54 protein-coding genes (2 of these 54 cut by a window edge) are annotated in these 56,817 nt (G+C 60.3%); 20 read left to right on the top strand and 34 right to left on the bottom strand.

The window, feature by feature from the left end:
* Positions 1-211, bottom strand: partial view of an acyltransferase family protein gene (locus tag AB3X98_RS10850; protein ID WP_368603883.1) — the 5' end (the start) only. Its footprint begins 1,007 nt before the window's first position; only the first 211 of its 1,218 coding nucleotides appear in the window; it begins with the start codon at positions 209-211; its stop codon lies off the left edge, out of view.
* Positions 212-619: 408 nt separating this feature from the next.
* On the opposite strand from AB3X98_RS10850, the gene AB3X98_RS10845 reads away from it, so the two are divergent.
* The gene (locus tag AB3X98_RS10845; RefSeq protein WP_368603882.1) at positions 620-1,957 is read left to right on the top strand and encodes a hypothetical protein; all 1,338 of its coding nucleotides are present in this window, start codon (positions 620-622) and stop codon (positions 1,955-1,957) included.
* A 130-nt stretch (positions 1,958-2,087) separates the two neighbouring features.
* Here the strand turns inward: AB3X98_RS10845 and AB3X98_RS10840 are convergent, their stop codons facing one another.
* The 9 genes from AB3X98_RS10840 to AB3X98_RS10800 form a co-directional block, all read right to left on the bottom strand.
* The gene (locus AB3X98_RS10840; RefSeq protein ID WP_368603881.1) at positions 2,088-2,513 is read right to left on the bottom strand and encodes a GtrA family protein; all 426 of its coding nucleotides are present in this window, start codon (positions 2,511-2,513) and stop codon (positions 2,088-2,090) included.
* Complete coding sequence (locus tag AB3X98_RS10835) at positions 2,510-3,793, bottom strand: NAD(P)/FAD-dependent oxidoreductase (RefSeq protein ID WP_368603880.1); 1,284 nt, start codon at positions 3,791-3,793, stop codon at positions 2,510-2,512. The genes AB3X98_RS10840 and AB3X98_RS10835 overlap by 4 nt, the downstream gene beginning before the upstream one ends.
* A gap of 6 nt (positions 3,794-3,799) precedes the next feature.
* Positions 3,800-4,738: an NAD-dependent epimerase/dehydratase family protein gene (locus AB3X98_RS10830; RefSeq protein ID WP_368603879.1), complete on the bottom strand. Its 939-nt coding sequence runs from the start codon at positions 4,736-4,738 to the stop codon at positions 3,800-3,802.
* Positions 4,739-4,854: 116 nt separating this feature from the next.
* Entirely contained in the window at positions 4,855-6,528 is a 1,674-nt protein-coding gene (locus AB3X98_RS10825) for a hypothetical protein (RefSeq protein WP_368603878.1), read from the bottom strand.
* A 10-nt stretch (positions 6,529-6,538) separates the two neighbouring features.
* A complete protein-coding gene (locus tag AB3X98_RS10820; protein ID WP_368603973.1) occupies positions 6,539-7,279 on the bottom strand; it encodes an SDR family oxidoreductase in 741 nt (246 codons plus the stop codon).
* Positions 7,276-8,592, bottom strand: coding sequence for an FAD-dependent oxidoreductase (locus AB3X98_RS10815; protein ID WP_368603877.1), 1,317 nt, complete (start codon positions 8,590-8,592; stop codon positions 7,276-7,278). Before AB3X98_RS10815 ends, AB3X98_RS10820 begins: the two co-directional genes overlap by 4 nt.
* 3 nt (positions 8,593-8,595) lie before the next feature.
* Positions 8,596-10,020, bottom strand: coding sequence for a UbiA family prenyltransferase (locus AB3X98_RS10810; protein WP_368603876.1), 1,425 nt, complete (start codon positions 10,018-10,020; stop codon positions 8,596-8,598).
* A 222-nt stretch (positions 10,021-10,242) separates the two neighbouring features.
* On the bottom strand, positions 10,243-10,611 hold the full coding sequence (locus AB3X98_RS10805; RefSeq protein ID WP_368603875.1) for a hypothetical protein: 369 nt from the start codon (positions 10,609-10,611) through the stop codon (positions 10,243-10,245).
* Between the two features lie 112 nt (positions 10,612-10,723).
* Complete coding sequence (locus AB3X98_RS10800; protein WP_368603874.1) at positions 10,724-12,025, bottom strand: hypothetical protein; 1,302 nt, start codon at positions 12,023-12,025, stop codon at positions 10,724-10,726.
* 253 nt (positions 12,026-12,278) lie between these two features.
* Between AB3X98_RS10800 and AB3X98_RS10795 the strand changes: the two genes are divergently transcribed.
* The 4 genes from AB3X98_RS10795 to AB3X98_RS10780 are packed head-to-tail and all read left to right on the top strand — an operon-like array spanning position 12,279 to position 17,008.
* The gene (locus AB3X98_RS10795; RefSeq protein WP_368603873.1) at positions 12,279-13,127 is read left to right on the top strand and encodes a glycosyltransferase; all 849 of its coding nucleotides are present in this window, start codon (positions 12,279-12,281) and stop codon (positions 13,125-13,127) included.
* Complete coding sequence (locus AB3X98_RS10790; protein ID WP_368603972.1) at positions 13,124-14,080, top strand: UDP-glucose 4-epimerase family protein; 957 nt, start codon at positions 13,124-13,126, stop codon at positions 14,078-14,080. The genes AB3X98_RS10795 and AB3X98_RS10790 overlap by 4 nt, the downstream gene beginning before the upstream one ends.
* A gap of 26 nt (positions 14,081-14,106) precedes the next feature.
* Entirely contained in the window at positions 14,107-15,138 is a 1,032-nt protein-coding gene (locus AB3X98_RS10785) for a glycosyltransferase family 4 protein (protein WP_368603971.1), read from the top strand.
* Positions 15,125-17,008 carry a polysaccharide biosynthesis protein gene (locus AB3X98_RS10780; protein ID WP_368603970.1) on the top strand — a complete coding sequence of 628 codons (1,884 nt, stop codon included), beginning with the start codon at positions 15,125-15,127 and terminating at the stop codon, positions 17,006-17,008. Before AB3X98_RS10785 ends, AB3X98_RS10780 begins: the two co-directional genes overlap by 14 nt.
* 58 nt (positions 17,009-17,066) lie before the next feature.
* Here AB3X98_RS10780 and cysC read toward each other — a convergent pair whose 3' ends face one another.
* The 4 genes from cysC to AB3X98_RS10760 form a co-directional block, all read right to left on the bottom strand.
* On the bottom strand, positions 17,067-17,669 hold the full coding sequence (gene cysC / locus AB3X98_RS10775; RefSeq protein ID WP_368603872.1) for an adenylyl-sulfate kinase: 603 nt from the start codon (positions 17,667-17,669) through the stop codon (positions 17,067-17,069).
* A 125-nt stretch (positions 17,670-17,794) separates the two neighbouring features.
* Entirely contained in the window at positions 17,795-18,817 is a 1,023-nt protein-coding gene (gene galE / locus AB3X98_RS10770; protein WP_368603969.1) for a UDP-glucose 4-epimerase GalE, read from the bottom strand.
* Between the two features lie 41 nt (positions 18,818-18,858).
* The gene (locus AB3X98_RS10765; RefSeq protein ID WP_368603871.1) at positions 18,859-20,019 is read right to left on the bottom strand and encodes a glycosyltransferase family 4 protein; all 1,161 of its coding nucleotides are present in this window, start codon (positions 20,017-20,019) and stop codon (positions 18,859-18,861) included.
* A gap of 79 nt (positions 20,020-20,098) precedes the next feature.
* Positions 20,099-21,526, bottom strand: a complete 1,428-nt coding sequence (locus AB3X98_RS10760; protein ID WP_368603870.1) for a mannose-1-phosphate guanylyltransferase/mannose-6-phosphate isomerase — start codon at positions 21,524-21,526, stop codon at positions 20,099-20,101.
* A 297-nt stretch (positions 21,527-21,823) separates the two neighbouring features.
* On the opposite strand from AB3X98_RS10760, the gene AB3X98_RS10755 reads away from it, so the two are divergent.
* Positions 21,824-22,138: a hypothetical protein gene (locus tag AB3X98_RS10755; protein ID WP_368603869.1), complete on the top strand. Its 315-nt coding sequence runs from the start codon at positions 21,824-21,826 to the stop codon at positions 22,136-22,138.
* A gap of 99 nt (positions 22,139-22,237) precedes the next feature.
* On the opposite strand, the gene AB3X98_RS10750 is transcribed toward AB3X98_RS10755, so the two are convergent.
* From AB3X98_RS10750 to AB3X98_RS10735, 4 genes are all read right to left on the bottom strand, one after another.
* Positions 22,238-23,305, bottom strand: a complete 1,068-nt coding sequence (locus AB3X98_RS10750; RefSeq protein WP_368603868.1) for an FkbM family methyltransferase — start codon at positions 23,303-23,305, stop codon at positions 22,238-22,240.
* Between the two features lie 553 nt (positions 23,306-23,858).
* The gene (locus AB3X98_RS10745) at positions 23,859-24,893 is read right to left on the bottom strand and encodes an IS110 family transposase (RefSeq protein WP_368603867.1); all 1,035 of its coding nucleotides are present in this window, start codon (positions 24,891-24,893) and stop codon (positions 23,859-23,861) included.
* A gap of 480 nt (positions 24,894-25,373) precedes the next feature.
* A complete protein-coding gene (locus tag AB3X98_RS10740) occupies positions 25,374-25,538 on the bottom strand; it encodes a hypothetical protein (protein WP_368603866.1) in 165 nt (54 codons plus the stop codon).
* A 405-nt stretch (positions 25,539-25,943) separates the two neighbouring features.
* The gene (locus AB3X98_RS10735) at positions 25,944-26,861 is read right to left on the bottom strand and encodes an O-antigen ligase family protein (protein ID WP_368603865.1); all 918 of its coding nucleotides are present in this window, start codon (positions 26,859-26,861) and stop codon (positions 25,944-25,946) included.
* Between the two features lie 709 nt (positions 26,862-27,570).
* Here AB3X98_RS10735 and AB3X98_RS10730 point away from each other — a divergent pair.
* Both AB3X98_RS10730 and AB3X98_RS10725 read left to right on the top strand, forming a co-directional pair.
* Positions 27,571-27,942: a CidA/LrgA family protein gene (locus AB3X98_RS10730; protein ID WP_069267653.1), complete on the top strand. Its 372-nt coding sequence runs from the start codon at positions 27,571-27,573 to the stop codon at positions 27,940-27,942.
* Complete coding sequence (locus AB3X98_RS10725; protein ID WP_368603864.1) at positions 27,939-28,682, top strand: LrgB family protein; 744 nt, start codon at positions 27,939-27,941, stop codon at positions 28,680-28,682. Before AB3X98_RS10730 ends, AB3X98_RS10725 begins: the two co-directional genes overlap by 4 nt.
* Before the next feature lie 612 nt (positions 28,683-29,294).
* Here the strand turns inward: AB3X98_RS10725 and AB3X98_RS10720 are convergent.
* The gene (locus AB3X98_RS10720) at positions 29,295-29,684 is read right to left on the bottom strand and encodes a hypothetical protein (RefSeq protein ID WP_368603863.1); all 390 of its coding nucleotides are present in this window, start codon (positions 29,682-29,684) and stop codon (positions 29,295-29,297) included.
* The gene (locus AB3X98_RS10715; protein ID WP_368603862.1) at positions 29,681-30,691 is read right to left on the bottom strand and encodes a PRTRC system protein D; all 1,011 of its coding nucleotides are present in this window, start codon (positions 30,689-30,691) and stop codon (positions 29,681-29,683) included. The genes AB3X98_RS10720 and AB3X98_RS10715 overlap by 4 nt, the downstream gene beginning before the upstream one ends.
* 944 nt (positions 30,692-31,635) lie before the next feature.
* Here AB3X98_RS10715 and AB3X98_RS10710 point away from each other — a divergent pair.
* The 4 genes from AB3X98_RS10710 (at position 31,636) to AB3X98_RS10695 (ending at position 33,452) form a co-directional block, all read left to right on the top strand.
* Positions 31,636-32,181, top strand: coding sequence for a hypothetical protein (locus AB3X98_RS10710; RefSeq protein WP_368603861.1), 546 nt, complete (start codon positions 31,636-31,638; stop codon positions 32,179-32,181).
* 139 nt (positions 32,182-32,320) lie between these two features.
* The gene (locus AB3X98_RS10705; protein WP_368603860.1) at positions 32,321-32,548 is read left to right on the top strand and encodes a hypothetical protein; all 228 of its coding nucleotides are present in this window, start codon (positions 32,321-32,323) and stop codon (positions 32,546-32,548) included.
* Between the two features lie 500 nt (positions 32,549-33,048).
* Positions 33,049-33,207 (top strand): hypothetical protein, encoded by a 159-nt coding sequence (locus AB3X98_RS10700; protein ID WP_368603859.1) that lies wholly within the window; start codon positions 33,049-33,051, stop codon positions 33,205-33,207.
* Entirely contained in the window at positions 33,204-33,452 is a 249-nt protein-coding gene (locus AB3X98_RS10695) for a hypothetical protein (protein WP_254320346.1), read from the top strand. Before AB3X98_RS10700 ends, AB3X98_RS10695 begins: the two co-directional genes overlap by 4 nt.
* Positions 33,453-34,750: 1,298 nt before the next feature.
* Here the strand turns inward: AB3X98_RS10695 and AB3X98_RS10690 are convergent.
* Positions 34,751-34,957, bottom strand: a complete 207-nt coding sequence (locus AB3X98_RS10690; protein ID WP_368603858.1) for a hypothetical protein — start codon at positions 34,955-34,957, stop codon at positions 34,751-34,753.
* Between the two features lie 501 nt (positions 34,958-35,458).
* On the opposite strand from AB3X98_RS10690, the gene AB3X98_RS10685 reads away from it, so the two are divergent.
* Entirely contained in the window at positions 35,459-35,587 is a 129-nt protein-coding gene (locus AB3X98_RS10685; protein WP_368603857.1) for a hypothetical protein, read from the top strand.
* Between the two features lie 902 nt (positions 35,588-36,489).
* On the opposite strand, the gene AB3X98_RS10680 is transcribed toward AB3X98_RS10685, so the two are convergent.
* A complete protein-coding gene (locus AB3X98_RS10680) occupies positions 36,490-36,645 on the bottom strand; it encodes a hypothetical protein (RefSeq protein ID WP_368603856.1) in 156 nt (51 codons plus the stop codon).
* Positions 36,646-36,720: 75 nt separating this feature from the next.
* On the opposite strand from AB3X98_RS10680, the gene AB3X98_RS10675 reads away from it, so the two are divergent.
* Entirely contained in the window at positions 36,721-36,936 is a 216-nt protein-coding gene (locus tag AB3X98_RS10675) for a hypothetical protein (RefSeq protein ID WP_368603855.1), read from the top strand.
* 138 nt (positions 36,937-37,074) lie between these two features.
* Here the strand turns inward: AB3X98_RS10675 and AB3X98_RS10670 are convergent, their stop codons facing one another.
* From AB3X98_RS10670 to AB3X98_RS10660, 3 genes are read right to left on the bottom strand one after another with little or no spacing between them, the layout of a single operon-like run.
* Positions 37,075-37,878, bottom strand: a complete 804-nt coding sequence (locus tag AB3X98_RS10670) for a hypothetical protein (protein WP_368603854.1) — start codon at positions 37,876-37,878, stop codon at positions 37,075-37,077.
* A 54-nt stretch (positions 37,879-37,932) separates the two neighbouring features.
* Positions 37,933-38,388, bottom strand: coding sequence for a hypothetical protein (locus AB3X98_RS10665; RefSeq protein WP_368603853.1), 456 nt, complete (start codon positions 38,386-38,388; stop codon positions 37,933-37,935).
* A 59-nt stretch (positions 38,389-38,447) separates the two neighbouring features.
* On the bottom strand, positions 38,448-39,536 hold the full coding sequence (locus tag AB3X98_RS10660; RefSeq protein ID WP_368603852.1) for an integrase domain-containing protein: 1,089 nt from the start codon (positions 39,534-39,536) through the stop codon (positions 38,448-38,450).
* 325 nt (positions 39,537-39,861) lie between these two features.
* Here AB3X98_RS10660 and AB3X98_RS10655 point away from each other — a divergent pair, with 325 nt between their 5' ends.
* Complete coding sequence (locus AB3X98_RS10655; protein WP_368603851.1) at positions 39,862-40,071, top strand: hypothetical protein; 210 nt, start codon at positions 39,862-39,864, stop codon at positions 40,069-40,071.
* 36 nt (positions 40,072-40,107) lie between these two features.
* Here AB3X98_RS10655 and AB3X98_RS10650 read toward each other — a convergent pair whose 3' ends face one another.
* The 3 genes from AB3X98_RS10650 to AB3X98_RS10640 form a co-directional block, all read right to left on the bottom strand.
* Positions 40,108-40,272 carry a hypothetical protein gene (locus AB3X98_RS10650; RefSeq protein ID WP_368603850.1) on the bottom strand — a complete coding sequence of 55 codons (165 nt, stop codon included), beginning with the start codon at positions 40,270-40,272 and terminating at the stop codon, positions 40,108-40,110.
* 817 nt (positions 40,273-41,089) lie between these two features.
* Complete coding sequence (locus AB3X98_RS10645; RefSeq protein ID WP_368603968.1) at positions 41,090-41,926, bottom strand: glycosyltransferase; 837 nt, start codon at positions 41,924-41,926, stop codon at positions 41,090-41,092.
* Positions 41,926-43,188, bottom strand: a complete 1,263-nt coding sequence (locus tag AB3X98_RS10640) for an oligosaccharide flippase family protein (RefSeq protein WP_368603849.1) — start codon at positions 43,186-43,188, stop codon at positions 41,926-41,928. The genes AB3X98_RS10645 and AB3X98_RS10640 overlap by 1 nt, the downstream gene beginning before the upstream one ends.
* Before the next feature lie 247 nt (positions 43,189-43,435).
* On the opposite strand from AB3X98_RS10640, the gene AB3X98_RS10635 reads away from it, so the two are divergent.
* The 4 genes from AB3X98_RS10635 to waaA all read left to right on the top strand — a co-directional run bounded on the left by AB3X98_RS10635 (position 43,436) and on the right by waaA (position 48,535).
* Positions 43,436-44,830, top strand: coding sequence for a phosphomannomutase/phosphoglucomutase (locus AB3X98_RS10635; protein WP_368603848.1), 1,395 nt, complete (start codon positions 43,436-43,438; stop codon positions 44,828-44,830).
* Between the two features lie 189 nt (positions 44,831-45,019).
* Positions 45,020-46,015, top strand: a complete 996-nt coding sequence (waaC, locus tag AB3X98_RS10630) for a lipopolysaccharide heptosyltransferase I (protein ID WP_368603847.1) — start codon at positions 45,020-45,022, stop codon at positions 46,013-46,015.
* 242 nt (positions 46,016-46,257) lie between these two features.
* Positions 46,258-47,142 carry a Kdo hydroxylase family protein gene (locus tag AB3X98_RS10625; protein ID WP_368603846.1) on the top strand — a complete coding sequence of 295 codons (885 nt, stop codon included), beginning with the start codon at positions 46,258-46,260 and terminating at the stop codon, positions 47,140-47,142.
* A gap of 85 nt (positions 47,143-47,227) precedes the next feature.
* On the top strand, positions 47,228-48,535 hold the full coding sequence (gene waaA / locus AB3X98_RS10620; protein ID WP_368603845.1) for a lipid IV(A) 3-deoxy-D-manno-octulosonic acid transferase: 1,308 nt from the start codon (positions 47,228-47,230) through the stop codon (positions 48,533-48,535).
* Positions 48,536-48,683: 148 nt separating this feature from the next.
* Here the strand turns inward: waaA and AB3X98_RS10615 are convergent, their stop codons facing one another.
* Both AB3X98_RS10615 and AB3X98_RS10610 read right to left on the bottom strand, forming a co-directional pair.
* Positions 48,684-49,796: a glycosyltransferase family 9 protein gene (locus tag AB3X98_RS10615; protein ID WP_368603844.1), complete on the bottom strand. Its 1,113-nt coding sequence runs from the start codon at positions 49,794-49,796 to the stop codon at positions 48,684-48,686.
* Between the two features lie 217 nt (positions 49,797-50,013).
* Entirely contained in the window at positions 50,014-50,685 is a 672-nt protein-coding gene (locus AB3X98_RS10610; protein ID WP_368603843.1) for an isoprenylcysteine carboxylmethyltransferase family protein, read from the bottom strand.
* 986 nt (positions 50,686-51,671) lie between these two features.
* On the opposite strand from AB3X98_RS10610, the gene AB3X98_RS10605 reads away from it, so the two are divergent.
* The gene (locus AB3X98_RS10605) at positions 51,672-53,675 is read left to right on the top strand and encodes an acyltransferase family protein (RefSeq protein WP_368603842.1); all 2,004 of its coding nucleotides are present in this window, start codon (positions 51,672-51,674) and stop codon (positions 53,673-53,675) included.
* 27 nt (positions 53,676-53,702) lie between these two features.
* Here AB3X98_RS10605 and ureG read toward each other — a convergent pair whose 3' ends face one another.
* The 4 genes in view from ureG to ureC are tightly spaced (at most 14 nt apart) and all read right to left on the bottom strand, a layout consistent with a single transcriptional unit that may run on beyond the window.
* Positions 53,703-54,353 carry an urease accessory protein UreG gene (gene ureG, locus AB3X98_RS10600; protein ID WP_368603841.1) on the bottom strand — a complete coding sequence of 217 codons (651 nt, stop codon included), beginning with the start codon at positions 54,351-54,353 and terminating at the stop codon, positions 53,703-53,705.
* A 14-nt stretch (positions 54,354-54,367) separates the two neighbouring features.
* The gene (locus AB3X98_RS10595; protein ID WP_368603967.1) at positions 54,368-55,048 is read right to left on the bottom strand and encodes an urease accessory protein UreF; all 681 of its coding nucleotides are present in this window, start codon (positions 55,046-55,048) and stop codon (positions 54,368-54,370) included.
* Positions 55,035-55,688 carry an urease accessory protein UreE gene (gene ureE, locus AB3X98_RS10590; protein WP_368603840.1) on the bottom strand — a complete coding sequence of 218 codons (654 nt, stop codon included), beginning with the start codon at positions 55,686-55,688 and terminating at the stop codon, positions 55,035-55,037. Before ureE ends, AB3X98_RS10595 begins: the two co-directional genes overlap by 14 nt.
* 9 nt (positions 55,689-55,697) lie before the next feature.
* A protein-coding gene (ureC, locus tag AB3X98_RS10585) for an urease subunit alpha (protein WP_368603839.1) crosses the window boundary here: on the bottom strand, positions 55,698-56,817 show its 3' portion. It continues 587 nt past the right edge of the window; 1,120 of the gene's 1,707 nt are visible here — the last part of the coding sequence; its start codon lies off the right edge, out of view — the gene reads right to left on this strand; the stop codon is at positions 55,698-55,700.

The following is a 56,817-nucleotide window of genomic DNA, read 5'->3' as shown; positions in this document are numbered from 1 at the left end:
AATGGTGATTGATGTGGATGTGGTGGAGCACGACGCCGATCGCCAGAAAGCCGCGCAGGCCATCGATCGCGTGGTATCGCGATGACTTGACTTCCCGGTCGATTGCTTTCCTGTAGAAGCCAAAGGAGTGGTAGACGATCTGCGCGATGGTGAGCGCGAGGACAATGGCAAAGAGCGAGCCGAGTGCGATTTCAGGTGAAGTCAGAGGCATCTAGGCGAGGCTGTGTAGGTGATCTTTTAGAAACGTTGAAAGCGCGCGGTATCGCTGGGCGTGGCGTTGGCCTATGCAGTAGGCGCCTGCGGCTTTCCGGGGTTAACGTGCGTTCTCCCGGCCGATAGCGCAATGCCTCTTCGCGCTGGGGGCGCTGGAGGCATTCTATCGTTAGCGCGCAGCCTTGGGGCGGCAGATCTAGCCGCAGCAGGTTGGAGGCTCGCCTTTCTGGCTAGCGCGTGGGTCTTGCCGATTGCGGTAAGTTCTTACTGAATATTTACGTAATGTTTAAAATGGCGGCAGAATGCGAGGTTTTCTCGCACGCCCGGTGGCTATCCGCAACACGCGCGCCGAATTATTTTTGTAAGGTTCATTGCGTCGGCAACTTGGTTGACGCGGATTCCAAAGATGCAAAATCGCCACGAAGAGATTCTCGATCCCGACTTTTATCGGGCCTTTTACCCGGACCTCGCGAACATGTCGGTCGAAGAAGCAAAGAATCACTACCGCGACCACGGATTCCGCGAGGGACGATATCCAAATGAAACGGCTTACCTAGGCAAGTCGGACGACGCTGCATCCGCTGATCTTGTTTCGCCCATTTCCGACGCATCGGAGCACCCGTCGGACGCCAGTCATGAACCCAGTCATGAACCCAGTCATGAACCCAGTCATGAACCCAGTCATGAACCCAGTGATCGTCCTGTGAGGCATCACTTGCTGCTGGGCGGAACGGGCAGGGCAGGTACGACGTTTATGGTGCAGTATTTGACGGCATGCGGGCTGGACACGCACAGCTCGCGGCATCCCAATGCGCAACCAGAGGAGCATGCGAATGCCGGGCTCGAAGACCTGCCAATCGGCGATGACGCGAATCTTCCCTATTTGATCAAGACGCCTTGGCTCTTTGAATTTGTCGATCGACTGACCGACCAAGAAGACGTCGTCATCGACGCCGTGATTATCCCGATGCGTGACATCGTCGAAGCCGCTACGAGCCGCGTGATGCTGGAGATGAGGGCTCGTCTAAGCAACGACACACTGGCCGAGGAACACACGCGTTGGGAGACGTGGGGAACGACGCCAGGTGGGCTTGTCTATTCGCTGAATCCCGTCGATCAGGCTCGCATTCTTGCGTTGGGCTTTCATCAGGTCGTTCATACGCTCGTGAAGCACGGCATTCCCATCGTATTCCTCGATTTCCCGCGTTTCATCGAGGACGGGGACTATCTGTACGAGCAATTGAAAGCGGTGCTGGGCGATGGCGTTTCTCGGGAGACCTCCTTGGCTGCGCATCGCGCACTCGCACGTGTCGATCTCGTGCGCGTCGGCGCGGAACTGGACGGGGCTGCAGAAGGCCAGAATCAGGTCGCGGTGCCGATCGGTTTTCCTAGCCATGCGACGATTGATCGGACCACGCTGTTTCGCGAACTTAAGCGTGCGAAAAGCGCGGTCGAGTCGCTAAGAAGCCATACTCGGGCGCTGGCGGAGGCTCTGCGCCGGGATCGCGATGCGAATATTGCACTGAAGAACGAAATTCTGAATCTCCATGCGATGCTAGACGCAGAACGCAAGGCCGTGGAAACCGTGCAGCATGACCGCGCAAAGGATGCAGAAATTCAGCGCCGCATTGTCAACGATCTGAGTGACCGGCTGGACGCGTCCAACGAGCAACTGGTCATGGTCGAACGATCGTTTGCCTGGCGCGCGGCGGCGGCCGTTCGGCGTCTATTGTGTTGGAAGTGACCGCTGTGAGTAAGGCTGAGGGGTGAGAATCTGATCAATCTGATCCACGATCGCGTGCCAAGGGCGGTCGTGGTCCTCAAACTGTCAACGCACAAAAGCGCGCCATTCTCAGTCGATCAGGCTGGAGCTATCAACGTCGAAACGTCCAGTGCTTGTGTCCCAGATAGCTCGTGAATACAGGTACGGCGACGCCGAAAGCATGTGCAACTTCGCGCGCGTGCCATTCCAACCGCACAGCCGGGAAAGCGAAGTCAGTCAGCACGATACTGACGCCCCACGTCTGTAGGATGGCGATCAGATTCACGACGAGGAAGAACAAGATCGAACGATGCATCGACTGTGCGCTGTCCTTGAAAACAAAGATCTTCGCTAGGACGTACGCCACGATCATGCCCGTTATATAGGCGATGACGATCGCGGCGGAGAACGGCATCCAAATGTTATAGAGGATGCGACTACTCCAGTTGACCGCCGCGGCAAATCCTCCCGTCAGCAGAAAGAGCAAAAAGCTGCGAGAGAAAAAGGCAGAGCGCACCGTTTGCGTAACTTCGGTCATACCATCCTCGCCATCTTGCGCGACAATCCGATACTCTCGGAAATGCCGCGATCCTCAGGATAATAGTACGACGTGTCAGCAACGAGCAGGCCTTCCACCGGCAACTGGATCGGCGGCAGCCGATCAAGATAGCCCGGCTCGCAAATTGGCTGCGCGAAACGGTATCGGCTCGCACGCACGTCGATGAAGTCGTCCGGCGTCAGCGCGGGATTGATCTTCATGAGGTAGCGCTTGACCTTGTCGATGAACGCGGAGTCCGGCTCCTGATACTTCGGATGCTCGCCGGGCACGTAGAACGGGACATACACGACATGGTCGTTGAGCGGCCGCAGGTTCGTGTACTCGACGATGCCGGGAATATCCATTTCCGGATCGTTCGTGTTGAGCCAGAAATTCTCGGTTACGCGCTTCTTGAGCTTGGCGATCACACAGACCACCGCAACGTTCTTCTTGCTGCGGAACGCCTCGAGAATGTCCGTTGGCAGGTCGGGCATCACGCGGGGCACGTAAGGCAGCGGGATCGTGCTAATCACCTTGTCGAACGGCTGGAACTCACCCCCTGCTTCGATGCCTTTGACCTTGCCACCTTCGATCACCACTTTCTGCACGGGTACGTCGAGCCGGAACTCACCGCCGTGCGCCTCGATGTAGCTGCGCATTTCGTTCAGGAGCGTGTCCGAACCACCTTCGAGATAACCGAGCTTTTCTCGGAACAGGTCGTAGCGCGAACGGCCGATACGCCGAATGCGGCTCCAGATCCACGCAGCCGAAAGGTTGTACGCATAATCATAGAACTTGTAGTCGAACAGGCGCCGCCACAGCACTTCCCACGCCTCTTCGCCGATCCAGCGGCGAATCCAGCTCGTGGCCTCGACATGATCGAGGGGCTTCCAGTCGTTGCGCTTCGTCGAGAGGAAGGCATGGAGTCCATAGCGAAACTTCGCGCTCAGGCTCAGGCCTTTGAACTTGAGCAGCGCCATGGGATTTCCCCAAGGCTGTACGCGGCCCTGGTAGAAGTAACCCATTTTCGTTTCGCACCACTTCATCTTGTCTTCGATGCCAAGTTCGCGCAGCACCTCGAAGAACGCGTGGTCCGAGATCGCGTGGAAATGGTAGTAACGCTCGATCGACAGCCCGCCGAAGTCGAAGCAGGCCGCCATACCGCCCACGCGGTCATCGGCCTCGAAGATGATCGGTTTGCGTCCGTCCTTGACCAGTTGGTAGGCGGCGCCAAGACCCATCGGTCCCGCGCCGAGCACGGCGATGCGTTCTGTACTCATGTGTCTTCAGAATTCCAAGGCGATGTGGCTATAGGTAGGATCGTTGAACGTCTCGTCCATGGCTTTGGCGAACGGCGTGGCGCGAATGCCAAAGATGCCTTCCCAATCGATCACCTCGAACTCGTCGCCAGCGGTTAGGGCCTTGAGCTGATCGGCCGTAAACGGCGGGTTCTTGTCGAACACGGCGTAGATCTTCAGCAGCACATAAAAGAGGCCGTAGGGAATGCGAACGATCGCGCAGCGTGCGCGAGTTGCGCGCTTGATCTGCCGGATGATGTCGATGTAGTCGACGCGTTCCAGTCCGCTAATGTTGAACGCTTGCCCCTTGAGGCGCGAATCGATGCTGCTAATGATGACGTTACAGAAGTCGCCAACGTAGAGCGGCTGCCGCATGTACTTGCCGCTACCCGGGATCGGAAACACAGGTACGCGGTGCATGAAACGAGAGAGCCAGCCGAGATGCTTGCGGTCAAACCAGCCGAACATAAGCGTCGGGCGCAGCACGACGCAGTTGATGCCGGACGCCAATACGATCTCTTCCTGCTCGCGCTTGGTTTGCGTGTACCAGTCGTCGGCGGCCGAGTTCACCACCGAGGAGCTGATGTGTACGGTGTGGGGGATGCGGTATTTCTTGATGACATCGAGCACGTGACGCGTTGCCACGATGTTGTTGCGCACGAACGGGTCGCGGGTCGGTGCGCCGATCTGTGCCTGCAGCATCACCACAACGTCTGCACCTTCGAAATGCCGTGCCCAGTCACCTGGTTCAGCGAGATCGGCGTAGATCGCCGTGACGTCTGGATGCACACTTCGCAGGATCTCGAGGTTCGCCTCGAACTTGTCGAGTACGACGATGTCGGTACAGCCACGTGCCTTGAGCCGGGCGACTAAGTTCTGTCCTACGAGTCCGGCGCCGCCGGGAAGAAGAATGCGGGAGTTTTTCATACGGTTTCACTTGAAGAGCAGCGTGGCACTGAAAGTCGTGTTGGCTACCGAATTCATCTCTGGGCCCGCTGGATATGCGGATTGGCATTGAACACGTCCACTCGCAAGCAGCCGCCTTAGTGGGGGGCGATGGGGTGCGAGCCGCGCAGCGCGCAATAGGTACCGCTCATAGTGGCAGCGGTGATGTTGATCAGGCCTTCTGGAGGTCGGTGAATGAAAGCGATCCAGCCGCTGAAACGCGCATTGTCACCAAGTTGGGCCACGACGTCATCACGTTCACCGCCGGTGAGGCCGATCCCAATAGATCGGCCGTCGGGTGCCGTGACGACTATATTGTGAGGCACGCGACGTGTAGATGTGTCATAGATCCAGCCACGAACAATGTACATGTCAGAGGTCTCCGAGTGCGATATCCCATCGACATAGCCCTCACATGTCGAGCCTATGGTAATACGCGGCGGCGGGGAGGCATAGTCATGCTGGTCGTCAGCGAAAATGGAAATGCGCGCCGCTCTGACTATCGGAACGATCTTCGCGAGTCTGTCTGGAAATGGGTAGACGGGGCGCGTGACCGCGAGGTCGTATACCTGCTCGCGAGTGGCAAGGCCGCCAACCATGCGCTGCCAACTAAGGTCGAAGTCACTGTGTAGTGCGAGTCTTTGCGCGACAGCGACAATTAGCATCGCACACACCGCGGCAGCGAGGATTGGTCGCTGCGCTGTCGAGATTTTCGTGTTGAGCGCCGAAAATATGAGCATCGCCAGCCATCCAGTCAGCGATGCAGTAGTGTAGCGTGAAGCGAGTGCAGTATCGAGGCCCATCCAGAGGCGCCCGGATGTCGTCGCTGCGGCATTGAGGACGATGAAGATTGCAAATGCCAGAAATGCAATAGCTATAGGAGGCGTTGCGCGACTTCGCAGGGCGCGCAGTGACCACATCAAGACAGCTGCCAGCATGACGATTCCGCATACGTACGCGCCAATGGTTCCCAGCAGCGTGCCGTTCGCAGGCGAGCCGAGATAGAGTAGAACGTAACGTGCGGCGTCAAGTGGGTGAAGCAAGAGTGACTTGACGCCACCATTGTTCGACACTGGGTTCCATCCGTTGAAGTAAGCGCACCAGACTGCTATCCCCCCGAGTGCGATCGCGAACAATTTCCGGGCGTTCAGGCGCAGATAGACCGCTTGAATGAACAAAACTGGAAAGACTAGCAAGCCAGCGGACATGCTATATGCTGCGATCGTGGCGCTGAGAATCGATATAACAAGCCAATTGATGGCGTTTGTGCGCAATTGCTCTACACGTTCGAGAGAGTGGAATGCGAGCAACGCGAACAAGTAAACGGCGTACCACTGACTCTGGAAACCCCACGTAAAATTTTCTTGCTGGAGCCACGAGAATGTCAGCGCCATCGTGACGCCCGCGAGACCGACCTTGCTCCACGTAGGCATCTTGGGCTGACTATGGAGAGCAACCTTGCAAAAGGTCAGACACAGCAATCCGGCGAGAACAAGGTTGGCTATCAGTGAAAAAACATTTCTGCCGCCGAAATATCGTACGTCGGCGAAGAAAATCAGGCGCGAGAACGTGAGGCGATGTTCATTATGCTGCTCAAAGAATGCGTGCCACGGATCCGTGATCGCGCGCACATAGAAACCGACCGTTCCGTCCCATGAATCGCCAAGCGGCACAGGTGTAAAGTGTCGCCACACGCCGAATAACGTCGTCGCAACGGTCAGGAGCCCGATTGCGAGAGCTAGCCCCGCCGCTTGCTTTTTGTATTTCACCATGCTTTTGTATTCACAACGATGCGCGTTTGAAGAAGAATCGCGGTACGGACCGGATGATCAACATGATCAGCGACCAGAACCAGGGCGTGTAGATAACGTCCCTGTTCTTTTCGATTGCGCGCGTGATGTCGGCGGCCACCTTGTCTGGGGTCGCAACGAGCGGGCCGGGCAGCGGCAGGCCCGCAGTCATGGGCGTAGCGACGAAGCCAGGCTTGATCGTGACGACATGTGCACCCGCCTTGAAAAGACGGGCGTTCAGACCCTCGCAGAATGCCGAGAGTGCGGCCTTCGCGCTACCGTAGAGATAGTTCGACGGCCGGCCGCGATCGCCCGCTACGGACGAAATGACGGCGATCGTACCATGGCGCTGGGCCTCGACCAGATTCGCGATCGGCGTAAGCAATCCGATGAGCGACGTGACGTTGGTGTTGAATTCGCGCATCGCCACGGCTGGGTCAGCCTGGCACTGTGCCTGATCGGGCAGAGTCCCGGGCGCGACGAGGACGATATCAATAGTGCCGAATTCGGCCTCGCAGCGCGCCAGCATGGCCGCGTGCTGATCGACGTCGTTAATGTCGAGCTCTTGGCACACCGCCCCTTTGGCGCCGCGCGCGCGGAGGTCGTCGGCGACCTGCTGCAGCCGCTCTGCGCTGCGTGCGACGAGAAAAAAGCTCGCGCCTTGCGCAGCCCAGCGACGGGCACATGCCGTTGCGATGGCCGAGGTCGCACCTACGATCAGGATATTTTTCATGTTCGTGTCGTTCGTTCCCAAAATCGTGAAAGCATCGCTGGATCTCGAAGGGCTTCCAGTTGCTGCCATTGCGGATAGGCGGCCCGGAAATCCGCGCCGGTCATGTGAGCGTCTTTCGCCGGATAGAGCCGGCCACGCGCCTCGCGCACGATCGCGTCGAGACGCGCGAAAAGCCGCGCGTTCTGTGCGTCGCGCTGTGGAAAGTCGAGTGCGAGCGACGTGCCCTCCCGCGGAAACGACAGAAGCCCCGGCGAGGCGATATCGCCACAGCGCTTGAGCACGGCGAGAAACGAGCCCGTGCCGCTTATCGCGATGGCCTCGAGGATTTCTCGGATGGCGTCCCGCGCTGCCTCGGGCGGCACGACGCACTGGTACTGCTGAAAGCCTTTTCGACCGTAAATCCGGTTCCACTCGAGCAGGCTGTCCAGCGGGTAAAAGTAAGCGTCGTAGCTCACTTTCGCGCGCCTCTCGCCGCAGCGCTGGCGGTGGTAGTACGCGCCGTTGAAGGCGCGTAAGGTCAGCGAGTTGAAAATCGGAACGGGCAGTGTCATCGGCACCGTTCGCTTCTTGCGGCGGTCGACTTCGAGCGGTCCGCCTCTCGCGTGGTCGCCGACCATGAAAATGCCGCGCCCAAGCGTCGAGCCGCTGCTCTGGCAGTCCACCCATGCCACGCTGTACTCATGCAGCGGGTCGAGGCGTTCGGAAAGCGCGAAGAACTCGTCGAGGTTCGAAAAGCGGATGTTCGTCACGTCGATCAGGCTGGATCGGATCGGCATGAGCTGGATTTCCGCCCAAAGGATCAGCCCGGTGAGACCGAGTCCCCCGATTGTGGCTGCGTAAAGATCGGAATGCGCGTCGGGTGCGCATTCGAGCAGCGCGCCGTCGCTGCGCGCCAGTCCAAAGCGGCGCACATGGCGGCCAAACGTCCCTCGCACGTGGTGATTCTTGCCGTGGACATCATTGGCGATTGCGCCGCCCAGCGTCGCGTATTTGGTGCCGGGCGTGACAGGCAGCATCCAGCCACGCGGTATGGCGACCTCGAGGATCTGTTCGAGCGTGACGCCCGGCTCCGCACGCAATACGCCGGTCGCCCAGTCGGCAGCGATCAGGCGGTCGAGTGGCAGGGTCTGCAGCACGTGGTCCGAGGCGGCGAGGCAACTGTCGCCGTAGCTGCGTCCGTTGCCGAATGCGAGCGCGTTGCCGTTTGCTTCGATCACCTCGCGCCAGGTCGCGGCCGCGCGGTCACGCCACGCGATTGCATGCGCCTGTTGCGGGAGGGCGGGATAGCGGCCCCAGGACTGCACCGTATCCATCGATCAGGTCGCCGCCCAGAAGACGAGGCAGCAGAGCGCCACCACTGCAAGGCTCACACGGTCGCGCGCGGCGAATACTATCGGGTCGTCGTGCATCAGGCCACGGTGCGCGATGATCCACGTACGGCTCACCCAGTAAAGGAGCAGCGGGCACGCGAGCCAGATGATCTGTGGATGCCGGTAGAGATGCGCTGTGTTGCCATCCTGGATATACATGGCGAGAACGAGCACGGAGAGATATCCGGACGCCGTGCCCAGCGACGAGATGAGCGAAAGGTCGCTCGCGACGTAGCCGCGCCCGCGCGTTTTGGCGAGCCCGCGCGCCTGCATCGAATAGAGTTCGGCGTAGCGCTTCACGAGCGCGAGGCTCAGGAAGATGAACATCGAGAACGCGAGCAGCCAGAACGTGAGGTGACCGCCGATTGCGGCGGTTCCGGCGATGATTCGAGTGGTATAGAGCATTGCCAGCACGACGACATCCACCATCACCTGGCGCTTGAGGAACATCGAGTAGCCGAGCGTGAGAGCGTAGTATCCCAACAACACCGCGGCGAAGCGCCATGGAAGAAATAGTGCGGTCAGTGCGAAGGCGCCCGCGAGCAGGACAGGAAAGAGCGCTATCCCCCAGGTGAGCGGAAGCGCGCCGGACGCTAGCGGGCGCTTGCGCTTGGTCGGATGGTGCCGGTCGTCCTCGAGATCGAGCATGTCGTTGAGCAGATACACGCTCGATGCACAGAGACCGAAGGCGAAGAATGCGATTAGTGCTGCGAGGATGAGGTCCGGATAGGCGAGTTTGTGCGCGGCAAGAAGTGGTACGAAGATCAGCAGATTCTTCAGCCACTGATGCAGGCGCAATGACTTCGACCAGGTCTTCAGCGCCGGGGGGCGCGATTCGATCACACGCTCGACATTGCCGATCTTGCGGGCGGCGCGCTCGACGCCGCTCGCCGGATTCACGACATACGCGCGTGCAGCGGATTGCCAGACCGCGATGTCGTCGTGCGAATTGCCTGCGTAGTCAAAGTTCTTCTCGCCAAATTCGGCCACTAGCCTGTCGCGTTTGCGTTGAGACGAGAGGTTGACACCGTCTGCGGTCGCGAAGGTCTGGTCAAAGAGACCTAGGTGGTCGGCAATGGCATGGGCATAGCGCTCATGGCTGGCGGTGGCGAGCACGAGCGGGCGTCCGGCTTCGCGCTCTGCCTTCAGCCAGTCGAGCACCTGTGCGTCATAAGGCAGGACGGTAACGTCGACATTGGTGTTCTCGGCGAGTCCGGCTTTGAGGGCCGGTTTGCCGCCGCGCGCGAGCCACATTAGCGGGCGGTAAAACCGCAGCGGCGCGGATTTGAGATACGCGAATCCCGATTCGATTAGCACATCCGATCGAATCAACGTGCCATCCAGGTCAACAACGAGTGGTCTGCTGCGCATACAGTCGGCCAGTTGGCAATGGGCTTATAGAGTGTGATCTATTGGGCGCGTGTCTCGATCCATCCGAATCGTGCGCCATTTTCAAGCCAGGAATTTTACCCGGAACTTGCGCCGTCGTTACAGGTGTCCCGGCGATCTGTTGCGTGCCTGCGCACTATTGACAGCTTGGGCGGTGGATCACCGCTCCGATGATTCAGGGTCAGTCAAGGCGCGCAGGCGCATTCATGCGGGCGGTTGGGTCTTACTGGTGTCCAAGGCTTGCGCATCGGGAATCGCGCAGTAACGACCGGTATCGAGCCTGCCAAAAAGTCGAATTTCGCGGTCGCTCGGCCGCACGAAGAAGCCTGTCCAGCGCCCGTAACGATCGTTGGATCCAGTGATCGGCGCGAGATCCGCGCGTTGTGCACCGGTGATGCCCGTGCCCAGTACCTTACCCGCGCGATCGGCGATCACGATCGACGAGACGTATTGCTTGCCGGCAGGGTCGTAAAGCCACCCAGTCGCCGCGAATCGATCAGGGGTCGCGGTCGAGCTAATGCTGTCAATCTTACCGATGCAGCCGGCGCTCGCGGAGACCGTCTGTGGCGGCACAGCAAAGTCGCGCTGGTCATGGGCAAAAATGGAGAGCCCCGCTGCCTAGGCGCGCGTGGCAACTCCCTGGAGCGCCGTTGGGTTCGGGTAAATCATGGACGTATAAGGGGCGTCATAGACCTTTGCGCGCACCGCGAGGCCCGCCACGCGTTTCGCGTACAGCTCGCGTTGCGTCGAGTGAAAGAGCATGCGCTGCGCAACCGCAATCATGACGAGCACAAAGCACAAATACGAAACCGCCGACGATCCAACGTCGCCTTTCGGGGCGAATTTCATTGAGCCAAAGAAAAGCGAGGAGCGATCCGGCCATCAGCAGCGGCCCGGTCGTATAGCGCGACAACGTAGCAGTATCGACGCCAAAGCCAATTCGCCCGACAGCAGTGACGAATGCACTCGCACTGATGAACGCTGCCATGGCCAGCAGCGCGGTGCCAATGACTACGCGACGTTGCTGCGCAATCCATAGCGCATAAATCAGGCTCAGGAGTACGGTTGCACCCCACAGGGCGATCACCGGCATGCCGAGGCACCCCCAGGTCGCCGGCGATCCGAGGTAGAGCAGTACGTACAGCAGGACGCCAAGAGGGTGGTGCACCAACGCGTCGCGCAGTCCTCCGCTCGGCGAATTCGAATGCCAACCCGTAAAGTAGGCCAGCCAGATTGCCGCCGTCGCTAGTGCGATCACAAGAAGGCGCACACGCGTTGTACGGAGGTATGCAGCCTGAATGGCGAGCACTGGGGCAACGAGGGCACCTCTCACCATCGACAGCGCCGCCATGATCGCGCCTCCGATGGCAAGTGTGAACCGTCCGGCTGAGGACGCAGACGCGCCGCGTTTGCGGGCGCCCTCGCTGGGATCGAGGGCCTCGAATGCGCAGAGTCCGAACAGGTAGACGGCAAACCATCGGCTCTGAAAGCCCCACGTAAAATTCTCCTCCTGCATCCACGCGAACGTAAAGGCGAGTGCGCCGCCACCCACGATCATTCGTGATGCGGGCGAATGTGCCAGATTTCGGCTGATGATCCGACAGAGCACGATGGCGATCAATGCAGCCAGGACTACGTTGGCGGCGAGGTCGAGCACGTTGCGCCCGCCGAGGTAGCGCATGTCCACGAAGAAGATGAGTCGTGAAAAGAACAGGCGATGCTCGTTGTGCAGGTCAAAAAACGGCGCCCAGGGATGTTCGAGCGCATTCAAATAGAAACCCAGCGTGCCGTCCCACTGATCTCCGTAAGGAACCGGGGAGAAATGGGAAATCACCCCGAAGCAGGTCGTCGCGAAAATCACGGCGCCGAGTAAAAGGGCGATTGTCGGCCAGGATTGGCGATTTTTGATCAGAGTTTTCAAATTGCTTGGGAAATAATTCGCTTCGATTTGCAAAAGCTGGGGTGAGCGTGCCGACAATCGGTCCACGGTATTTTCGCCGGTCGAGCTCGACTAATCTTATTGACACGTGGCCGGGCGGCATACGGGCGCTACTGTGCTATTCGTATCCGCAATGCGACAACAGTTGGGTTCATCCGCGATCGCGCCCTGTATTATCTTATACTGCGTAACAATTGGAAAAGTCAGTTGCCTGAAACGGGTATTTTCAGCACACTAGACGGTTTCAATCGACCCCGTTTATACGAATGGCGCATACGGTGCCGAATCGTCGCATATCCAGATGACAGTGAGTTCGGTAACTAGTGTGGATCATGCCGTGGTGGTGTCCGTATCGGTGGTTGTCTTTCATCCAGACCGGGATCTCCTCGCGCGAACCTTTGGCAGTCTTGCGCGCGCCGGCGCCGCGCTGACTCGCGCAAAGCCGGGGACGTCGATCCACATGTATCTGGTCGATAACGGCGGCATGCCTGAGATGCGCAGCAGCCTCGCACCATTGTCGCAAGCGGGCATTTCCTGTACGGAAATCGCCGGGCAAGGTAACGTCGGCTACGGGCGCGGTCACAATCTGGCGATTGAGCGGGCATCGAGCCGTTATCACCTCGTACTCAATCCCGACGTGGACATCGACTCCAGCGCGTTAGTCGAGGCGGTGACTTTTCTGGAGGCACATCCCGAAGCAGGCCTGCTTACGCCGGCTATCGTCGACGATGCCGGCCAGCTTCAATATCTTTGCCGGCAATACCCGACCCTCGTCGATTTGTTCGTGCGCGGCTTCCTTCCACGCGCCGCTCGACGGCCATTCGAAGCCCGCCTCGCCCGCTACGAGATGCGCGCGCAGATCAACGCGCGTGACACGATCTGGGATCCGCCGATCGTGAGCGGTTGTTTCATGCTGTTTCGCACGAGCGTGCTCAAAAAGCTTGCGGGCTTCGATGCGCGCTATTTCCTCTACTTCGAGGACTACGATCTCAGCCTGCGTGCGCATGATGTGGCGCGTGTCGTCTATGCGCCGTCGGTGCGGGTGCTGCACCACGGCGGCGGTGCATCGCGCAAGGGGCTGGCGCACATACGGATGTTCCTCACGTCGGCGTTCAAGTTCTATAACCGGTTTGGGTGGAAATGGCTTTGAGCCACGTATTGGTTACCGGTGCGAATGGTCTCGTAGGGAGAGCGCTGTGCGCGGCGCTCTCACGGCATGGCCACGACGTGACTGCGCTGCTGCGAAGCGGCAGCGTCGGCACGGATGCTGTGCGCGAATGGCGTCACGAGACGGCGGATTTCGTCGGGCTTCAAGAGGCGTGGCCGAGCGGCTTGTCCCCGGATTGCGTTGTGCATCTGGCTGCGCGCGTTCACGTGATGCGTGATGACGCACCCGATCCATTGGCGGCATTCCATGCGACGAACGTCGAGGGCACCCTGCGCGTTGCCCGTGCGGCACAGGCCTCCGGAGCCCGCCGCATGGTCTTCGTGAGCAGCATCAAGGCTGTGGCAGAGGTGGATGGCGGCGTTCCGCTGGCCGAATCCGTGCCGCCCATGCCGCTCGACCCGTACGGACTTTCGAAGCGGGCGGCGGAGGAGGCGCTCTGGCGTCTGAGTGTAGAAACGGGGTTGGAAGTCGTGGTCGTTCGGCCGCCGCTCGTCTATGGTCCGGGAGTTGGAGCCAATTTTTTGCAGATGATGGACGCGCTTTGGCGTGGCGTGCCACTGCCGCTCGGTTCGGTGAGTGCGCGACGCAGTCTCGTGTACACCGAAAATCTGGCCGATGCGCTCGTGCATTGCATCACGGACCCGCGAGCCGCCAACGCCTGCTTTCATGTGGCCGATGCCGACGACCTGTCTGTTGCTCAGTTGCTGCGCGGCCTTGGCCGCTACCTCTCGAAGCCCGCACGCCTGATTCCCGTTCCGACGGGGCTGTTACGTGCCGCCGGCGCACTGACCGGCCGCGCGGCCCAACTGGAGCGCCTGACGTCCAGCTTGCAAGTCGACACGTCGCTGATTCGTGAGCGACTCGGCTGGCAGCCGCCCTTTGCGGTGGAGGAGGGGTTGGAAGCGACTGCTCGTTGGTATCGTGCGACGCACTGAATTTGCGGAGACCGTACACGTTGATCATTCATTTACCGATTTCGTCACCGTTGAGCGCCGTGTGGATCGCCTTGGCTAGCGGTGTGCTGTGCGCGGCCATACTCGCGTTTCTGCTGAAGAGCGGGCTCGCGTGGCGCCTTGCCACGGATATCCCAAACGAGCGCTCACTGCATGTGCGGCCGACGCCGCGCGTCGGAGGCTGGGGCCTAGTGCCGGTCGCAGTATTGGCTATTCTTCTTCTGGCGCCCTCGTTGTGGCTGACCGCGCTTGGCACGGCATTTCTCGCTGCCGTTTCCCAGATTGACGACCGCCGCGGACTTCCGGCGCGCGTGCGCTTTGCTGCGCATTTCCTTGCGGTGCTGACGCTCATCGTTGTTTATCCGGCTCCTGTTGCGTGGTGGTGCCTCGGAGGACTGGCGTTTTTGATGCTGTGGCTGGTCAACTTATACAATTTCATGGACGGGGCAGACGGTCTTGCCGGCGGCATGGCGCTGTTCGGTTTCGGCGCCTATGCGGTCGCGGCGCTCCCCGGGCGGATGCCGGAACTCGGCTGGGTATCCGCGGCGATTGCTGGCGCAGCGGCCGGGTTTCTGCTCTTCAATTTCCATCCGGCAAAGCTATTTTTGGGCGATGCTGGTTCGATTCCGATCGGCTTTCTCGCCGGCGCGCTAGGCTATTGGGGCTGGCGTAGTGGTGGCTGGCCAGTCTGGTTTCCGGTGTTGGTGTTTTCGCCGTTCATCGGCGATGCCTCTGTCACGCTGATCCGTCGGCTTTTGCGTGGCGAAAAATTCTGGCAGGCTCATCGCGAGCATTATTATCAGCGCATGGTGCGTGTCGGGACGGGGCACGCGGTTACGGCTTTGGCATGGTATCTGGTAATGTTAGCCGGCACGGTACTTGCTGTCTGGGCCCTTGATCGTTCCACGCCGCTCCAGTGGGGGCTCGTTGCTGGTTGGACTGTTGTGCTTGCTTTGATGGGTGCGGCGATTGACGCTCGCTGGCGTGCTTTCCAGTCCCTTGACAGAAAAACAGAGGTTGACGCTGATGCTCCGCAATAAAGCCACTTGGCTCTCTTTCAGCGCCTTTCTCTTTGATATTGGCGCCGTGGCTGCCGCTTGGCTGACTGCCTATTTTCTGCGCTTTAACGCGTCAGTTCCGCCCGAGTTCTGGCGCGGCGCAATGAACACGCTAATCTGGGTGTTGCCTGTCTATGCGGTGATGTTCCGCATCTTTGGCTTGTATCGCGGTATGTGGGTCTTCGCGAGCCTGCCGGACCTTATGCGGATCTCGAAGGCGATCGTAGCGGCTGCGCTGGTTGTCATGATCGGGTCGGTCATGCTACAGCCCGTGCCGATCATCCCTCGTTCGGTACTGATCGTTTCACCGCTCGTCGTGTTCTTCGTCATGGGCGGTACCCGGGCGCTCTATCGCGCGAGCAAGGAGTTCTACCTTTACGGCGGTCTCGTCGCGCAAGGCAAACCGGTGATCGTGATTGGCGCAGGAGGTGCTGGCGCAAGTCTCGCGCGCGAGCTCTCGCGATCCGCCGAATGGCGCCTCGTCGGCTTGCTCGACGACGATCCCGCGAAACAACGGCGCGAGATTTACGGCTACAAGGTGCTGGGTCCGATTGATGACATCGCAAAATGGGCGCAAGCGCTGCGCTGCGAATTTGCCATCATCGCCATACCGTCGGCGTCAGCCGATGTGCAACGACGGGTCGCCACACAATGTGTTCGAGCGGGCGTGAAGGCGCTTATGCTGCCTTCATTGAACGATTTGCTGCCTGGCCAGGGCTTCCTTTCTCAGGTGCGCAACATCGACCTCGAGGATCTGCTGGGACGCGATCCGGTCAACATTGATACGCCGCACGTCGAGGCGCTGCTGAGTGGCAGGGTCGTCATGGTCACGGGTGCGGGTGGTTCGATCGGCTCCGAACTATGCCGTCAGATTCTGCGTTTCGCGCCCGCGCAACTAGTTGCGCTCGATGTATCTGAATACGCGATGTATCGACTCACAGAGGAAATCCGGGAGCGGTTCCCCGAGCTTTCCGTGATGCCGATCGTCGGCGACGCGAAAGATGCCCTGCTGCTCGACCAGGTTATGGCGCGCTACACGCCTCACATCGTTTTCCATGCCGCTGCATACAAACACGTCCCGTTGATGGAGGAGCTCAACGCTTGGCAGGCGATTCGTAACAACGTGCTTGGCACTTATCGCGTGGCGCGCGCAGCGATCAAGCATCAGGTAAGGCACTTCGTGCTGATCTCGACCGACAAGGCGGTCAATCCCACCAACGTGATGGGTGCGAGCAAGCGCCTTGCGGAGATGGCGTGCCAGGCGCTGCAGCAGACCAGTGAACGCACGCAGTTCGAGACCGTGCGGTTCGGTAACGTGCTGGGTAGTGCAGGCAGTGTAATTCCGAAATTCCAGCAGCAGATTGCGAAGGGTGGGCCGGTGACGGTGACGCACCCGGAAGTAACGCGATTCTTCATGACGATTCCAGAGGCATCGCAGCTCGTGCTTCAAGCCTCGAGCATGGGGCGCGGTGGCGAAATTTTCATTCTCGACATGGGCGAGCCGGTCAAGATCGTCAATCTCGCGAGGGACTTGATTCGCCTCTACGGGTACTCGGAAGAACAGATTCGCGTGGTCTTCACGGGTCTGCGGCCCGGTGAGAAGCTCTACGAAGAACTGCTCGCCGACGACGAAACCACCACGCGCACACCACACGCGAAGCTGCGCACTGCTAAGGCGCGCGAAGTGCCGGACAATCTGTTGGACGAATTGCTGCCGTGGCTCATGCAGCACCGGGTGCCTGGCGACGACGAGGTGCGTCGCGACCTGCGCCGCTGGGTGCCCGAATATCAGCCATCGACCTCACCCAAGCTGCAGAGCGTAGGGGGGACTTCGGTGCGTGCCGCTGGCTAGGGCTAGCGCAACGGGCCGAAGCTCTTCACGCGAGCCGCGAGCCGCATGTCGCTGACGCTCAACGTTGTGTCGCGTGTTGGAGTACTCCTGAGAGATGTCGCTTGCGCGTGCCCCCCAGATCAAGGCGGTGCTGTTCCACGAGATGGTCAATGATCAGGTCGACGCAATGTTCGACGCTGTCGCCGTGCGTGCGTAAGCAGAGATCAGGGTGAAGCGGCGGATGATACGGCGAGCCGATGCCGGTGAACTGCGGGATTTCTCCGCGCCGAGCACGACGGTATAGCCCTTTGGGATCACGCTGCTCACAGATGATGAGTGGAGTGTCGACAAAAATCTCGACAAAATTATCGTTGCCCACGATGCGCCGTGCATTATCCCGATGCACCGGCTCGGGGGAAATCGTTGCCGTGACGGTAACAAATCCCTCTTCACAAAAAAGCGCTGCAACGTGAGCGACGCGTCGAAGGTTTTCCGTACGCTCAGCGTCGCTGAAACCAAGGTCCGCATTGAGACCTGTGCGCAGCACGTCACCATCGAGCATGGTCGCTCGATGGTTAAACGTTTGCAGTCGATTGACCAAAGCGCGTGCAATCGTTGATTTGCCAGCTCCCGACATGCCGGTCAGCCAGACGACGACTCCCGCGGAAGTTGTTGTTTCCACTTCGCGTTACTCCAGGCTCAATGCGAATCACGAGTAATTGTAACGTCGGAGCGGCTGTTGTAACGTCTACGTAATAAAACGCAACAAATTTGCAGGGAAGTAATTTATTGTGATATAGCCGTCAGTTACTCAAAACCCCGCGGATTCTTCTCCTGCCAACGCCAGTGGTCCACGCACATGCGTTCGATACCGAACTCGGCTCTCCACCCGATGAGCTTTTGCGCCACGACCGGATTCGCATAGCACTCCGCGATGTCGCCGGGCCGGCGCGCCACAATCTCATAGGGCACGGGGCGACCGGATGCCTGTTCGAACGCCTTCACGACTTCGAGCACGCTATAGCCTGTGCCTGTGCCGAGGTTCACAACAAAGCCTTCGCCACGCGTAGCAAGCGCATCGAGCGCCTTGAGGTGGCCCTTCGCAAGATCGACAACGTGAATATAGTCGCGCACGCCCGTGCCATCCGGCGTCGCGTAATCTCCTCCGAAGACGCGCAGCTTCTCGAGTTTGCCCACCGCCACTTGCGCGACGTAGGGCATCAGATTGTTCGGGATGCCGGCAGGATCTTCGCCGATCAGCCCGCTTTCATGCGCACCCACGGGGTTGAAGTAGCGCAGGACGGCAATGCGCCACGTAGGGTCCGAGATCTCGACATCGCGCAGCATCTGTTCCGCGATGAGCTTTGACTGACCGTAGGGGTTGGTCGCAGAAAGCGGAAACGATTCGTCGATGGGCGAGCGTTCTGGCACGCCATACACCGTTGCCGAAGAGCTGAAGACGAACTGCTTCAAGCCGTGCTGGCGCATGACGTCGAGTACGACCAGCAGGCCGTCGACATTGTTGCGGTAATACTCAATAGGCTTCGCGACCGACTCGCCCACGGCTTTGAGCGCAGCGAAATGGATCACGCCGGAGATGCTGTGCGCTTCGAAGATGCGCGAAAGGGCCGCTGCGTCGCGCACGTCGGCTTCATAGAACGCGACCGGCTTGCCGGCGATCTGCTCGACACGCTTGAGAGACTCGCTGCGGCTGTTCACGAGATTGTCGACGGCGACCACGTCATAGCCGCCATTGAGCAACTCGACGCAGGTGTGCGAGCCGATATAGCCCGCGCCACCGGTGACGAGGATGGTGCCCTTTGAATTCATCGCAGTCATGCCGTGTTCATTCCCGAGAAATCAAGTTTCGATCAAAACGTCGACCCGGTGATTTCCCGGATCAGTTCCCGGTAGCGTTGTACCACAACGCGCTCATCGAATTCTTTCTCGATTTTTTTCCGGCCGCGCTTCGCCATGGCGGAGCGAGCTGCGTCGCCAAGGTCGAGCATGCGTGCGAGCGCCTGCCCGAGCGAGTGCGCGTCGCGCACCGTGCATAGGAGGCCGTTCACGCTGTCGGCGACGACTTCGCGGCAGCCGGGCACGTCGGTGGCCACAATCGGCCGTCCCATTGCGCTCGCTTCCATGAGCGTGCGCGGCACGCCTTCGCGGTACGACGGGAGCACGACGCAATCGGCAGCGGCAATATAGGGGCGTACGTCCGCCGTTTCACCGAGATATTCGATTATCCCTTCCCGCTCCCATTTCGCGACATGTTCACGCGAGATGGCGCTCGGGTTGTCCACGCCGACCGGGCCGAGCAACTGAAAGCGCGCGTGCGGATAGCGCGCGCGCAGTGCGCGGGCGGCTTCGACATATTCGCCTACGCCCTTATCCCAGAGCAGCCGGCCAATCAAAACGAAGGCAAATTCGGCGCGCGCCGGCAGCGGCGTGAAGGGGAAGTCTTCGAGATCGACGCCTTCACCGTGCAGCAGCCTCGCGCGCTCGGGATGCGCGAGGAGATTACCGTCCTTGAAGGCGGCCTCGTCATCGCGATTGAGGAACCAGACTTCGCGGGGGAAGCGAAACGCGAAGCGGTAGAGGCGCTTGGCGACCTCGGCCGCGCGACTCTTCTGGATGAACACGTATCCAAGGCCCGTAGTCACGGCGACGGAAGGCACGCGCGCAAGCCACGCAGCAATCGAGCCATAGATGTTGGGTTTGATCGTGTAGTGGAAGACGACGTCAGGCTTGAGCGCGCGATAGTGGCGATAGAGCGCGAGCATGGTACGCAGGTCGTCGAGCGGGTTGGTGCCTTTCGAGGCAACCGGCAGTTCGACGCAGCGACAGCCCATTTGCTCGAGCGGTTCAAACGTGCGGTCTCGCGGGGCAATGATGGTCACGCACGCGCCGCTTTGTGTCAGCGCACTCAGCAGCCCGCGGCGGTACGTATATATCGCCCAGGCCGTGTTGCAGACGAGGGCGACGTGAAGCGTGCGGGCGCGCGAGGCGCCCTTGGTGTCGTTGAATTTCACGAAAGCTTGCGTGCCGGGTCTGACGAGGCCGGCGGGAGTCCCGGGGAAGGCGGTAGTTTAGCGGGAAAGCTCGCGCGGACTAAGACGACGCCCGTCCATACTTATCCTCGAAACGAACGATATCGTCCTCGCCGAGATAGGAGCCCGACTGGACTTCGATAAGTTCCAACGGAATTTTGCCCGGGTTCTCCAGCCGATGTTTGTTGCCGAGTGGGATGAAGGTCGACTGGTTTTCACAGAGCAGGATGGTCTTCTCGCCGTTCGTCACGCGCGCCGTGCCCTTTACGACAATCCAGTGTTCGGCGCGGTGATGGTGCATTTGCAGACTCAACTGAGCGCCCGGATTCACCACGATGCGTTTGACCTGGAAGCGATCACCCTCGTCGACGCCTTCATACGAGCCCCAGGGCCGAACTACGCGACGCTGCGTGACCGACTCGCGTCGGCCGGAAGTATTCAGACGCTCGACGATTTTTTTTACATCCTGTGCGTTGTCGCGATGCGCGACGAGCACGGCATCGGCCGTTTCGACGACGATCAGATTGTCCACGCCAATGGCGGCCACCATACGATGTTCGGCGCGTATGTATGAGTTCGACACGGACTCGGCGAGCACGTCGCCGAGCAGGGCGTTGCCCAAGTCGTCGAGATCGGTGAGCTCGAAAAGTGCTGTCCAGGAACCGATATCGTTCCAGCCAAGCTCGTGCGTCACGACCACGGCCGCACGCGAAGTCTTCTCCATGACGGCGTAGTCGATGGAGATGTTCGGGCAGGCGGCAAAGGCTTCGGGCTCGAGACGGAGGAAGTCATTGTCCAGTTGGGCTTGCCTGAAAGAGAGTTCTGCGTGCTCGGCGATGTTCGGCTCGTAGTGACGCAGTTCCTCCAAATAAGTCGAGGCCTTCAGCATGAATATGCCGCTGTTCCAGTCGTAGTGTCCGTCGGCGAGAAAACGCGCGGCCGTTTGCGCATCGGGCTTCTCGACGAAAGAACTTACCGTGTACGCGGAGGCGTTGCCGTTCAGTGCGCCCCCACGGCGTATATAGCCGTAGCCGGTATGCGGCGACTCGGGCGCAATGCCGAACGTCACGAGGTACTGGTCTGCGGCGACTTGAGCCGCCGTGCCGATCGCATCCCTAAATGCCTTCTCGTTGCGGATCACGTGATCGGAGGGCAGCACGAGCAGAAGCGCGTCGGCGCTCTGCTGCAGCGCGACGTATGCAGCCGCTGCGATTGCCGGGGCGGTATTGCGGCCAAACGGCTCAAGCACGATCGAGGAGGGGACCACGCCCGCCTGGCGTAGTTGCTCGGCCACGACGAAGCGCTGTTCGTTGTTTGTGATGATGATTGGCGGCGCGACGCCGTCGATGGCGCGCAGGCGCAACGCAGTCTGCTGGACTAGCGATTGCGTGCCGATCAGCTTGAGATATTGCTTGGGGTAGCCGCGCCGGGACATTGGCCAGAGGCGGCTTCCGCTGCCGCCGCAGAGAACGACCGGAAAAATGTTCATCGTGTAACCCTGATCTGATTGAATACTGCCTTATCGGGGTTATCGGCAGTTGGAGCGTGTCCATGAGGCCTTTTTCATTACATTGCAGTTCGTTGGCGCGTGGGGAGCGTCGGGTTCCGGTAGCCTTCCGCCCCAAGGCCCGCACGGTATGTGCGCCGATCTCCGCCTTTCGGCCTCGCGCCAACCTGAGTTGTGCTTCGTTCCCTTGCCGCCATCCTGACCTTCCAGTGTCCCAGCGAAAGCGTATCCTACGTCTTCGCGCTGCTTGTGCTCGGTCCCGTGATTGCAAGCCTTGTCGTGAGCACGAAGCTCGAACATTGCCGTGTCGGCGCTCGTTATGCACGCGTTGTAGAGGCGCCAGCGGCGCAACCCGACAGCTGGCGACGCTGCCTAGTGAATAGCCACCTGCCCATCACGAAGCTCGACGCCATTGGGGGCTTACCTCGCGGCTTGACCGTGACGCTTGTTGCGGATCTTGCTGACATCAATATCTACACTCGCGCAAGTAACAATCCGCGTGCGACCCAAGTGCTGATTGCCGTGGGGCTCGTGGTCGCCGCGCTCAAGATCACCGACACACCGTATCGCACGTATTTCGAAGACGAAATTTGAGTCGGGGTTTTAGTTCCAATTCTTCGCCGTCTACTTATTCTTTCTTACCGCATTTGTATTGCATCCGCCTGAAAGGCCGTCGAAATTAGGCGGGCTAAATCATGATGTGCTCTCTCCGAGATCTACCTCGGGTAGAGCCCCGAGCGGTCCCAAGAAAAAGTCCGGTACGTCTGTCCGGCATCGCATGTCAAATTCACTTGGGAACATGCGGTGGCAGAGCGCGAACTGGTGGTCGGCACGACGAACGTAGGTTAACTCCATTGTGTCGGGCATCATTACGCCGCCCACGATTCCGACGTAGCCGTGGTTATTCGCATGCACGTGCACTGGCTGATGCGATCGGTAAATCTTCTCGAAGACCCGAGCAATTCTTGCCTGCAGTTCGGAGCCACCCAAAACGAGAGTGTGCACCTCAAGCACGATCTGCGAGAACTGTTGCAGAGTCCCTTCGTCCATTGCCTCAAACGTTTCCCACTCGAAGCCCTCAATATCCATCTTCAGGATCAAGTCGTCGCGTTCGGCGTGGCCATTGCGGCGAATCAGATCGTCAAGGCGATCGAGCGTTCCGTCCGCGGTCGGGAGCGCTGCAATTCCCTTCTTGAACCAATGGAAGTTCGGATTCTCAACCGGGAGCGCATCGATCGTATGATCGTACTGATAGATCTGGCAGCCAAGGTTCGCCATGTCGAGGTCCCACGAGACGTCATCGTTGATGCCCAGCGAATAGGCGATGGCACCTTGGAGGCCGCTGTCGACCATGATGTAGCCGCCGTCATGCGGGCGGCCTTTGCGGATCAGCCTCTTCCCAATGACATCCATGGGGCGGATTAGGGACCAGATCCGTTTAGACGTTTCTCCCATCAGGGCGTCCGAGTTCCCGTAGAGAAGTGGATGTTCACCCGCGACGCGTTCCGCCAATGCCCTGTCAAGACGCTCGTTCCGCTGCTGCAACGTGGCAAGCTCTGCGGCCGTTGCTTCGTACCTCTCTTTCAGTTCAGAGCAGCTTTGCTCAAAAGCATCTCGTTCAATTCTCGCACTAACCAACTGCTCACACAGGCGATTCCGTTCTTCGCGGAGGGCGTCACGCTCGACAGTTGTTTGGGCAAGCAGCTCAAGAACACGGCGCACTCTTGGGATGCGCCGGTGAAGGCCGAAGGGGATACGCATACTCGCTGTTTCTCACATTTTCGAGTTACGAATGTCGAGTTACGAATGCATTGATGTTTCTTCCGGATCGAGATCAGTGTAACCGATCTATCTATCGCAGATCCTTACGCTTCGTTGCGTCGGGTAGGATGACGCCTGTCGATCACCATTCCATAACGCTCTCTTCCTTTGTCCGGCGTTTCGGCCTGTCCCCCTCACGCGAGTTCGGGACTCGAATTAGGGCCCCACCCTATTGCCGCCGCCTGCGATGGCGACCTCTCCGCAGAGGACGCTTGATTCATGCATGGACGCCCCCAGTTTGCCAAGCGCTCAGTTCGTGACAGGTTATAGGTCAAGATTGCGGCCATGCATTCGGACTTCGCACGGCACTCGCCGGCGGTCCCTGATGGAATTTGCTGGTCAAGGTCTCATCAGTTTGGCGTGCTCTCGCGCACACTGGATAAATCAGATTTTCCTGACCACGGTCTTACCTATTTCGCCATCACATCTTGATTGCCTGTGCAATCGGCTGAAGTCCCCTGCTGTTCGTTACAATTTATAGGTGCATCGAAGTTTATGCCGCACTCGCGCTCGCCATGTAGTCACTTCGGAACTCGCGTGCATGAGTCAATCGTGCCCACACGACGCGCACGTTCTTGTTTGCGAGTGCTACCGCGGTAACATTCGCGTTGCGCCGCTGCAGCAAGTTATGCAACCAGCTCTCCTTATCTTCTTTCCGATTGGCCGCGTAGATGACTGAACGCGCTCCATGTATCAACAGCGTCCGCAAATAGGTGTCGCCTCGCTTGCTTATGCCCAGCAGCACATTCTTGCCGCCACTGGAGTTCTGTCTGGGCACCAGACCCAGCCATGCAGCAAGCTGGCGCCCCTTTGCGAAGCTCTTGGCATCACCGATAGAGGCCACTAGCGCGCTCGCAGTAATCGGACCAATGCCCGGCACGCGCGCGAGCCTGCAGCTGACTTCGTTTTCGCGGTGCATCACCCGGATTTGCGCTTCCAGCTCACGGACCTGGCGGTCGAGTTCCTTCACGTGTTCCAGGAGACGCTCAATCAGCTGCCGAAAGGATCCTGTCAATTCGTTGGTCGCGTCTTCGAGCAAGCCGGGTACTCGCCCGGCGCGGTGTGTGATTCCTTGTGGGATAACAAGCCCAGACTCACTTAGCAGACCGCGTATCTGGTTAGCTTGTGCGGTGCGCGCCCGAACGAAACCTTGACGGACGCGATGCAGCGACAGCACCGACTGCTGCTCAACGTTCTTGATCGGGACGAAGCGCATGTTCGGCCGCGCGACGGCCTCGCAGATAGCCTCGGCATCCGCGGCATCATTTTTGTTTGCCTTCGCATACGGCTTCACGAACTGCGGCGCCATCAGGCGCACAGTATGTCCCATGCCCTGCAGCTTTCTAGCCCAGTAATGGGCGCTACCACATGCCTCCATTCCTATAAGACACGCCGGCAGGTTGGCAAAGAACGCCGCCATCTGATCACGCTTTAGCACTTTCTTCAGCACGGTTCGACCGTGCTCATTCACGCCATGAATTGCAAAAACGGTTTTTGCCAAATCAATGCCAATCGTCGTAATCTTCATGTTGGGCGCCCTCCTCGATTAAGTGGTAGCTTCGACACTTCCACTTTGGCACACCGATGCCGTTTCGGGTGGGGGCGTCCATTCCATTAGTTTGGGTCGAAAGGGTTGCGTGCGACGTTGAACTGCTGCGATCCGGAAGCGCAAAAAGTTGGACAAAAGGCGGTTCAGGGTTCAGCTGAGAGTCTCCGGTTAGCAGCGGTGGAATAGTCTGCGTGCAAGAAAGTGAGGCGCGAAGCGGAACGCCGTGTCTTGGTGCATTCGACGTTCAACCGCATGCGAGTGCATACAGCACGTGCGCGATGACGGTCACACTGAAATCGCGCTTGCGGGCTGTAAAAGAATTGATGTGAGCCAGAACGGCGCGTGGCAGACCGAAACGACTTGTGGGCTCGAGCATTTCAAGACGCAAAGGAACCCTACTATCGTCCGCACGAGGACGATCGAGTCATGCTGACGATCCCAGCTACACGGGGAATTAAGTCATGCCTTTGTATAGCCCACTTTGATTTGGGCAATTAACATGCGCTGCCTTAGCGCGCGAGATTTAAATTCCGCGAGCAACGCCATACCATGCTTAACGGAGCGCGAGGCTTCAGCAAGGATCGGAAACGGTTGAACGATCAGTGAGTCGCCGGTGAACATCATTGCGCTGGCCAACAGTGCCGCTTTGGATATCTTGTGAGCCTTGCGACGTGAGACGTCTCAAAGGTGCCGCAGGGCAGTCAGAGGATAGACCGTCGGTGCCGGTGGCGGGGTGTAAAAAGGGGGCACACAGCGCGCTCCATATGCGAGTGAATAGTGTGCGGAGTTCGTATTAACAGTATGAGAAAAATCAAGTGCTTTCTTCGCGCGCCATGTGATCGTGCGCGCTCGTGCTGCAGCGGCGCCACCCCTGGTTAGCAGACTCGTTGTGAGTTCGCTCATAGTAATCGCCTCGGGGGGGCGTCGCCAAGTCCTCTGAAGCCTAGCATAAAAGAATAGCCCCACGCCGAGGTCGGTTACCAAACCGATGCGAAGCGGCGGTTCGTTGCTCACCGCCGTTCGTGACGATCAGCCTTCGAAAGAGTTGATTTTATCATCTGTGCGTTGCACGATCGCCGCGAGAACGGCCATCATGGTTGCGTAGAAAGACACCGTGCTCTTCAGGTCGAATGTCTCAACCGTCAGCCCGAAGACGAAGAACATAAGGACGAAGGACAGGCCCATGAGCGCCGTGCGTCGCGTTGTCCTCGATGCGGACTTGAGCTTCGCCGCGAAAAAGACCGCCGGCACGACGTAGATCGCAAGCAGGGCGAGGCCGCCCACAATGCCGTAGTTGGCCATGTAAGCGAGAAACTGGTTGTGCACTTCGCCTTCTCCGAACGTTGCCGCGGTAGGGGTCAGCGCACCTTGCTTTGCCATCAAAGTCATCTTGTCGCGAAACCCGTCGCCACCGAGTCCAAGCACCGGATTTTCGGCAATCAGCGTCGCAGCCGCTTCATAGAGCTGCAGACGGATGCCGACTGATGTGTCGCGGTGACCTTGCGTGTACTGGGTCAGGTCGGACGACACCCCGTTCACGCGATCGCGCACTGTCCCCGAGAGGCCGTACACGAGCCCGAGTAGCACCGCAACCGTCACAGGCATGAGGACCTTCCAGTGAAACGACTTGTTGCGCCCGAGTTCCCAGACGATCAGCAAGGCAACAAGCGGGATCGCCGCCCAGCCTCCGCGCGCGCCAGACAACATCGAAACAGCAAGGCCCGCAAACAGGCCCGCGACCTTGAGCGCTCGCCAGAGCGCCGAGTCCTTGCGCCACCAGTTCATTGCGATCGCCGACAGCACGCCGAGCGCGAGTGCGAGATCGCCAAAATGGATCGGGTTCAGGAAAGAACTGCCGATGCGACCTTCGCCCCAATCGCGCGGCATAAAAAGGGCGAGCGCGAGCGCGGACAGGGCTCCCAGCGTAAAGGAGAGGTCCGCCCACACGAAGATTCGCGGCGGCGCGCGCCGCAGGGCGAGAAAGATCGGGATCGCGAGCAGGAACCGCGACGGCGAGTCCCAGGTTTTGAACATGGGATGCCCGTGCGAGAGCGTGCTGAGCGCGACGGCCGCAACCGGGGCGCAAAGGGCGATGCATAACGCGAGTTCGTAACGCTCAAGCCGCGCATAGCCATAGGGCGCGCCTGCGGGCCGCGAGCAGAGTGCCACCAGCGAAATGACACCCGCACCGATCGATACGGCGCTCGAAGCGCCTTGCACGAGCATGGCAATCGAGGGAAAGGCGAGCAGGAAAGCCGCGGTCAGCCAGTCGCTTGGCGCGGTGCGTCGGGAATCAATCGTAACTGCTGTCGGCATCACTACACTGCTGTTATCTGTATGGGAGGGCGGTTGTTTGGACTACGTCCCCGTGTTACGTCCTCACTACGCAGCTTTGTGGGTGCGAAGCTTGACGAGAATCGCACTATTGTACGCGGACATTTTCCACATTCGAGTCCACCCCTGGAAAACTGTGCACTACTTTGGTGAACGCGACCGGCCGGATAAAAATCGGGAGCAAACGGAACGCGTACGTTTTATAGCCGCGAACGAGGAGCGCGCACATCGCCCACAGGTATGAAGATTCACTACACCTCCCCGCCATTGGGCTACACTGCGCGCGCCGCGCATGTTTCCAGCCCCCGCCATAGTCTCAGCCATGCTTCGTTCCCTTGCCGCCCTCCTGATCTTCCAGTGTCTCGGCGAGAGCGTGTCCTACGTGTTCTCGCTGCCCGTGCCCGGTCCCGTGATCGGCATGCTGCTCCTGTTCGCCTTCGCGTTGATGCGGCCCGCCGCCGCCGAGGCCATCGAGCCGACCGCACTCGAATTGCTGCGCCATCTCTCGCTGCTCTTCATTCCGGCGGGCGTCGGCATCATGGTGTCCGCCCAGGCCGTGCGCGGCGAGGCGCTCGCCGTGATTGCAAGCCTCGTCGTGAGCACGACGCTCGGCATCGCGGTGACGGCGCTCGTCACGCGCGCGCTGCTGCGTCGCCAACGACGCAACCCAACGGCCGGGGAGGGCGCATCGTGAATAGTCACCTGCCCATCACGAAACTCGACGCCATCTGGGTCTATCTCGCCGCCACGCCGCTGCTCGGCTTGACGGTGACGCTCGTCGCGTATCTCATCGCCATCAATATCTACGCGCGTGCGAAGCACAATCCGCTCGCGAACCCGGTGCTGATCGCCGTGGCGCTCGTCGTAACCGCGCTCAAGATCACGGATACGCCGTATCGCACGTATTTCGAGGGCGCCCAGTTCGTGCACTTCCTGCTCGGCCCCGCCACGGTTGCGCTCGCGCTGCCGCTCTATCGTCAGTGGGGCAAGCTAAAGCGCGGCGCGTTGCCGTTGCTTGGCGGGCTCGTTGCGGGCTCGCTCACGGCGATCGTGTCGGCGGTCGGCGTCGCGAAGCTCTTCGGCGCCTCGCATCAGACCATTGCCTCGCTCGCGCCGAAGTCCGTTACCACTCCTATCGCGATGGCCGTCGCCGACAAGATCGGCGGCATCCCATCGCTCACCGCCGTGCTCGTGATATCGACGGGCGTGTTCGGCGCGGTGACCGCGCGCTGGATACTCAACGTGATTCACGTGCGTGAAACAGAGGTGCGTGGCTTCGCGATCGGCGTCGCGTCGCATGGCGTCGGCACCGCGCGTGCGTTTCAGGTGAGCGAGGAGATGGGCGCGTTTTCCGGGCTTGGCATGGGCCTCAACGGTGTGTTCACCGCGTTCGTCGTGCCTGTATTGCTGCCAGTCCTTCTGCGGTGGATGTAGAAAAATTTTCGGCGCTGGTGGCGTGCTGCGCCAGTAGGAACTGGGCAGACCGGTCGTTTAGGCGCCTAAACGGCTAAAGCCGGAATGGCGCTGTTTCTGTGAAGCTTTTGACGGAATCCCGGCTCGTAGACGGTGCCGCCGTCGGTTCAAATGGTTCACACCTTGCGTTTTTAGTTAAGTTGATGTTTTTTAAATGAAAAAGCCAACTGGAAGGAGCGCTTCCGTTTAGGCGCCTAAACGCGATCCTTGCGATATTTAGATTAATTGTTGAGCGATGAAGAAGTTTTTTCCTCATTGTCTGACATTGGATGGGTAATCCGACCCGAAAACTGATTTTCGAGGCGCTACGCTCGGCATGATACGAAGCAATTGAATCTGTGCCGGCCGCTGAGCCGCCGTTCGGCGACGACAACGTCGATTTGCCTGCCAGTCATCGACGAATACGCGTACCCGTGTGTGTCGGCCGATTGCCGCATCTACAGCGCGCACCCTGTATCCCCGAAGCGCAAAATAGACCATCGCCGAGTCGGCGGTTGGCATTTCCTGGCTCGCCGCCGTGCCAGTTATCGCGATGAGCATATTCGGCGCCGTGAGCGCACGCAGCGCACTTCGTCACCGGGTGTGCGCCCATACTTGGCCCTGTTCGGGGAGGTCAATTGTGCGACCCTGGTCGAAGTAGCCCGCTAGTTGGTTGCCCAGATCGGCGCTGAGACCCGGAGCAATGTCCGCTGCGTTGCCTGCACGCAGGATCTCCGGAGATTCGGGCACGCTCACTTTGTTCGTTGGCAAACTCGACGTCGTCGCGCTCGCTGGTACGGGCGATACAAGTGCAGAATCTGAAATAGATCGTTGCCGTAGCAACTCACGACGAAGCATCGCCTCCGCAAGCGCCTTCAACAGCATTGTGCGCTCGTGCGCCGATACACAACGGCTCAATCGTTCATACAGCAACGGTGAGATGAGAGGGTTGATCGTCACCTGCATCACGATTTTGTCACTCATGCCGCGCCGTCTTCACGCGCAAGTCCAGCTTCGCCGATGATCAGGAATCCGTGCGCGTTTGCGAGGCACGGTGAGTCAATTTGTTCAATGACGACGCGAGGGAACCTGCAACGGATCGCCGGGGCGAAAAGGTTCGCACCGCCTCCTGAAAGAATGATTGAGCGCACGTCGGGAAGGGCGCCGACGTGGCTCTGTACCGCCATCGCAACGTCGGCAATGATCGGCGCTGCCAGCGCGACATACGGCGCGAGGTCAATATTTTTGCCATAAAAGAAGAAGGGTGTCTTCTGTCGCAGTGCCTTGTCGATGCGCTCGATTTCGTCGACCTTTTCGTTTTCGTCGCGTGAAATGAGGTTAGCGATGTGCCGGGAGATCTGCGATGTGCCGACAGGAATACCGCCGCCGCGGTTGTAATCCATCGTGAAGCCGTTCGTGTAGACCCAGTCCGTCGTGAAGTAGCCCACGTCGACAACCAGGTGCGCATCGTCACGTCCGAAACTGCCTCCGCGGGAACTGGTCGCTTGCACGAGCGAACCGAGGGGCTGCGGGATGACAACTACCTTCTCGACTACGACTCGACCGTGTCCGAAGTCATGCTCCCCGATGAAGCGCTCCTTTAGCGTTGCTGAGTACTTTTCGGTATTGCGAACGGGCAAGCCAAGAACGAGATACTTGATGCGCGTGGCGCCGGATAGATGAATCGCTCCAAAGAGGAGTGCCGCGTAGTCACGACTCAGCGCGTAGTCGTTGCCGAGCGCACGCCCTGTCCTGTCATAAGCCGCAGTGATCGGCACGTCTGGGCCAACCTCATAGTCGATGCGGTCGATAGTGATCGTCGCGACTTCACGCGCGCCAAAAATGCTCTCGCTATCACCCGAATGCGTGCGGAGCGGGGCCAGCGGCGTGAGAGACGGAAATATGCCAGTCACGACCGCGCCATTCGCGGCACGGTATGCGTACTTTGTATTTCCGTAGCCGACGTCGACGGCGAAGACCGGGGTTTTCATAGTGTGTGTCCTTTAGAGGAGCGTGGCAGGGTTGAGCAGATATCGACTGCACGTCGGGAGACTCGCTTTGCTTTTCTAAGGGCCTCCAATTCCATCCGGGGATTGCTTCGCATGCAATGCAATCTGGGGACATGCTTCGACTTTGCAGGGACCAGTCTACCGAGTTCGACGACACTCCAGTTCGGCGAAATCTCACAAAAACAGGGGCTCTTTTGCCCGCTTTCGTTTGCCTCTTCCGCGCCGATCGACCGCTTCGAGGCGGGGGTGTGGCGCGGGAACACTGCATACGGTCCGAGCATCCTGACCGTGCTGTAATGCTTGCAAAACCAGGTCGGCTTTCGGCGCGTTGGAGTTTGCAGGCGCCTGCGTGCTAAAACCCGGAAAGCTCATCAAAAACGTATAGCTTTCCAGATTAAATTGCGCAGGCGCCTTGTCAACGCAGGTGCGCTAACTTGCCATCGAGGATGCCGTGCGGGACTGGAACGCTAGCGCGGTTCATCGGGAGTGAACGTGCCCGATCTGTTTGTGCTTCTCACGATCGGCTGTCTTGACTACTGGTTCAGCACACGCTCGCGCAACGCCCGCCGCGACGACAGGCCCAATCCGTGGCACGCAGCCCAAGAGGAGCCTAGATGGCTCCGTGCCTATAGCTGCACGGCGAGACGAGCGGAGCCGACTTGTCTATCGTGCTCAACGCCTCAATTCTCGAAAGTGAAATGGTCTCTCGCCGAGATTAGCTGCGAGATAACTCTCAAGGCGTCGCAATTATTGCCGTTTAAATGATCGCTTCGCCGCGCTCTGTGATGCGTGGTGAATTGATCAACTTTCTTGGCGCTGGCGACAGCGTGCGCGTATGCCCTTGACGAGTAAGTGCCAGAAGGGCCACCCGTCGCATTGCGGCAAGAGGCTACCGTGAGCTGCACCGTCTCACATAGAGAACCAGTATGACAAACAAAAAGAAGCCGCCTTTAGGCCTGAATTCCGAGCCGACCGTGCGCGAGGAAGCGATCGACCTTCGTTCGCAGTCGCACACGCAGTCGCTTCTCGCCAAAGACCTTGGCGACGACACTGGGAATGCTGTCACTGAGAAGCGCAAGGCGCCCCCGGAAATGTCCGCGCGCGAGGTGACATTGCTGGTTGCTTCGCACCGGCAGATAAAGGATGAGCTAACGGCAACACGAGAGCAGGTGGAGTCAGTCAGCAACGAGATGGCTAGGCTGCATGCGCTGTACGACGCAAGCCAGGCAGAAGAGCTTCGCCTGCGGCGCGAAATGGAACAGATGCAGCTCGAACGGCGGAAGACCCAGGAAGCGAACGATTACCTGCGCAACGAACTCTTCCTCGTCTCAGGCAGTAGGAGCGCACTTCACCAGCAGATCAGCGAAACTGAGCGCGAGCGCGACGCTGCCCGCCGAGAGGCCTCGGAGATGCGGAAGCAGCTGCAGAAGTGGGACTACCGAGGCACGGGGGCATCTGCGCCACATTCATGAGCAGTGCAGCAAGCGGCTCACCGAGTGGCGGCAACTTGACGAGAAGATCGAAGCGCTGAAGGCCGAAGAAGCCGCGATCGGCGCGAAGCTGCAGGAGCGCAAAGCGGCGCTCGAAGCTTGTACCCGTGTCGACGAGCAAATGAACGCGCTTTGGATCGACTTCGGTGATTTTGCGCAGCGGTACCACAGTGCCCTGCGACTGAGCGCCGGCGAAGGCAATCCCGAGCGATACGAGGCGATCTTCGGCGCGCTTGCAGATGTCGTCGGCAAGCCCCACATGGAGATCGAGGCCGCGAGCAAGGGCCGCCGCTCCAACATGCGGGTGCGGAGAACGCGGCGACGCGGGGGAATGGCGCGTTCCACATGAACCGGAATGACCAAGGAAAAACGGTTGTGCACCCAACCTGAAGAGGCTGTCGTAAGCCGAAAGACGATTGGTGTGAATGCAGCTGAAGCCATGAAGCCGAGCGGTCAGTCGCGCGCGTAGAGATGGCCAGAGAAATGCAGTACGAGTAAGACCGTGCGGGAGCCAACGTGCGCTCTCAGCCGGGGGCTGCTCGCGATAGGTTGTGCGCCATTACATGCACCGAAAATTTTTGCCTGATTGCAGCAAGTCCAATGCGGCGCAAGCGCTTCAGCTGCGGTTCTACCCCGCTGGCCATGCGGCGTGGCGAACGCCAGCCCAATGATCGCCTTGCGTTGGCTGAGCATGTGGCGGACCACCGACCTCCCTGCCGTCAGGACTACGGAGTAGTGGCGCGGCGACGCGAACTTGACATTCCCCACAGCGTGCAACGATGGACTCAGGCTCCGGTGACGCAGCGCGTCGTGTTGTGCATCAGGGCCTAACGTCAAGGGAAAATCGACATGGAATATGAACGCCTCTATGCCATCCTCCACGGCCAACGTCTGGATGAGCCACTCTCCTTGATCTATCTTGCGGCGCTGGTCGCAGTAGCGATCGCGGGTTGGAAATTCGGCGGAGTTCTTTTCGACGCACGACATCGCCCGGAGGACGAGCAATGAAAGGTCTCCAGGCAGCAGTGAGAATATTTCTAGGCTGGCACTGGCTTGCGCGCCGCGCTTCGATTGCGATCTTCTGCTATCTGCTCGCGCTTGTCGGTCTGTTGTTTTACGCAGGGGGTATGCCGGAGGGCGGCAAGTTTCTTTTTACTGTTGGCAGCTTGGGCTTTAGCTGGGCGATCGGATTCCTCTATCTGATACGAATGATTTTTTTCCTGCTTCTGCGGTGCCGTCGCCTGTTTATGTAGATCTGGACGCTTCGGACGGGCCACGAAGCAGTGGCTCGCAACCGAGGGGAAACACCGTCGCCCCGTCTTTTGCTCTACCGACCTTTGTCCATCGGATCGGATCAACGGAAGCGTCGGGTCCTCACCAAGCGCTGCTCGAATCGAAGGCGCGCGTGTCCAACGATGCGAGCGGATCGGCGATACAGCTCGACAAATCGCCTTGTCAGCGGCGGGCCTTTGAGATTACAGGGTGGAAAGGGCCGGAGACGAGTTCCGTGCTACCGGCCGAACCTCTGACTCCTTCCACGGATAGACGACTGGGGCCGGCTTTTTTACACCTGTGAATTGCACTCGTGATAGTCGAACCCGCCCGCCCAACGCCCGTTCTGCATGAAGAAGCGCGGCGGAGTTCTGCACCGGCTGCGGGACGTATGGCGAGAAAGCCGAGTGATTTGGGGCTTCTATCGCCAGACCAAGCGCCGAAAGCTCGACAGAAATTGCATCATTCCGGGTTTAGCCTTTTAGGCGCCTAAACGAGAAATTGGCGAAACGGCGCGCGCTGCTTGGGGACACCGAGTTTGCCTATGCACGGAGACAGTGTTTTGCGGCGACATGAGAGGCGGTTCCCAGCATCAAGCGACTGGAGCCAGCGCGCGCCTTGCGTGGACGCACTCGCGGGCGCCTGCGCGACCGGGTTTCAGCAGAAATTGACAGACTGGCTGGGGCAGCCCTTCGTCGCGAAGAGGGCCTGCCGCAGCCGTGATACTCTCAATACTGGTGTCATCTACGGACGGGGAGTGACGTGACGATGGGTTGGAGTTTCTTCGCACTGGCTGTCGCCCTCGTGCTCGGCGCTTTGGGCCTGGTCATGGACCACAACGGTCGCAAGGCGGACCGCGAACGCGTAACCGGTGGGCGGCGATACAACGGAGATTGAATACAGATTCTCCAAGCTCGTAGCTAAAGGTAGCGTTCGCGGATCTCCTCATGCATAGCATGTGCGGCCCGCTTGTTGGCAACAGGCGACCCCGGAAGAGCAGGGGCATATCGGATAGTGAAAGGAGCGGTTTATTCCCGCGTCCCTGTCAATGGGCGACTAAAACGAGGCGATATACGCGTTTTTCTGAAACAATTGCGGGATTTCTGCCAGAAAAGTAGTGCAATCGTTGCAAACCCAGAATTAAAGGTTGCCGGCAGTCGCGTGTCGGATCGTTGGGGCACACACTATTGGCTCCTCGGCGACGAACGGCGGATCAAAAGCTGCGTGAAAAGTGTCATCATTTCGCTAAAAGCGTTGCAGGCGCCTGCAACGCTTGGCCTCACCCTTCACGTCGCCTGATGGATCCAAAATAGCTCGGCTTGGTATTGTCGCGATGTTCGTCGAATTTGGCCTGTGCGGCCTGGCCATCATCCCGGATCGAGACCGCCAGCAAAGCTGGGAGCGCCGTGCAAACAAAGGATGTCCGCTCCACGGAGGAAATAACAATGAGCTTCGCTTTTTTTGCTTTGATTATCGGGTTGGGCATCTGCTGGTATGGCGGCTATATGACGAGGAAGGGCCGGGAGGCGGATCGTGAACGCCGTTCGCGATCGGACTGAGCGGACGACAGCGTGAGCCTCGGTTGCCCCGTCGTTGCCGCGCATTCGGGTGCGGTTATTTGCATTGCTGGGAGTTCTTCCGAGCGTTTGATGCCCGGCGCCTAGGCGTGCACGGGAAGCTTGAGTGGCTATCCAGGTTGAAGGCTGGCGGGCGCTCTACATTGGACGCATCGCAGCGGTTGGAACAGGATGCGCACTTTTCGACGAACAGGCGAGGGCGGCTGCTGATGGTTAAGCACGTACACCGGCGCGGTGTTACCCTATAACTGGAACGCATCCACGGTCGGAGAAACATGATGGGCTGGAGTTTTGGTGCACTGGGAGTCGCTATCTTACTAGCCGCGATGGGCCTGATCATGGATCGCAACGGTCGCAAGGCCGACCGCGAACGCGCAACTCGAGGACGTCGATAACAACGGAGACTTCATATGGGTTTCGGCATTGTCGCGATGATCGTCGCGTTGGGTCTGTGCGGTGTCGGCATGATCGTGGAGCGCAACGGTCGCAAGGCTGACAGCAAACGTGCCAAAAGAAGACATCTAGTCCGCGGAGAATAATCATGAATTTTGGACTCTTTGCTCTGGCTATTGCGTTGTCCTTCTCCCTTTACGGCGGCTATATGGTGAAGAAGGGCCGTGAGGCGGATCGTGCGCGCCGCTCGCGGACGCAGTAAATGGGCACGGGCAGCCTTACTCTATACACCGCTATAGACTACTGTCAGAGACGATAATGGGCGGGAGTTTCGCGGCCTGGCAGTCGCCATCACGCTCAGCGCGTTTGCCTTGGGTTTGGGCCATAACGGCCGCAAGGTCGACCACGAGCGTGCAAACAGAGGGTGTCGACTCCACGGAGAATGAGCATGGGTTCTGCACTTTTTACTTTGGTTGTCACGTTGGTCATCTACTTTTACGGTGGCTATATGGTGAAAAAGAGCCGTGAGGCAGATCGCGAGCGCCGCTCGCGTTGGCACTGAACGAACGACTGCTGTTTCAGCTTTCACTATCGATTTCAATAAAGGCCGCGTTTTCGTACGCGGCCTTCTGTATTTCTGGCCGGTTTTGTGGATTTGATGCTTGGACTTCTTCGCCCTGCACGCCGTGCGCTACACCTGTCGGCGTAATCGACAAACCTCGCAGCCTGTCTTGCGTAGATGGTGCGAAGGAGCATTGCCTGCGTCCGTGCCTTACCCGGAGCCGCTCGCTGGTTGTGACATCACGACGAATGATCGGAACGTGAAGAACGTTGCGTTCCAACGCGATGCCGGTTCTTGACACGTGCCGACGCCATTCCATTTGAAAGCCGTCGCCACTCCCTGTCGTCCGTGCTGCAGGTGTCTCGACTGGCGTCGTTCTGTGTTCATTTAGATTTCCTGACGACATTCTCCGCCGCAAGCTTGACTTTGCAATGGTGGGGGAATACTGGGCTGGCGAACGTCCTCCGGAACGAGGCGATCGCTAACCTAGCTAACAGGAGAGCTGAAATGATGTTCGATGAAACGCCTCGATGCCAGCGCGTCCGGGATCTCGGGTTTGCTGAATTCAGATGCGGTGTTGAGATGACGAACGGACAGCACGACGAACCATACGCCTTCAATGGCGCAGCCGATGGTTTGCATTGTCGCCGTTGCTTGATCGGATGCGTTGACAAACGGGACAGCTGGATAGCTTCCTATGTCCGTACGAGGCTAAGAATGATGGCGGGCGATATCTTTTCGGTATCCCGCCACACCACCGACTTCGCTGCGCGTGCGTTGCAGGATCGTTTCTTCTCGGATACAGATGTCGCGCTGAAACGAATCCTTGATCTTGCCGCTCTACGGTATCTGCGCGATGGTTCGATTACTGTCACGCAGGAGGACGTGACGGACGCGTTGCGCTTGTTAGTCATGGAGGCCAGCCGCCCGTGAAGCGTCGGACAGGCGAGAGCCAGAATTCGAATCGGCACACGCCGGAACGTGCATAAACCGATCGACGGACACTGAGTGCAAGTGTGCCGTCGATCCCCTTTGTAGCGGCGTCGTTACACCATGTCGTGTTGAGAGCCGTTAATCAAGCGCTGCTGCCTTCGTCCGCTTACGGTTCGTCGCTGGGGCAAATTCGGCACGCCACTCATCCTGCGAAATGCATGGTAGTCCGAGTGCCTCAGCGACGCGTTTGAACGCACCCGCTGTGTCGAGAAGATCGCGCTGCGCGATCACCTTGTGGGCGAGTCCATGCATGATTTTCTCGGGCGCGCCATTGAGTCGCGCTGCGGTCAATTCGGTTTCGAAATCCACCGCGTGATTCAATACAGCGGCGATCGGCATCTTGAATTGCTGAGCCTTCGCAAAAGACGTTGATGCCGGAAGCGTTGCCTCGGGCAATAGCGTGATCTCCGCTTCACGCGCATATTCGGCCACGATGGGGTAGACCTCCTCAAGGGCGGCGTTCGCTGGGGCGTCGGTACAGAGGATCCGGATGCAGGACGCAGCCACACCCGCTGCACTTAGTTCCGCAAGCGTTCCTACGGCAGCCTGCTGTGATGCGGTGTCCGGAGACGTCGAAACGATGATCGTTTTCAGTTCGGTAAGAACAGGGCGCCTTGCCTGGATGAATGCGATCATGGCTTTCCGGTCTTCAGGCGTCACGTCGATAATCCCCCCGCGCCGGGATGTCATCAAGGTGCAGTAGTGATCCTGAAGTGCTGTTTCACTTGCCGCCAAATGTATGTTGCTCCCTTGTTCGCCGGACATATGAAGCGGGCCGGGATTGATAAGCAATCCTCCAGTCTGTGCGTGAAGAACTTGCGCTGCTGACGTTTGCGCGGCACCGTTCGAGCTTTGAAAGTGAGCCACAATCAGATGAGTCATGGTTGATCCTTCGATGGTTGCAGGTGGAGCGATGAAAGGCATTAAGAACGTTGCTTACTTGCGATTGACGTCGGTGCGAACCGTATCCTGTGCATACGCTTCGCGCTTGGCCCGGCGTCTGCGACTGCGGGCGAGTTGCGAGGATTCGAGCGGCTGGTAGGTTCGCAAGCGAAATGCGTCCCACTGTCGGTTCTCGATGGGGCGACGAATACGCGGGATCACAACAGAGCGCAGAACCTTGCCGCTGTAGCCTGCGTGCAGGCATACAAGGAGCACGGCGCTAAGTGCGACCAGCGCGTCATCGACATGGCAGTCCCGGTAGTCGAGATGGCGCGCGTATGCATGAAGCGCGTCTTCCGGAATACCGAGAATGGAAGTGGGCGACAAGCCGAGCGATTGAAGGAAGTCTTCAAACTGTCGCCATAGTGGTAGCAGCGCTTTGACGGCGTTCTCGCTGCTGTATCGGTTAAGCGCGCCACGCGCTTCCTCTGTGAGTGGGGATTCCAGCATGTTGTCTTGCTCCTATGTAAGTGTTTGGTTTGCAGCCGTGAGGTAATTTGTAGTGCAGATTAAAAGAATTTTTGTCTGGGCCTGTTTCCTCCATGATTCGTTTGAAAACGGCGTCCACGCGCTGGCCTTCGCCGCCTGTCGGCAGGCTCGTGAGACGCGGACCGATCCTCTGGGCGGCTCGTCGCGGACACCGAGGTGTCCTTCGTTTGCTTGCGGGGAACGAAGTCGCTCGGCAAGTGGATTTTTTCTGGGAACCGATGGCGGATTTGCCAGCAGTAGACCTCGAGAATCATCTTCACCCGCGACGGTCCGTGACCGAGGCGATCCGAGAGCTGGGTCAGTACATCAACAGGAGATACGCCGCGATCCAGTGCGGCGTTAGCGAAGTCGACTGCATACGTGAATCTCAGACTGTGGCTCGCAAGTTCGCGACGCATTGGCAATTGCTCAAAGCGCGATTTCAGGCGGGACTTTGCGCTTTTAAGATCGTCGTGGCAGCCGCTCACCAACTCAAAGTCGCGATCGCGGCAGAACGCCAGCGCTGCGTTGATTGCGTCGAGCGTCTCGTCGATATGGTCGGCCAGCACTTCGGTGCGGCGCGGGCGGCCGTTCTTGGCTCCGCGTTCGACAGGCAGGCGTCGATCTCCCTGCAAGATTAGATCTCGCCACGTTTCCAGTGACTTGCCGCACATGAGTGCCTCACGCATGCGAAGTCCAAGCCAACGCATCAGGCGAATCACGTGCACGACGCTGCTGTCGAACGCCTGCGCTGCGGCGAGCAGGTCGCTGAATTCCTGGGGCGTACGCGCTCGATGCCTGCCATGCCGGTCTCGTCGCTCGAGCTGGAGGTCTCGACTGCGGGTTGAGCGGGACACATTCTGGCCGGCCGTACCTTGAATCACTGAGAGCGACGCTCGATAGTTCGCGAGGGTGCCAGGTTTCATCGCCCCGGCAACGAGGAACCAGACGAAGTATTCGAGCATCCAGTCTTCCGCCTGGTCCACCGCTTCCAGCGTGTGACCAACGCGCGCGGCGAAACGCGAGAACTCGCTCCAGTGCAAGCGGCGGTGCTTCTGTGAGTCTTTGCTTCCGCCGGCGTCCCGACTCATCTGCGCGGCGTGGTTGACGCCTCTTGATCTTCGTCCCATAGGGTTCCTTTCCTGTGGCTGGCTGGTTTCTCCGCCTGTACTTCAGCCTCATGCGCGGGGCGGCGACGCACATGAGGGCACCCGGTTGCCACCGGCTGCGGTGGCGTCGTGTCCGCAACGGACACGTGATTGAGCAGTGCCAACGAGGGTGCGACGTTGACCTGCTGTGATTCGGAAGTGCAAAAAGATGGGCAGAGGCGGTTTAGCTGAGGGTCCCCGGTTAGAACCGGTGGAAAGGTCTGCGCTTGGAAATGAGAGCCCGGGGGCGGTATGAACACCTTGCGTCGCAAGGCGACGCATTCGATGTTCAACCGCATTTGTGTGCATGCAGCACGTGGGCGATGACGGCTCGCGTGAGGGCGAGCACGATGTGGGCGGATTCTCGGGTGAACAGGTCACGTCGGGATCGCGCTTGAGGGCGTGTGAACGGGTTGATGTGCGCCAGAGCGGCGCGTGGCAGACCAGAACGTTCGATGAGCTCGAGCGTTTCAAAGATGCGAAGAAGGACCACGATTGTCCGCAAGCGGACAATTGAGACATGCTGCTGATCCCGGTTGCACCAGGAGCTCAGTCATGCCTTCGCGTAGCCCCCTTCGATCTGGGCAAGTAACGTGTGCAGCGTTCGGGCGGGAAAACGCAATTCCGCACGAAAATGCCACACCACGCTTCGGGGAGTACTTGGCTCCAGCAAGGCGAGGAAAGGATGAGCGGTCAGTGAATCGTCGGTGACCATCATTGCGTTGGCCAAAAGTGAGGCTCAAGGCCTTCTTTTGTGCAAGTCAGATCTGTTTAGCGCCTTGCGGCGCGAGACTTTTCAAAGGTGTCGCAGGACCGTCAGCGGATAGACCGTCGGTGCCGGTTAGAGATGTATGAAGGGAGGTATGCTTCGCGTGAGCTCACACCAAGGTTGTTGAACCAGCAGGCGTAAGCGATGACGAGAATGATGAGGCGACCTGGAAGCCGCGCGCAGTCACGAAGCGACCATGCGGGGGGTAGCACGAATGCATAGGATATTCGCCTACGTCGGCGAAAAAACCGACCACTCGACGGGCTCCCCGAAAGGGAGCATTGCATTCTTCGGTCTAGCCTGGTGAGGCTAGATCAACGTCTCAAAAGAATTTTGGGCGATAAGACCCCTTACCCGCAAAAAGCGGTTTAACGGTCGATGCTCTGATGAGCGACAGCAGCGACATTTAATCTCAATCGTATGAGGATAGTCAAGCGCTTCCTTCGCGAGGTGCATCATTGCCGATGCCTATACGCTCATCGTTCCGATCGCGGAACCGTGCTGGCGGCTGTTGCCCGGTAGACCTTGCGGCTTGCGCTAGGCGAGCCGCGCCCGAGGTTACGCCGCGCGGCAAGGACGTGTCCCAGCAAGCGCGGGCAAAGGCACTTGCCACGTTTCCCAAGCCGTGCCCGCGGCTTAAATGCGCGGGGAGCCATATTGGGACTGGATCTGTTGGCTGCCGGCGCGGGTCTGGACGGGTTGGGTGCGTGTTGAGGTCATCTCCTGATGCCACAACGAACAGCAGAATCGCCGCTGTGGTGGCTTGCTACGTGCCTTGGGCAAACAGCGCGCGCTTCATCTTCTGCAAGGTGCGGTACGGCGTCACGAAGTGAAGCAGGCTCTTCGCCACGCCTGCCCAGTCACGCCAGTTCAGCACATTCAGATAACACAGTTGCAGGCGCAGCGTCGAGACGATCTGCCGCCGCCGCTTCGTCGCGCTGATGCCGCCTTCGTTCAGCTCATAGTAAAGGCCAAGCTCCGGCAGATTCCCGCACTCGTAGCGCTCCATCAGTCGCAGGAACAGGTCGAGGTCCTCGGCGGCCGGATATTGCCCCCGATAGTTGCCCACCGCGAGCACCGCATCGACGCGCAGCATCACCGAAGGATGCACGAGCGGCGAGCGCAAGAGCCGCGAGCGACGCAGCGCGCGCGCATCGGCGCTCGGACGCAGCATAAAAAGTGGTTCTCCCGCGCGATTGACCACCTGGGTCCACGTGCCGAGCGCCGCGAGCGTGGGCTCCGCTTCCATACGCGCGCGCTGTTTCGCGAGGCGCTGAGGCGCGGCGAGATCGCCCGCGTCGATACGCGCCGCGTAACGAAAACCACTCGCCGCGAGCGCCTCGATGCCAGCCTGCAACGCGCGCTCGATGCCGCCGTTCTGCGCCATCCGCAAGACTTCCACGCACATGCCAGGCACCTCGGGCGCGACGATGGGCGGCGTGCTGCCATCATCGACGACGAGCGCATAGATCGTGGCGTCCTCATCGAACGAAGCGAGTGTGCGCGCAACGTCGTCCTGGCCGTTATATGCGGGCATAAGAACGGCGACATCGGCAAGCACGCCCTCGCGTGCATCGCGCAGTGGAAGCGCGGCGGAATTCATCATGAAACGAGCTTAAAGCGGATGTAGTAGAGGTTCACGCAGGTCGCCGCGAGATAGCCCGCCGCGAGGCCGCACAGCGCGCCATACGAGCCGAGTCGCGGTATCGCGACGAGATTCACGGCGAACGCCACGGCGAGCGCGAGCAGCCATTTCGCGAGCAGCACGAATTTCGCCTGATATTTGAGCACGACGAGGTTGCCGATGGCTTCGAGCCCTGCTGGCACCGAAAGCCACACGGCCCAACGGAAGATGCCGATCGCGCCTTCATAGTCCGGCCCGAACACGCGGCCGATGATGAAACCCGCGAGCGCGTCGAGCACGATCGCGCCGGCCACCATCAGCACGGCCGTCATCGCGAAGAGGCGCACGAGGTTGCGGCGCAGCTGCGCGGTCCGCTGGACGCGGTAGACGAAGGCGGGCGCGATCGTCTGCGAGAGCATGAGCGCGAGCGTGATCCAGTTCTCGTTGAGCTGCTGCGCGGCGGAGTAACGGCCGAGATCGGCGAACGAGATTGTGCGCTCGAGCATCAGCCGGTCGAGCTTCAGGAACAGGTACATGCAGATTAGCCCGAGCCAGAACACCGTGCCCGCGCTCGCGAAATGCCTAAAAAGCGAGCGGTCGACATGCCAGCCGAGCTTGCCGCCATGGCGGCGCCGGAAGTAGAGCACGAGCGCCGCGCCAATCGCCGCCGATTCGATCGCCCAGAGCCAGCCGAAGGTGGCGGGCGCGAACGCCGCCCGCGCAAGCAGGTACACGAGCAGCGCCTTGATCACCGCCGTCGTCATGCTCGCGAGCAATTGCGGCTTGCTGTACGTCATGCTCTGCAGCCAGGCGTTGATCACGCCCACGAACGGCTCGCGAAACAGCATCGTCACGGCGAGCCCGGCGAGCATCGCGCCGACCATCGGATCGGTCACGCCGAGCGCAATGCCGGCCCACGTGAGGAGCAGCGCCGCCGCCGACACGCCGATGCGCAGCGCGAACGCGCTCCCGAGCACGGTACCGAGCTGCTCCGGCGGCCGGTTGACGATGGTGGGCACGAGGATCTCGGCGCCGCACACCCATGTAATGGGGGCGAGCACGAGCAAAAGCGTATTGGCGTACTGCCACTTGCCGAATACGTCAGGGCCGAAATAGCGCGCGAGCACGCCGCTGATGACGATAGCCACCGCGATCTGCGTGACGCGCTCAAGCCCGAGCCACACGATGTTTGCAAACGCACGGGCGACGTCGGGGTTGCCAAAGCGCTTGAGGCTCAGCATCGCGCCTCGCGGTGGCGGGAGACGCTAAAAAAGGGGCAGGCACGCGGCATGCGCAATCTTTCCGCCATTTTTGACGAATATTTTGGCAATAAAAGGAAACGGCGAAGCATTAAAATGGGTGCATACCACTGCCGAAAAACGGCAATTATAGTTTGTAACGGTTCCCACTTTTCGTAACGCGAAAGGCTTTCAACTGCCTGTCCGTGTTACGAATAGACCCGAATCCCATCAGGACGTGAGCCCCAACATGATTTCGAAATCGATTTTCAAGGCATATGACATTCGCGGCGTGATCGGCAAGACGCTCGACACCGACACCGCGCGCGCCATCGGCCGCGCCTTCGGCAGCGAAGTGCGCGCGCAGGGTGGCGACGCCGTGGTGATCGCGCGCGACGGCCGGCTCTCGGGTCCCGATCTCTCGCGAGCGCTGGCCGACGGCCTGTGCGAAGCCGGCGTGGACGTGGTCGACGTCGGCATGGTGCCGACGCCCGTGGGCTATTTCGCCGCGAGCGTGCCGCTCAAGCTGGTGGGCGGCGAGCGCAACGTGGATTCGTGCATCGTCGTGACGGGCAGCCACAATCCGCCCGACTACAACGGCTTCAAGATGGTCCTGCGCGGCAAGGCGATTTACGGCGACCAGATCCTCGCGCTGTACGACCGCATCGTGGCCGACCGTTTCGACGCGGGCGAGGGCAGCTATACGAAGTACGACATTGCCGACACCTATGTCGATCGGATCTTGAGTGACGTGAAGCTTGCGCGCCCGCTGAAGATCGTCGTCGACACCGGCAACGGCGTGGCGGGCGACCTGGCGCCGCGTCTGTTCAAGGCGATGGGCTGCGAGCTGGTCGAGCTCTTCACGGAAGTGGACGGCAATTTCCCGAACCACCATCCGGACCCGGCGCACCCCGAGAATCTGCAGGACGTGATCCGGGCGCTCAAGGAAACGGATGCGGAAATCGGCTTCGCCTTCGACGGCGACGGCGACCGTCTGGGCGTCGTGACCAAGGACGGCCAGATCATCTATCCGGATCGCCAGCTCATGCTGTTCGCCGAGGAAGTGCTTTCGCGCAATCCGGGCAAGCAGATCATCTACGACGTGAAGTGCACGCGCAATCTCGCGAAGTGGGTGAAAGAAAAGGGCGGTGAGCCGCTCATGTGGAAGACGGGCCATTCGCTCGTGAAGGCGAAGCTGCGCGAAACCGGCGCGCCGCTCGCGGGTGAAATGAGCGGCCACGTGTTCTTCAAGGACCGCTGGTACGGCTTCGACGACGGCCTGTACACGGGCGCGCGTCTGCTCGAAATCCTCTCGCGCGTGGCCAATCCGAGCAAGCTGCTCAACGACCTGCCGAACTCGCACGCCACGCCCGAACTGCAACTGAAGCTCGAGGAAGGCGAGAACTTCGAGCTGATCGCCAGGCTTCAGAAGAACGCGAAGTTCACGGGCGAGGACGAGGTCATCACCATCGACGGCCTGCGCGTGGAATATCCGGACGGCTTTGGTCTTGCCCGCTCGTCGAATACCACGCCCGTCGTCGTGATGCGTTTCGAGGCTGACAACGATGCCGCGCTCGCGCGCATTCAGGCGGACTTCAAGCGCGTGATTCTTGCCGAGAAGCCGGACGCGAAGCTGCCGTTCTAAGCCTCCAGGGGCCGCTGTGCCCCCTGCGGCTCCTTGCGTTCATATGACGCGCCTAACGGCGCCGCGCCAGTTACGGCGCGGCGCCGTTTGCGTTCCTTTCCGCGCATTTCCCCGGTTTTTCTTTGCATTTGCGTGCGGCGCGCTAAAATTGCCCACCTTTTTAATCTGTCCGCACAAAGAACCCTGAGCGTGCAAAAGATCCTCATCGTGCGCGTGTCGTCGCTTGGCGACGTCGTCCACAACATGCCCGCCATCGCCGATATCCGGCGGCGGTACCCCGACGCGCAGATCGACTGGCTCGTCGAAGAGAGCTTCCAGTCGCTTGTAGAGCTGGTGGAGGGCGTGCGCCGCGCGATTCCGTTTTCGCTGCGCCGCTGGCGCAAGGGCCTCTTCTCTGCCGCCAACTGGCGCGAGATCGGCGCGTTCCGGCGTGCGCTCGTGGCCGAGAAGTACGACCTCGTGATCGACTGCCAGGGACTCGTCAAGACGGCGTGGGTGGCGAGCTGGGCGCGCGGGCCGCTCGTTGGCCTGGGCAACCGCACCGATGGCGCGGGCTACGAATGGCCCGTGCGCTTCTTCTACGACCGCTCGATTCGCATCGAGCCACGCACCCACGTGGTCGAGCGCACGCGCCAACTGGTTGCGGGCGCGCTCGATCTCGCGCCGCCGTCGCCCACCGACGACATCGAGTTCGGCCTCGACACCTACCGCGCCGCGCAGGCGCTCGCGGGCGTCGGGCTGAACCTGCCGGTCCCCTACGTGGTGTTCGTGCACGCCACGTCGCGCGCCGACAAGCAGTGGCCCGACCAGCACTGGATCGAGCTGGGCCAGGCGCTCGTGCGGCGCGGCGCGTCGCTCGTGCTGCCCTGGGGCAGCGAGGCCGAACGCGCCACGAGCGAGCGCCTCGCGCGCGAATTCGGCGAGGCGGCGATCGTGCCTCCGAAGCTCTCGCTGCCGGCGGTGGTGGGCCTGATCGACGGCGCGGCGGCCACGGTGGGCGTGGACACGGGGCTCGTGCACATCGCGGCGGCGCTGAAGCGCCCGACCGTCGAGTTGTACAATTTCGCGACCGCCTGGCGCACGGGCGGCTATTGGTCGCCGAACGTCGTCAATCTGGGCACGGCAGGCCAGCCGCCAACGCTCGCGCAGGTGAAGGGCGCGCTGGCGGGCTTCGGGCTGCTGTAGCGGCGCGCCGCCGCAGCGCAGGCGCCTGACAAACTGAGGGGCTGCGGCGCGTCAAGGCGGACCACTGAGGCTGCGGGTATAAGAATCGGCGCTCGCGAGGGTGCACAAATGTGCACGAGCGAGCGCCAGGGCTTCGCCGGCATGAATCGCGCGAGATGGCAAAGAGGCGGGCAACTGGGCACGCCACGCTCGCACCGCGCCACACCGGCAGGCAATCAGATCCATCGCTTCCAGGGGCGACCATGAACGAATCCCAGATCATCGAAATCACTTCCGCCGACTGGCATGGCCAGCAGCTCTCGCAACCGCGCGAGACGCTGCTCGACGCCGTCGAGCAGGGCAAGGTGCTGTATTTTCCGAACCTGGCCTTCGCGATCGAAGGCGGCGAGCGCGCGCTGCTCGACCCCGCGATCGCCGACCCCAAGCGCAAGAACATCAGCCTTGACCCGAACGGTGGCGCGCTGCACGGCGTGCTCGGCGACACTGTCACGCAAACGGCTGTGCGTGCGTTGATCGCGCGCTACCAGACCTGCGCTCGCACGCTGGTGGACGGCCTCTTTCCCGAATACACCGGCAAGCTGCGCGTGGCGCCTACGAGCCTGCGCCTGCACCAGGTGGAAACGCGTGAGACCTCGTGGCGCAAGGACGATTCGCGCCTGCACGTGGACGCGTTTCCCTCGCGCCCGAACTATGGCGAGCGCATCCTTCGCGTGTTCACCAACGTCAACCCGAACGGCGTGCCGCGCGTGTGGCGTGTGGGCGAACCGTTCGAGGATATGGCAAAGCGCTTCCTGCCGAACATCAAGCCGCAGTTTCCGGGCTCGGCGTGGCTGCAGAACCTCCTGCACATCACGAAGTCGCAGCGCAGCGAGTACGACCATCTGATGCTCAATCTCCACGACGGCATGAAGGCCGATCTCGACTACCAGAAGGCGTGCCCGCAGGAGACCATCGGTTTTCCGCCGGGCAGCGTCTGGGTGTGCTTCTCCGATCATACTTCGCATGCCGTGATGTCCGGTCAGTTCATGATGGAGCAGACCTTCTTCCTGCCGGTGAAGGACATGGTGCATCCCGAATGGGCGCCGCTCGGCATTCTCGAACGCCTCAAGGGCAAGGAACTGGTTTGAATCCACGTGCGATGAGCTTGCCGATCCACGCCTCCTGCCGCGCGGCCGCGGCGTTTCGCATGACCGTGGCCGACGCGGAGGCACGATGCTGAGAGCGATCTATCGCGCGGCCTGGTGGCTCATTGCCCCGCTCGCGGTGCTGCGGCTATTCATTCGCTCGCGCCGCGAGCGCGGCTATCGAGAGCATATTGGCGAGCGATTCGGCTATGCGGCAGGCCGTTTGCCCGAGGACGATGCGGCGCTCATCTGGGTGCATGCCGTCTCCGTGGGCGAAACCCGCGCGGCTCAACCGCTCGTCGACGGGCTGCTGGCGGCGCGGCCTGACGCGCGCATTCTGCTCACGCACATGACGCCGGGCGGCCGCGCCACCGGCGAGCAGCTTTTCGGCAATCGCGTGTTGCGCTGCTACCTGCCGTACGACATGCCGCACGCCGTGCGGCGTTTCCTGCACGCATGGCGGCCGTCGCTCGGCCTCGTGATGGAAACCGAGGTCTGGCCCACGCTCATCGACGAGTGCAAGCGTGCCGACGTGCCGCTCGTGCTCACCAACGCGCGCATGTCGGCGCGCTCGTTCAAGCGCGCGGCGAAGTTCGGCGCGGGCACGCGCGAGGTGTTCGGCGGTTTCACACGTGTGCTCGCGCAAAGCCCCTCCGATGCGGAGCGCCTCACCGCGCTTGGCGCGCGCAACGTGGCGGTGCTTGGCAACCTCAAGTTCGACATGGCGAGTCCGCCGGCGCTGATCGCGCGGGGCCGCGAATGGCGGCGCGCGATCGGCGAGCGGCCGGTGTGGGTGGCGGCGAGCACGCGCGAAGGGGAAGAGGAACTCGTGCTGCAGACCTTCGCGGCACTCAATGTGCCCGATGCGCTTTTGATCCTCGTGCCGCGCCATCCGCAGCGCTTCGATGAGGTGGCAGCACTCGTGGAGCGCAAGAACTACAAGCTTGAACGGCGCTCGCGCTGGGCGCCGCCCGCGACTGCGGCCGCTGCGGCGCACGCGGGCGTGCGCGTGTTGCCGCAGGACGTGAGTGTGCTGCTCGGCGATTCGATGGGGGAGATGGGCGCTTACTACGCTGCCGCCGATCTCGCGTTTATCGGCGGCAGTCTCCTGCCGCTCGGCGGGCAAAACCTGATCGAAGCGTGCGCCGTGGGCGTGCCGGTATTGATCGGGCCGCACGTGTTCAACTTCACGCAGGCCACCGCCGACGCCACGGCCGCGGGCGCGGCCTTGCAGGTTAAGGATCCCGCCGATCTCGCGCGCGCCTTGCACGAACTCTTCAACGACAAGCCGCGCCGGGTTGCGATGGGCGCGGCTGCGGCCGCATTCGCCTCGCGCCACCGTGGCGCGACGGCGCGCACGGTGGATGTTGTAGAGGCGCTCGTCTCGGATGTATGAATTCGCGCGCGGTAGCGCGTAGTTCGCTCAGTTCCACCGCGCTCGCCGCACCTCAATGGCAGGTTGTGCGTACACCGCTTGCCGACCTGAACGAGCTTTGATTGCGCCAAGCTCGAACAGAGCATGGCAATCGGTCTGCTCGCGCGGTTCACCCAGGCAGAATATCTTTCATGACATTCACCACATCATTTGGCTCAATGCTCGTCACATCACTGGCCCCCGTCAGGGGAGCACATTTAAAAAAATCGTTCTCGACGTAGCGGGTTCTCGGGTCAATGTCATTGCTAAACAAAGCGATGGTCGGCACGCCGGCCGCGTGCGCAATATGCAGAAGCCCGCCGTCCGCCCCTACAAATAGCTTGCTCTGACTTATCAGGGAAAAGCATTCATGGATCTTCAACTTGCCAACCAATGAGGTGAGCTTCAGATTCCTGAATTGCATGCCGATCAGATCGTTTGCTTCCGCGAGTCCATTATCCGATCCGACCAGGACGAACTCATAACGCGACAACCCCGCATCATCGTCGAGCCGAGCTAGAACCTCTGGCCACTTACCGTAGATACGGGGGGATTCCCTGCCGCCGACCGAAATGGCGACTCTCCCGGCACAGCCCTCCGATGCAAAATCATCGCACTTGGGAGCGTCGAGGACGAGTCTGGCACTTTTATACAGGTCCATCTCGGCGATGCCGCATTTCAGGATCTTGTTGAACGCGTAGTAGCTGAACTGTATGTGATTGAAATTACGTCCTGCATACCATCCGATCAGGCTGGTAAATCTGGATTGGCTCGCGTGCCTGATTTTCTCTTTTATTACACGAATTCCAAGCTTGTTCAGTATGACGAAATCGTATTCGCCAAAATCGACTTCACGATAATCCGTGTAGATTTTCGATATGTACCGGTCATGCCGAAAGAGCTCGGCCAGTGACGGGTCGAGCACAACATCCAGCTTGTAGGGGGTGCTGCCAATTAACGCGCGCCCGGAAAGGTCCATCAAAGCGTCGCCGATGTTGTTGACGCCGCTGTACGCCAATAAAATCCGGGCGCCAGCATGCAAGTCCGCGGCTTCCGTATACAGGCCGAGCTGCCGGTTAAATGAAAGTATCGACCATTTATGCAACTGCTTTTTCAGAAGCGAAATCTTCTTATAAAAAGAGAGATTCTCGACCTCATCCTGAATGATTCCCGGATGAGGAACGCGAAGGCTTCTATCTATAAAACCATGGACCGGTTCGACTTTCCTTTTTTCACTCTGCATGAGCCTGCCCGCAACGTCCTTATCCTTTGACCGAAAGCCTATTATGCCACCGTGTTTCTGATGTACTCGCGCTCCGGCGACGCCTTAGAATCGCTAGCGCAAGTCGTCCACGAAACGTGAACAGATAACTGCAGCAGCGAGGGACGCCTAAGGTAACCGGCGGCGAAGCCGTCCGGGTTGAACGGAATGTTAGGCCGCCCATCGACAGCATGCGCGACTACCAGAAAAGCGGCGCCAGCCGGTAGCGTACCCGGCCTCGATAGTCGCAGTAGCCCGCGAGGTTGGCCGCCAGGTAGACCTCCTCGCGCGTCAGCCGCCACACGATGACCGGGACGATCAAGGCAGCCGGGATAAGCGCCCAACACGAGCCCAGCGCGAGGGGTATTCCGGCGATCATGATCAGCGCGCCGGCGTACATGGGGTGGCGCACGATGGCATAGGGACCGGTGTCGATGACGTGCTGGCCCTCGGCGATCTCGATCGTGCTGGCGGTGAAAGTGTTCTCGCGGAAGGTAAGGAAAACAATCAGGAAGCCGAAGGCGATCATAGAGTCGCCAGCGAGCGAAACGGCGGTGGGCACCTGGGACCAGCCGAAGCGTCTGTCGAACCCCGACGCGGCGAAGATGGCCAGAAAGACAAATCCCGCCAGCCCCTGGACGACGTTCTGCATCGGATCGGGCTCCGAGCCAGGTACCGCCTTCACTCGCCGCTCCAGCAGCGCCCTGTCGCGGAACCAGAGCCAGACGGTGATGGCCCCGGCGCATCCAAAGAACACCGCCAGCATCGCCCACGCGCGCCCATCGTACAGCGTCCCCGCAGAACCGAAGAGCACGCCGGCGATGACCACGAACAGGAAGACGAAGCCCCTAAAAGCGCGCATTAGCAGCATAAGCAAAGCCCATAAGTGGCCGAATGCAGCACAAGAGTATAAACGCGGCGCAAATGAAGAACCGGCTGTCTTGAAGGATTTCCGTTTGCTGGCGCATGAATATGTTGATTTATTCGAGCCGCCGGCCTTCTCTCAATAAATGAGTACCATATCGTTGCGCACGTGCGGACGATCCGACTGGCTGCGGTGGCCTTGGCGCATGCGGGTGTGTGGTTGTTCCCTCAGGACGTATGCGCGACGACTCGCACGGTGGATGTTGTGCAGTCGCCCGTCTGCGATATGTGAATTCGCGCGCGGTAGGGCATGCGAAAGTCGCCCGGCGCGAGCCTCACAATGCCCACCTTGCCCACCGCACAAAGTCGATTCGATATGCTTTTGGCGTATTTCTTGACGCAACAGGTTCGTGACTTGAAACATGCCCGCGGAGAAAAATAAAAAGGATATCTAATTATATTTACATGAGATTGATAAATGGCAAGGCGAACGTGAGCATCAGAGCAAAGCGTGCGAACCGGGAAAGAAACCTCCACTGGAAATGTGGTGAGACAACAGTCGGCAACATCGATAGACAGGCGGCCTTCGCCACGCAGCCCCATCGCTCGCAAGCTAGACGCGACTGAATGCCCTTCAGGAGAGCCGCGATTCGGCACATGGATCACACGCAAAAAAAGCCTTCCTCTTCACACTGAAGCGCGTTGTTTGTTATTTGAAAGTCCGCGTTTTGAAAGGAGCCAGCGCGGCTATGTGAAGGGCAATATATAGACGCATGAAGGGTGGCATATAGACGCATGAAAGGGTTGGGTCATCGCACCCCTTCACGCGCAACGATGCGTACGTATGCGCACATACGCTCAAGCCGGAGCGCGGGTGTACTGGGTTCACGTGGTTGGCTCGCGTTCGGGCCACGTCTGCGTAAGGAACGCATTGCTGATTATCGGTGTCGCTCCCGTGCGCTTCACCGATATGCAGTCATCGAAGGCTCGTTCATGTCACCGACGATTACCCCGCAAGTGCTGCCGGTTCCGTCAGCGACGGAAATCCTCGATAGTCCGTCGGGTCGGGCCGCGACCCATAGCGTAGCGACGCATGAATATCGTCCGCACGTCGACGGCCTGCGCGCGATCGCGGTTATGGCAGTGATTCTGTTTCATGCGTTTCCGAGCCGGATGGCAGGCGGATTTATCGGAGTCGATGTTTTTTTCGTCATCTCCGGATACCTCATTACCACCATCATTCTCACCAATCTCGAGCACGACAAATTCAGCATTGCTGATTTTTACGCCAAGCGCATCCGACGCATCTTCCCCGCGCTTCTTCTTGTATTGTTATTTTGCGCGGTTGCCGGTTGGCTCGTGCTGCTGCGAGACGAGTACCCGCAACTCGGGAAGCACATCGTCGGCGGGACATCCTTCGTCCAGAATTTTGTCTTGTGGAGCGAGAGCGGTTACTTCGATAGCGGTCACGAGGCCAAACCGCTGTTGCATCTCTGGAGCCTTGCGGTTGAAGAGCAATACTACATATTCTGGCCCGTGCTATTGAGCTATGCGTGGACGCATCGCTGGCGATTCACGGTCGTCAATGGGGCGATCCTGGCGGCGTCCTTTGGCATTAGCGTATGGCTTGCCTGGCGGGACCCCGTTGCTGCCTTCTACTCGCCCCTTTCCCGCTTCTGGGAACTCATGGCTGGCGGCTCGCTTGCCTATATCGCTTTGCGTCGTCCGGATCTGTTCGGCCGATACGCCAATCTGCTCTGTGCAATGGGAGTGGGCCTCTTGCTGTCTGGATTCTTGCTGATCAATCATGAGCGGCCATTTCCAGGATTTTGGGCATTGTTGCCGACGATGGGGACATTCCTCGTCATCGCAGCGGGTTCAGGCGCGTGGATCAATCGCACTATTCTCTCGAGCCGCCCCTTCGTGACTTGCGGGCTGATTAGCTACCCGCTTTATCTCTGGCATTGGCCGTTGTTGTCTTTCGCACATCTGGTCTGGCCGGACAATGGTCACCCCACGAAGATCACCGTGGTATTGCTATCAGTCTTACTCGCGTGGCTCACGCACCGCTTTGTCGAGCGGAAGATTCGCTGGCATCGCTCTGCGAATCAAACGGCGCTTCTGCTGGTTCTCGGCCTCGTGCTGATGATGGTTAGCGGCGTGGCAATCAAGGATGCGCTCATCGGTCCCCGCTTCGACGCCGTCAACCTGGCAACGCGGACCGGGTGGCACTTCCTCGCGCTAAGAAGTGCAGATGGGCAGGCTCGGGACGGCATCTATCTCTTGCACGAAGACCGCAAGACGACGACGCTTTTTCTCGGGGATTCGCATGTCGCCCAGTATGCCGAACGCGTCTACGCGGATGAGGAGGCCAATCCTTCAAAAAACGGCGCCATCTTTGCTGTCGCCGCGGCTTGTCCTCCCATTCCACACGTTTTCGATCATGATTTGCCGGTCGATTCGGAGTGTGGCTCGGTCCGGCGCGAGGCGCTGGCGCAGGCCGCGAATCGCCGAATAACGACGGTTGTGATCGGCGGCTACTGGAGTTACTACTTCAACGCCCCGGGCTACTACCTGGTCAGCGGCCAAAAGGAGCTGAGTCTGGCTACGCCAACAGGAAGAGCGGCGGCATTCGCCGAGCTTGATCAGGAAGTCAGGGAACTGCAGGCGCAGAACAAAAAGGTCTATGTGCTGCTCGACAATCCGATAGGCGACCCGTTTGACCCACACGTATTTTTATCGAGACTCGGCCGCTTCGACCCACGCGAGGCTGAGCAACGCGTGAAAATCGACGGCCTGCAGCAGAGTGTTCGCAAGGAACTGATCGCGCTTGCCCAGCGCGATCATGCCTCGATCATCGACCCCGACGCGCGCCTGTGTGTGGATGAAGCGTGCATCCGCGTGACGGGAAAGTGGTCGGCCCTCTATGAGGACAGGTCACACCTGAACCCGGACTGGATCGTGAAAAACGCCGACTACATCGATCCGTCGATCTGAGAGACGGGTGATGTCACGTCGATGTGTTCAAGCGCCTTCTGTGACGAGCAGACCTCGTTTTTCAATGAACGCGATCACCTCACCGAGCCCCTCGAGCGCCTTCAGGTTGCACATCACGAAGGGCCGTTCGCCGCGCATCTTTTTCGCGTCGGAGGCCATGATGTCGAGGTTCGCGCCCACGAGCGGCGCGAGGTCGGTCTTGTTGATGACGAGCAGGTCCGACTTCGTGATGCCCGGGCCGCCCTTGCGCGGAATCTTTTCGCCGCCCGCCACGTCGATCACATAGATCGTGAGGTCCGAAAGCTCGGGGCTGAAGGTGGCCGCGAGATTGTCGCCGCCCGATTCGATGAAGACGATGTCCGCATCGGGAAAGCGTGTGAGCATCTGGTCGACGGCTTCGAGGTTGATCGACGCGTCTTCGCGGATCGCGGTGTGCGGGCAGCCGCCCGTTTCCACGCCCATGATGCGCTCGGCGGGCAGGGCGCCCGCGACGGTCAGGAGGCGCTGGTCTTCCTTCGTGTAGATGTCGTTGGTGATGGCGACGAGGTCGTAGCGCTCGCGCATCGCCTTGCACAGCATTTCGAGCAAGGTCGTCTTGCCGGAGCCGACCGGTCCGCCTACGCCGACGCGCAGCGGCGGCAGCTTCTTGGTTCGTTTGCTGGGTGCGTGCGAATTCATGGTTCGTGTGTGTTTCAGGAGCGGAAAAGCCGCGAATACTGCGATTCGTGGCGTGCAGAAAGAACGCCAAGCTGTGGCGCAAAGGTATTGAGCGCTTCGGGGGGCGTCGCGAGCGCGCGCGCCACGGCTTTTTCGATGGCGGGCCGCAGCGCAACGATGATGCGCTGCCCCGCGAGCTGGCCGAGCGGCACCGCCTTGAGTGCGGCGGCGGTCTGGTTCTCGATCCAGCTGAATGCATAGGCGGCGAGCGCGGCGTCTGGCGCGGCCGCGTGGGCCCACGCGGCGAACGCGAAGGCCGTGGGTTGCGCAACGGGCGTCATGCGCTCGAGCGTCGCGCGCCGGTCGGCGTCGCCCCATTCGAGCTGCGTGCAGAGCTGGCGCAGCGACCAGCCCATTTGCGCGGTCTCGCGCCGCAATTCCGCCGATTCGCGGCTCGCGACGAATTCCTCGTTCGCAACGATCAACGCGTGCTCGTCGTACGTGCGCCAGCGTTCCATCTGGTGCGCCACAAAAGGTAGCTCGCCGCAGGCGAGCACGTTCGCGAGGCCAGCGGCTATCCAGCGCGCGGCGTCGTCGGCGTTCGTCACGAGCTGCGCATCGATTGCCGCTTCGAGTCCCTGCGAGTAGCTGAACGCGCCGATGGGCAGCGCCGGCGAGGCGAGATGCAGGAGGGCGGTGAGCTCAGCGATGTTCATGGCTGTGGTCGTGCGCGTGGCCGTCGCAGTGACCGTGATCGTGTCCGCAATCGTGGTCATGCGCGTGATCGTCGCCATGAGCGTGATTGTGCGAATGACCGTGTGTATGGTCGTGCGAGTGCGCATGCCCATGGTGCTCGTCGTACACACGCTGCGCGAGCGCGTAGTCGTCGGCGAAGGTTTCGTCGTGGCCGTGGCGGTGGCCGCCGCCGTATGCGCCCGATTCCGGCTGGAACGGTAGCTCCACGCGCTGCACCTGCGCGCCCAGGCGCTTGAGCATGTCTTCGAGCACGGGGTCCGCTTCGAGCTTGAGTTCGTCCGCCCCCACTTCCACCGGCGTATGGCGATTGCCCAGGTGATACGCGGCGCGCGTGAGCGTGAGGCGGTCGGGCGCGCGTACACGCAACACGCTCTCGGCCGCCGCGATCACGCGCACGAGGCCGCCGTCGTCGGCCACGAGCAGGTCGCCATCGCGCAGCACCGTGCCGCGAGGCAGCACCACGCCGACTTCCTCGCCCGTGTCGAGCGTGGCCGCCAGGCGGCTCTTGCAACGCGCGTCGTAGGGCAGCGTGAGCGTGGGCGCCCGCTTCACAAGAACGGGCGCGAGCTTCGCATTGAGTCGTTTATCGATGGTGCGCATGACTAAACTTTAGAACAGGAAGTAACGCTGTGCCATCGGCAGCACCGTGGCGGGCTCGCAGGTGAGCAACTGGCCGTCTGCGACGACCTGGTACGTTTCTGGATCGACGCTGATCGTCGGCTGCCAGGCATTGTGAATCATGTCGGCCTTCGTCACGCTGCGGCAGTTGCGGACCGCCACCACGCGCTTTTGCAGGCCGTAGCGCTCGGGCATGCGCTTGTCGAGCGAGAGCTGCGAGACGAAGGTGAGCGACGTTTGTGCAAGCGCCCGCCCGCGCGTGGCGAACATCTCGCGGTAATGCACGGGCTGGGGCGTCGGAATCGAGGCGTTCGGGTCGCCCATCTGTGCGAGCGCGATCATGCCGCCCTTGAGAATCAGCGAAGGCTTGATGCCGAAGAACGCCGGTTCCCAGAACACGAGGTCGGCCCATTTGCCCGGTTCGAGCGATCCCACTTCGTGCGCGATGCCATGCGTGAGCGCGGGATTGATCGTGTATTTCGCCACATAGCGCTTCACGCGGAAGTTGTCGTGGCGCGCGCTGTCTCCGGGCAGGGCGCCGCGCTGCACCTTCATCTTGTGCGCGGTTTGCCACGTGCGGATGATCACTTCGCCCACGCGGCCCATCGCCTGGGAATCCGAAGAAAGCATCGACAATGCGCCGAGATCGTGGAGGATGTCCTCGGCGGCGATGGTCTCGCGGCGGATGCGCGACTCGGCAAACGCAATATCCTCGGCAATCGACGGGTCGAGGTGATGGCACACCATCAGCATGTCGAGATGCTCGTCGAGCGTGTTGATCGTGTACGGGCGCGTGGGGTTCGTCGAGGAGGGCAGCACGTTTGCTTCGCCGCACACCTTGATGATGTCGGGCGCGTGGCCGCCGCCCGCGCCTTCGGTGTGGTAGGTGTGGATCGTGCGACCCTTGAATGCGGCTACCGTCGCTTCCACGAAGCCCGACTCGTTGAGCGTGTCGGTGTGAATGGCCACCTGCGTGTCCGTGGCGTCCGCCACGCTCAGGCAGTTGTCGATGGCGGCGGGCGTCGAGCCCCAGTCCTCGTGCAGCTTCAGGCCGATCGCGCCCGCGGCGATCTGTTCTTCAGCGGGTTTCGGCAGGCTCACATTGCCCTTG

Source organism: Paraburkholderia sp. BR14312, from assembly GCF_040948675.1.
GTDB classification, from domain to species: domain Bacteria; phylum Pseudomonadota; class Gammaproteobacteria; order Burkholderiales; family Burkholderiaceae; genus Paraburkholderia; species Paraburkholderia nodosa_A.
The sequence above is the reverse complement of the archived record's forward strand: the minus strand, read 5'-3'. Positions and strand labels throughout refer to the sequence as shown.

Coding starts and splice junctions, on each gene's coding strand:
- AB3X98_RS10845 (WP_368603882.1), top strand. CDS start 620: ATGCAAAATCGCCACGAAGAGATTCTCGATCCCGACTTTTATCGGGCC.
- AB3X98_RS10840 (WP_368603881.1), bottom strand. CDS start 2,513: ATGACCGAAGTTACGCAAACGGTGCGCTCTGCCTTTTTCTCTCGCAGC.
- AB3X98_RS10835 (WP_368603880.1), bottom strand. CDS start 3,793: ATGAGTACAGAACGCATCGCCGTGCTCGGCGCGGGACCGATGGGTCTT.
- AB3X98_RS10830 (WP_368603879.1), bottom strand. CDS start 4,738: ATGAAAAACTCCCGCATTCTTCTTCCCGGCGGCGCCGGACTCGTAGGA.
- AB3X98_RS10825 (WP_368603878.1), bottom strand. CDS start 6,528: ATGGTGAAATACAAAAAGCAAGCGGCGGGGCTAGCTCTCGCAATCGGG.
- AB3X98_RS10820 (WP_368603973.1), bottom strand. CDS start 7,279: ATGAAAAATATCCTGATCGTAGGTGCGACCTCGGCCATCGCAACGGCA.
- AB3X98_RS10815 (WP_368603877.1), bottom strand. CDS start 8,592: ATGGATACGGTGCAGTCCTGGGGCCGCTATCCCGCCCTCCCGCAACAG.
- AB3X98_RS10810 (WP_368603876.1), bottom strand. CDS start 10,020: ATGCGCAGCAGACCACTCGTTGTTGACCTGGATGGCACGTTGATTCGA.
- AB3X98_RS10795 (WP_368603873.1), top strand. CDS start 12,279: ATGACAGTGAGTTCGGTAACTAGTGTGGATCATGCCGTGGTGGTGTCC.
- AB3X98_RS10780 (WP_368603970.1), top strand. CDS start 15,125: ATGCTCCGCAATAAAGCCACTTGGCTCTCTTTCAGCGCCTTTCTCTTT.
- galE (WP_368603969.1), bottom strand. CDS start 18,817: ATGAATTCAAAGGGCACCATCCTCGTCACCGGTGGCGCGGGCTATATC.
- AB3X98_RS10760 (WP_368603870.1), bottom strand. CDS start 21,526: ATGAACATTTTTCCGGTCGTTCTCTGCGGCGGCAGCGGAAGCCGCCTC.
- AB3X98_RS10750 (WP_368603868.1), bottom strand. CDS start 23,305: ATGCGTATCCCCTTCGGCCTTCACCGGCGCATCCCAAGAGTGCGCCGT.
- AB3X98_RS10745 (WP_368603867.1), bottom strand. CDS start 24,893: ATGAAGATTACGACGATTGGCATTGATTTGGCAAAAACCGTTTTTGCA.
- AB3X98_RS10740 (WP_368603866.1), bottom strand. CDS start 25,538: ATGATGTTCACCGGCGACTCACTGATCGTTCAACCGTTTCCGATCCTT.
- AB3X98_RS10730 (WP_069267653.1), top strand. CDS start 27,571: ATGCTTCGTTCCCTTGCCGCCCTCCTGATCTTCCAGTGTCTCGGCGAG.
- AB3X98_RS10720 (WP_368603863.1), bottom strand. CDS start 29,684: ATGAGTGACAAAATCGTGATGCAGGTGACGATCAACCCTCTCATCTCA.
- AB3X98_RS10715 (WP_368603862.1), bottom strand. CDS start 30,691: ATGAAAACCCCGGTCTTCGCCGTCGACGTCGGCTACGGAAATACAAAG.
- AB3X98_RS10710 (WP_368603861.1), top strand. CDS start 31,636: ATGACAAACAAAAAGAAGCCGCCTTTAGGCCTGAATTCCGAGCCGACC.
- AB3X98_RS10705 (WP_368603860.1), top strand. CDS start 32,321: ATGAACGCGCTTTGGATCGACTTCGGTGATTTTGCGCAGCGGTACCAC.
- AB3X98_RS10700 (WP_368603859.1), top strand. CDS start 33,049: ATGGAATATGAACGCCTCTATGCCATCCTCCACGGCCAACGTCTGGAT.
- AB3X98_RS10695 (WP_254320346.1), top strand. CDS start 33,204: ATGAAAGGTCTCCAGGCAGCAGTGAGAATATTTCTAGGCTGGCACTGG.
- AB3X98_RS10690 (WP_368603858.1), bottom strand. CDS start 34,957: ATGCCCAACCCGATAATCAAAGCAAAAAAAGCGAAGCTCATTGTTATT.
- AB3X98_RS10685 (WP_368603857.1), top strand. CDS start 35,459: ATGGGTTTCGGCATTGTCGCGATGATCGTCGCGTTGGGTCTGTGCGGT.
- AB3X98_RS10680 (WP_368603856.1), bottom strand. CDS start 36,645: ATGCAAACCATCGGCTGCGCCATTGAAGGCGTATGGTTCGTCGTGCTG.
- AB3X98_RS10675 (WP_368603855.1), top strand. CDS start 36,721: ATGATGGCGGGCGATATCTTTTCGGTATCCCGCCACACCACCGACTTC.
- AB3X98_RS10670 (WP_368603854.1), bottom strand. CDS start 37,878: ATGACTCATCTGATTGTGGCTCACTTTCAAAGCTCGAACGGTGCCGCG.
- AB3X98_RS10665 (WP_368603853.1), bottom strand. CDS start 38,388: ATGCTGGAATCCCCACTCACAGAGGAAGCGCGTGGCGCGCTTAACCGA.
- AB3X98_RS10660 (WP_368603852.1), bottom strand. CDS start 39,536: ATGGGACGAAGATCAAGAGGCGTCAACCACGCCGCGCAGATGAGTCGG.
- AB3X98_RS10655 (WP_368603851.1), top strand. CDS start 39,862: ATGCAGCACGTGGGCGATGACGGCTCGCGTGAGGGCGAGCACGATGTG.
- AB3X98_RS10650 (WP_368603850.1), bottom strand. CDS start 40,272: ATGATGGTCACCGACGATTCACTGACCGCTCATCCTTTCCTCGCCTTG.
- AB3X98_RS10645 (WP_368603968.1), bottom strand. CDS start 41,926: ATGAATTCCGCCGCGCTTCCACTGCGCGATGCACGCGAGGGCGTGCTT.
- AB3X98_RS10640 (WP_368603849.1), bottom strand. CDS start 43,188: ATGCTGAGCCTCAAGCGCTTTGGCAACCCCGACGTCGCCCGTGCGTTT.
- AB3X98_RS10635 (WP_368603848.1), top strand. CDS start 43,436: ATGATTTCGAAATCGATTTTCAAGGCATATGACATTCGCGGCGTGATC.
- AB3X98_RS10625 (WP_368603846.1), top strand. CDS start 46,258: ATGAACGAATCCCAGATCATCGAAATCACTTCCGCCGACTGGCATGGC.
- waaA (WP_368603845.1), top strand. CDS start 47,228: ATGCTGAGAGCGATCTATCGCGCGGCCTGGTGGCTCATTGCCCCGCTC.
- AB3X98_RS10615 (WP_368603844.1), bottom strand. CDS start 49,796: ATGCAGAGTGAAAAAAGGAAAGTCGAACCGGTCCATGGTTTTATAGAT.
- AB3X98_RS10610 (WP_368603843.1), bottom strand. CDS start 50,685: ATGCTGCTAATGCGCGCTTTTAGGGGCTTCGTCTTCCTGTTCGTGGTC.
- AB3X98_RS10605 (WP_368603842.1), top strand. CDS start 51,672: ATGTCACCGACGATTACCCCGCAAGTGCTGCCGGTTCCGTCAGCGACG.
- ureG (WP_368603841.1), bottom strand. CDS start 54,353: ATGAATTCGCACGCACCCAGCAAACGAACCAAGAAGCTGCCGCCGCTG.
- AB3X98_RS10595 (WP_368603967.1), bottom strand. CDS start 55,048: ATGAACATCGCTGAGCTCACCGCCCTCCTGCATCTCGCCTCGCCGGCG.
- ureE (WP_368603840.1), bottom strand. CDS start 55,688: ATGCGCACCATCGATAAACGACTCAATGCGAAGCTCGCGCCCGTTCTT.